53 protein-coding genes and 1 other RNA gene (2 of these 54 running past the window's edge) are annotated in these 57,671 nt (G+C 42.0%); 30 read left to right on the top strand and 24 right to left on the bottom strand.

Annotated elements, in window-relative coordinates; translation table 11 throughout:
- Positions 1 to 1,061, bottom strand: partial view of a 23S rRNA (uracil(1939)-C(5))-methyltransferase RlmD gene (gene rlmD / locus MKO06_RS12700; protein ID WP_241551519.1) — the 5' portion only. It extends 349 nt beyond the left edge of the window; only the first 1,061 of its 1,410 coding nucleotides appear in the window; it begins with the start codon at positions 1,059 to 1,061; the stop codon falls past the left edge of the window.
- 170 nt (positions 1,062 to 1,231) lie between these two features.
- Here rlmD and rocD point away from each other — a divergent pair, with 170 nt between their 5' ends.
- Positions 1,232 to 2,512, top strand: a complete 1,281-nt coding sequence (rocD, locus tag MKO06_RS12695; RefSeq protein ID WP_241551518.1) for an ornithine--oxo-acid transaminase — start codon at positions 1,232 to 1,234, stop codon at positions 2,510 to 2,512.
- Between the two features lie 69 nt (positions 2,513 to 2,581).
- On the opposite strand, the gene MKO06_RS12690 is transcribed toward rocD, so the two are convergent.
- Genes MKO06_RS12690 through MKO06_RS12680 form a run of 3 tightly spaced genes read right to left on the bottom strand, consistent with a single transcriptional unit; the run spans position 2,582 to position 4,961 of the window.
- The gene (locus MKO06_RS12690) at positions 2,582 to 2,908 is read right to left on the bottom strand and encodes a CCC motif membrane protein (RefSeq protein ID WP_241552058.1); all 327 of its coding nucleotides are present in this window, start codon (positions 2,906 to 2,908) and stop codon (positions 2,582 to 2,584) included.
- 17 nt (positions 2,909 to 2,925) lie between these two features.
- A complete protein-coding gene (locus MKO06_RS12685) occupies positions 2,926 to 3,198 on the bottom strand; it encodes a DUF2752 domain-containing protein (RefSeq protein ID WP_241552057.1) in 273 nt (90 codons plus the stop codon).
- A 17-nt stretch (positions 3,199 to 3,215) separates the two neighbouring features.
- A complete protein-coding gene (locus MKO06_RS12680) occupies positions 3,216 to 4,961 on the bottom strand; it encodes a T9SS type A sorting domain-containing protein (protein WP_241551517.1) in 1,746 nt (581 codons plus the stop codon).
- Between the two features lie 75 nt (positions 4,962 to 5,036).
- Between MKO06_RS12680 and MKO06_RS12675 the strand changes: the two genes are divergently transcribed.
- A complete protein-coding gene (locus MKO06_RS12675; protein WP_241551516.1) occupies positions 5,037 to 5,234 on the top strand; it encodes a hypothetical protein in 198 nt (65 codons plus the stop codon).
- An 8-nt stretch (positions 5,235 to 5,242) separates the two neighbouring features.
- Positions 5,243 to 5,791, top strand: coding sequence for a Smr/MutS family protein (locus tag MKO06_RS12670; protein ID WP_241551515.1), 549 nt, complete (start codon positions 5,243 to 5,245; stop codon positions 5,789 to 5,791).
- Here the strand turns inward: MKO06_RS12670 and MKO06_RS12665 are convergent, their stop codons facing one another.
- Positions 5,792 to 6,817 (bottom strand): hypothetical protein, encoded by a 1,026-nt coding sequence (locus MKO06_RS12665; protein ID WP_241551514.1) that lies wholly within the window; start codon positions 6,815 to 6,817, stop codon positions 5,792 to 5,794.
- An 89-nt stretch (positions 6,818 to 6,906) separates the two neighbouring features.
- On the opposite strand from MKO06_RS12665, the gene MKO06_RS12660 reads away from it, so the two are divergent.
- Positions 6,907 to 8,055 carry a cysteine desulfurase family protein gene (locus tag MKO06_RS12660; protein ID WP_241551513.1) on the top strand — a complete coding sequence of 383 codons (1,149 nt, stop codon included), beginning with the start codon at positions 6,907 to 6,909 and terminating at the stop codon, positions 8,053 to 8,055.
- Positions 8,056 to 8,199: 144 nt separating this feature from the next.
- On the opposite strand, the gene MKO06_RS12655 is transcribed toward MKO06_RS12660, so the two are convergent.
- The gene (locus MKO06_RS12655; RefSeq protein WP_241551512.1) at positions 8,200 to 9,888 is read right to left on the bottom strand and encodes a M23 family metallopeptidase; all 1,689 of its coding nucleotides are present in this window, start codon (positions 9,886 to 9,888) and stop codon (positions 8,200 to 8,202) included.
- A 186-nt stretch (positions 9,889 to 10,074) separates the two neighbouring features.
- Between MKO06_RS12655 and MKO06_RS12650 the strand changes: the two genes are divergently transcribed.
- The 4 genes from MKO06_RS12650 to rny all read left to right on the top strand — a co-directional run bounded on the left by MKO06_RS12650 (position 10,075) and on the right by rny (position 12,450).
- Positions 10,075 to 10,365 carry a hypothetical protein gene (locus tag MKO06_RS12650; RefSeq protein ID WP_241551511.1) on the top strand — a complete coding sequence of 97 codons (291 nt, stop codon included), beginning with the start codon at positions 10,075 to 10,077 and terminating at the stop codon, positions 10,363 to 10,365.
- Between the two features lie 9 nt (positions 10,366 to 10,374).
- The gene (locus MKO06_RS12645) at positions 10,375 to 10,668 is read left to right on the top strand and encodes a cell division protein ZapA (protein WP_241551510.1); all 294 of its coding nucleotides are present in this window, start codon (positions 10,375 to 10,377) and stop codon (positions 10,666 to 10,668) included.
- Between the two features lie 49 nt (positions 10,669 to 10,717).
- Positions 10,718 to 10,834, top strand: a non-coding RNA gene (ssrS, locus tag MKO06_RS12640) — 6S RNA.
- A gap of 53 nt (positions 10,835 to 10,887) precedes the next feature.
- The gene (gene rny / locus MKO06_RS12635) at positions 10,888 to 12,450 is read left to right on the top strand and encodes a ribonuclease Y (protein WP_241551509.1); all 1,563 of its coding nucleotides are present in this window, start codon (positions 10,888 to 10,890) and stop codon (positions 12,448 to 12,450) included.
- A gap of 148 nt (positions 12,451 to 12,598) precedes the next feature.
- Here the strand turns inward: rny and MKO06_RS12630 are convergent, their stop codons facing one another.
- Both MKO06_RS12630 and xerA read right to left on the bottom strand, forming a co-directional pair.
- The gene (locus MKO06_RS12630; protein ID WP_241551508.1) at positions 12,599 to 13,549 is read right to left on the bottom strand and encodes an aldo/keto reductase; all 951 of its coding nucleotides are present in this window, start codon (positions 13,547 to 13,549) and stop codon (positions 12,599 to 12,601) included.
- 77 nt (positions 13,550 to 13,626) lie between these two features.
- Positions 13,627 to 14,523: a site-specific tyrosine recombinase/integron integrase gene (xerA, locus tag MKO06_RS12625; protein WP_241551507.1), complete on the bottom strand. Its 897-nt coding sequence runs from the start codon at positions 14,521 to 14,523 to the stop codon at positions 13,627 to 13,629.
- 111 nt (positions 14,524 to 14,634) lie between these two features.
- On the opposite strand from xerA, the gene MKO06_RS12620 reads away from it, so the two are divergent.
- From MKO06_RS12620 to MKO06_RS12590, 7 genes are all read left to right on the top strand, one after another.
- A complete protein-coding gene (locus tag MKO06_RS12620) occupies positions 14,635 to 15,240 on the top strand; it encodes a porin family protein (protein WP_241552056.1) in 606 nt (201 codons plus the stop codon).
- 115 nt (positions 15,241 to 15,355) lie between these two features.
- Complete coding sequence (locus tag MKO06_RS12615; protein ID WP_241551506.1) at positions 15,356 to 15,844, top strand: hypothetical protein; 489 nt, start codon at positions 15,356 to 15,358, stop codon at positions 15,842 to 15,844.
- Between the two features lie 258 nt (positions 15,845 to 16,102).
- Complete coding sequence (locus MKO06_RS12610) at positions 16,103 to 16,681, top strand: porin family protein (RefSeq protein ID WP_241551505.1); 579 nt, start codon at positions 16,103 to 16,105, stop codon at positions 16,679 to 16,681.
- 115 nt (positions 16,682 to 16,796) lie between these two features.
- On the top strand, positions 16,797 to 17,318 hold the full coding sequence (locus MKO06_RS12605) for a hypothetical protein (protein ID WP_241551504.1): 522 nt from the start codon (positions 16,797 to 16,799) through the stop codon (positions 17,316 to 17,318).
- 52 nt (positions 17,319 to 17,370) lie between these two features.
- Entirely contained in the window at positions 17,371 to 17,799 is a 429-nt protein-coding gene (gene aroQ / locus MKO06_RS12600) for a type II 3-dehydroquinate dehydratase (RefSeq protein ID WP_241551503.1), read from the top strand.
- The gene (locus MKO06_RS12595) at positions 17,792 to 18,517 is read left to right on the top strand and encodes a Dph6-related ATP pyrophosphatase (protein ID WP_241551502.1); all 726 of its coding nucleotides are present in this window, start codon (positions 17,792 to 17,794) and stop codon (positions 18,515 to 18,517) included. Before aroQ ends, MKO06_RS12595 begins: the two co-directional genes overlap by 8 nt.
- A gap of 103 nt (positions 18,518 to 18,620) precedes the next feature.
- Entirely contained in the window at positions 18,621 to 19,088 is a 468-nt protein-coding gene (locus MKO06_RS12590) for a hypothetical protein (RefSeq protein ID WP_241551501.1), read from the top strand.
- Positions 19,089 to 19,229: 141 nt separating this feature from the next.
- On the opposite strand, the gene lpdA is transcribed toward MKO06_RS12590, so the two are convergent.
- The 5 genes from lpdA to MKO06_RS12565 form a co-directional block, all read right to left on the bottom strand.
- Positions 19,230 to 20,621 carry a dihydrolipoyl dehydrogenase gene (gene lpdA / locus MKO06_RS12585; RefSeq protein ID WP_241551500.1) on the bottom strand — a complete coding sequence of 464 codons (1,392 nt, stop codon included), beginning with the start codon at positions 20,619 to 20,621 and terminating at the stop codon, positions 19,230 to 19,232.
- Positions 20,622 to 20,763: 142 nt separating this feature from the next.
- Positions 20,764 to 21,282 carry a collagen-like protein gene (locus MKO06_RS12580; RefSeq protein ID WP_241551499.1) on the bottom strand — a complete coding sequence of 173 codons (519 nt, stop codon included), beginning with the start codon at positions 21,280 to 21,282 and terminating at the stop codon, positions 20,764 to 20,766.
- A 15-nt stretch (positions 21,283 to 21,297) separates the two neighbouring features.
- Complete coding sequence (gene msrB, locus MKO06_RS12575) at positions 21,298 to 21,690, bottom strand: peptide-methionine (R)-S-oxide reductase MsrB (protein ID WP_241551498.1); 393 nt, start codon at positions 21,688 to 21,690, stop codon at positions 21,298 to 21,300.
- A 2-nt stretch (positions 21,691 to 21,692) separates the two neighbouring features.
- The gene (msrB, locus tag MKO06_RS12570; protein WP_241551497.1) at positions 21,693 to 22,184 is read right to left on the bottom strand and encodes a peptide-methionine (R)-S-oxide reductase MsrB; all 492 of its coding nucleotides are present in this window, start codon (positions 22,182 to 22,184) and stop codon (positions 21,693 to 21,695) included.
- A gap of 19 nt (positions 22,185 to 22,203) precedes the next feature.
- On the bottom strand, positions 22,204 to 23,082 hold the full coding sequence (locus MKO06_RS12565) for an alpha/beta fold hydrolase (RefSeq protein ID WP_241551496.1): 879 nt from the start codon (positions 23,080 to 23,082) through the stop codon (positions 22,204 to 22,206).
- 188 nt (positions 23,083 to 23,270) lie between these two features.
- On the opposite strand from MKO06_RS12565, the gene MKO06_RS12560 reads away from it, so the two are divergent.
- On the top strand, positions 23,271 to 24,092 hold the full coding sequence (locus MKO06_RS12560; RefSeq protein WP_241551495.1) for a M48 family metallopeptidase: 822 nt from the start codon (positions 23,271 to 23,273) through the stop codon (positions 24,090 to 24,092).
- A gap of 64 nt (positions 24,093 to 24,156) precedes the next feature.
- The gene (locus tag MKO06_RS12555) at positions 24,157 to 25,482 is read left to right on the top strand and encodes an MFS transporter (protein WP_241551494.1); all 1,326 of its coding nucleotides are present in this window, start codon (positions 24,157 to 24,159) and stop codon (positions 25,480 to 25,482) included.
- Positions 25,483 to 25,527: 45 nt separating this feature from the next.
- Here MKO06_RS12555 and MKO06_RS12550 read toward each other — a convergent pair whose 3' ends face one another.
- From MKO06_RS12550 to MKO06_RS12535, 4 genes are read right to left on the bottom strand one after another with little or no spacing between them, the layout of a single operon-like run.
- The gene (locus MKO06_RS12550) at positions 25,528 to 26,253 is read right to left on the bottom strand and encodes a head GIN domain-containing protein (protein ID WP_241551493.1); all 726 of its coding nucleotides are present in this window, start codon (positions 26,251 to 26,253) and stop codon (positions 25,528 to 25,530) included.
- A gap of 23 nt (positions 26,254 to 26,276) precedes the next feature.
- Positions 26,277 to 27,398, bottom strand: coding sequence for a DUF4097 family beta strand repeat-containing protein (locus MKO06_RS12545; RefSeq protein ID WP_241551492.1), 1,122 nt, complete (start codon positions 27,396 to 27,398; stop codon positions 26,277 to 26,279).
- Positions 27,379 to 27,939 carry a DUF4179 domain-containing protein gene (locus MKO06_RS12540; RefSeq protein ID WP_241551491.1) on the bottom strand — a complete coding sequence of 187 codons (561 nt, stop codon included), beginning with the start codon at positions 27,937 to 27,939 and terminating at the stop codon, positions 27,379 to 27,381. The genes MKO06_RS12545 and MKO06_RS12540 overlap by 20 nt, the downstream gene beginning before the upstream one ends.
- Positions 27,929 to 28,489 (bottom strand): RNA polymerase sigma factor, encoded by a 561-nt coding sequence (locus MKO06_RS12535; RefSeq protein ID WP_241551490.1) that lies wholly within the window; start codon positions 28,487 to 28,489, stop codon positions 27,929 to 27,931. The genes MKO06_RS12540 and MKO06_RS12535 overlap by 11 nt, the downstream gene beginning before the upstream one ends.
- Before the next feature lie 209 nt (positions 28,490 to 28,698).
- On the opposite strand from MKO06_RS12535, the gene lon reads away from it, so the two are divergent.
- A complete protein-coding gene (gene lon / locus MKO06_RS12530) occupies positions 28,699 to 31,149 on the top strand; it encodes an endopeptidase La (protein WP_241551489.1) in 2,451 nt (816 codons plus the stop codon).
- Positions 31,150 to 31,180: 31 nt separating this feature from the next.
- Here the strand turns inward: lon and MKO06_RS12525 are convergent, their stop codons facing one another.
- Positions 31,181 to 32,770, bottom strand: a complete 1,590-nt coding sequence (locus tag MKO06_RS12525; RefSeq protein WP_241551488.1) for a glycoside hydrolase family 26 protein — start codon at positions 32,768 to 32,770, stop codon at positions 31,181 to 31,183.
- 83 nt (positions 32,771 to 32,853) lie between these two features.
- Here MKO06_RS12525 and cmk point away from each other — a divergent pair, with 83 nt between their 5' ends.
- Both cmk and rpsA read left to right on the top strand, forming a co-directional pair.
- Positions 32,854 to 33,555, top strand: a complete 702-nt coding sequence (cmk, locus tag MKO06_RS12520) for a (d)CMP kinase (RefSeq protein WP_241551487.1) — start codon at positions 32,854 to 32,856, stop codon at positions 33,553 to 33,555.
- Between the two features lie 207 nt (positions 33,556 to 33,762).
- Positions 33,763 to 35,607, top strand: a complete 1,845-nt coding sequence (gene rpsA / locus MKO06_RS12515; RefSeq protein WP_241551486.1) for a 30S ribosomal protein S1 — start codon at positions 33,763 to 33,765, stop codon at positions 35,605 to 35,607.
- Between the two features lie 73 nt (positions 35,608 to 35,680).
- Here rpsA and MKO06_RS12510 read toward each other — a convergent pair whose 3' ends face one another.
- The gene (locus MKO06_RS12510) at positions 35,681 to 36,595 is read right to left on the bottom strand and encodes an alpha/beta fold hydrolase (protein WP_241551485.1); all 915 of its coding nucleotides are present in this window, start codon (positions 36,593 to 36,595) and stop codon (positions 35,681 to 35,683) included.
- A gap of 72 nt (positions 36,596 to 36,667) precedes the next feature.
- Between MKO06_RS12510 and MKO06_RS12505 the strand changes: the two genes are divergently transcribed.
- Entirely contained in the window at positions 36,668 to 36,889 is a 222-nt protein-coding gene (locus MKO06_RS12505) for a hypothetical protein (protein WP_241551484.1), read from the top strand.
- Between the two features lie 180 nt (positions 36,890 to 37,069).
- A complete protein-coding gene (locus tag MKO06_RS12500) occupies positions 37,070 to 38,065 on the top strand; it encodes an alpha/beta hydrolase (RefSeq protein WP_241551483.1) in 996 nt (331 codons plus the stop codon).
- Positions 38,066 to 38,084: 19 nt separating this feature from the next.
- On the opposite strand, the gene MKO06_RS12495 is transcribed toward MKO06_RS12500, so the two are convergent.
- On the bottom strand, positions 38,085 to 38,696 hold the full coding sequence (locus tag MKO06_RS12495) for a hypothetical protein (protein ID WP_241551482.1): 612 nt from the start codon (positions 38,694 to 38,696) through the stop codon (positions 38,085 to 38,087).
- A 130-nt stretch (positions 38,697 to 38,826) separates the two neighbouring features.
- On the opposite strand from MKO06_RS12495, the gene pyrR reads away from it, so the two are divergent.
- From pyrR to MKO06_RS12470, 5 genes are all read left to right on the top strand, one after another.
- On the top strand, positions 38,827 to 39,366 hold the full coding sequence (pyrR, locus tag MKO06_RS12490; RefSeq protein ID WP_241551481.1) for a bifunctional pyr operon transcriptional regulator/uracil phosphoribosyltransferase PyrR: 540 nt from the start codon (positions 38,827 to 38,829) through the stop codon (positions 39,364 to 39,366).
- 7 nt (positions 39,367 to 39,373) lie between these two features.
- Entirely contained in the window at positions 39,374 to 40,306 is a 933-nt protein-coding gene (locus MKO06_RS12485) for an aspartate carbamoyltransferase catalytic subunit (RefSeq protein WP_241551480.1), read from the top strand.
- Positions 40,307 to 40,369: 63 nt separating this feature from the next.
- Positions 40,370 to 40,702 (top strand): ribonuclease Z, encoded by a 333-nt coding sequence (locus MKO06_RS12480; RefSeq protein WP_241551479.1) that lies wholly within the window; start codon positions 40,370 to 40,372, stop codon positions 40,700 to 40,702.
- A 36-nt stretch (positions 40,703 to 40,738) separates the two neighbouring features.
- On the top strand, positions 40,739 to 41,647 hold the full coding sequence (locus MKO06_RS12475; RefSeq protein ID WP_241551478.1) for a ribonuclease Z: 909 nt from the start codon (positions 40,739 to 40,741) through the stop codon (positions 41,645 to 41,647).
- A gap of 176 nt (positions 41,648 to 41,823) precedes the next feature.
- The gene (locus tag MKO06_RS12470; RefSeq protein WP_241551477.1) at positions 41,824 to 42,330 is read left to right on the top strand and encodes a CAP domain-containing protein; all 507 of its coding nucleotides are present in this window, start codon (positions 41,824 to 41,826) and stop codon (positions 42,328 to 42,330) included.
- A 134-nt stretch (positions 42,331 to 42,464) separates the two neighbouring features.
- Here the strand turns inward: MKO06_RS12470 and MKO06_RS12465 are convergent, their stop codons facing one another.
- The 4 genes from MKO06_RS12465 to MKO06_RS12450 form a co-directional block, all read right to left on the bottom strand.
- The gene (locus MKO06_RS12465; RefSeq protein ID WP_241551476.1) at positions 42,465 to 43,934 is read right to left on the bottom strand and encodes a S41 family peptidase; all 1,470 of its coding nucleotides are present in this window, start codon (positions 43,932 to 43,934) and stop codon (positions 42,465 to 42,467) included.
- A 391-nt stretch (positions 43,935 to 44,325) separates the two neighbouring features.
- On the bottom strand, positions 44,326 to 46,185 hold the full coding sequence (locus tag MKO06_RS12460) for an OmpA family protein (RefSeq protein ID WP_241551475.1): 1,860 nt from the start codon (positions 46,183 to 46,185) through the stop codon (positions 44,326 to 44,328).
- Positions 46,186 to 46,202: 17 nt separating this feature from the next.
- Positions 46,203 to 47,114, bottom strand: a complete 912-nt coding sequence (locus MKO06_RS12455) for a PorP/SprF family type IX secretion system membrane protein (RefSeq protein ID WP_241551474.1) — start codon at positions 47,112 to 47,114, stop codon at positions 46,203 to 46,205.
- 12 nt (positions 47,115 to 47,126) lie between these two features.
- Positions 47,127 to 55,226, bottom strand: a complete 8,100-nt coding sequence (locus MKO06_RS12450; protein WP_256946183.1) for an HYR domain-containing protein — start codon at positions 55,224 to 55,226, stop codon at positions 47,127 to 47,129.
- A 675-nt stretch (positions 55,227 to 55,901) separates the two neighbouring features.
- On the opposite strand from MKO06_RS12450, the gene pdxH reads away from it, so the two are divergent.
- The 3 genes in view from pdxH to ppk1 are tightly spaced (at most 8 nt apart) and all read left to right on the top strand, a layout consistent with a single transcriptional unit that may run on beyond the window.
- Positions 55,902 to 56,546, top strand: coding sequence for a pyridoxamine 5'-phosphate oxidase (pdxH, locus tag MKO06_RS12445; protein WP_241551472.1), 645 nt, complete (start codon positions 55,902 to 55,904; stop codon positions 56,544 to 56,546).
- Between the two features lie 3 nt (positions 56,547 to 56,549).
- The gene (locus MKO06_RS12440) at positions 56,550 to 57,038 is read left to right on the top strand and encodes a SixA phosphatase family protein (protein ID WP_241551471.1); all 489 of its coding nucleotides are present in this window, start codon (positions 56,550 to 56,552) and stop codon (positions 57,036 to 57,038) included.
- Between the two features lie 8 nt (positions 57,039 to 57,046).
- Positions 57,047 to 57,671, top strand: partial view of a polyphosphate kinase 1 gene (ppk1, locus tag MKO06_RS12435; protein WP_241551470.1) — the start only. Its footprint extends 1,478 nt past the window's final position; the window shows 625 of its 2,103 coding nt (coding positions 1-625); its start codon is at positions 57,047 to 57,049; its stop codon lies beyond the right edge, outside the window.

The raw sequence follows: 57,671 nt of genomic DNA, 5'->3' as shown, positions 1-57,671 counted from the left end.
GGAACCGCCTCAACACCTATAACTTTCTTAGCTTTTTTCGCCACGAACTGGGCAATGGTCCCGGTACCGGTATACAGGTCGTATACCAGCTCATCTCCCTGCAGGTTCGCATAATCCCGGGCGATCTTGTATAAATTATAGGCCTGGTCTGAATTCGTCTGGTAAAAAGACTTGGCGTTTATCTTGAACTTAAGGCCTTCCATTTCCTCGAAAATATGATCACGGCCTTTGTAGCAGATCACTTCCTGGTCATAGATCGTATCGTTAGGCTTATTGTTCACCACGTACTGAAGTGATGTGATCTCTGGAAATTTTTCTGAAATAGCATCCAGCAAGAGTTCCCGCTGATTTTTTCGGTCTTCAAAGAACTGAACCAGAACCATGATCTCGCCGGTAGACGAGGTTCGTATCATAAGAGTACGAAGCAAACCTTCCTGGTTTCGTGTATTGAAGAATTCGAGCTCGTGTTCGGTAGCGAATTCCTTTACGAAATTCCTGATCGCGTTGCTTGGATCGTCCTGCAGATGACATTTTTTGATATCCAGGATCTTGTCCCACATTCCAGGAATATGGAAACCAAGGGCATTTCGGTTTTCTATATCCTTCCCGCTTTGGATCTCTTCCTGGGTAAGCCAGCGGGCATCGCTAAAGGAAAATTCCATCTTATTGCGGTAAAAATAGATGTTTTCGCTGCCAAGGATGGGAGTAATTTCGGGCAGCTCGATCTTTCCAAGCCTGCGAAGGTTATTTACAACCTCGTTTTGCTTGTATTCCAGCTGATATTTGTAGTCCATGTTCTGCCATTTGCAACCTCCGCAGGTCCCAAAATGCTGGCAAACAGGTTCTGTCCTTTTTTCTGAATATTTATGGAACTGGGTGGCCGTTCCCTGGTAATAAGACTTTCTTCTTTTAGTGGTCTGCACATCGGCGACATCTCCCGGAACAGCATTATCTATAAAGATCACTCTTCCGTCTGGGGATTTGGCGATCGCCTTACCTTTTGCACCTGCATCAACAACCTCTATTTCTGTAAAAAGCTTGTTCTTGTTTCGTCTTCCCATAGCGCAAAAATAGGATAATTAACAAGATTTAAATAAATGCAGCTTGAAATTTTCAGCAAACATTTAGTAATTTGCAGGAATTCGAATTTGGGGTGATTTCTCTCCCTTCCGGCCTTATTTTATGGGATAAAGAAGGAATTGTAAAGACTAAATCAAAAAATCAAAATTACATGCCATTACCTAAGATCAATTCTTCAGAAGAAGCTATTAAACTCGAAGACCAGCATGGTGCTCATAATTATCACCCATTGCCAGCAGTGCTGAGCAGGGGAGAAGGAGTACATGTTTGGGATGTAGAAGGTAATAAATATTACGATTTTCTTTCGGCCTATTCCGCGGTGAACCAGGGGCATTGCCACCCCAAGATCGTGGGAGCCATGCACGAACAGGCGTCAAAACTGGCCCTTACTTCAAGAGCTTTTCATAACGATGTATTAGGAGCTTACGAGAAGTACGCGACAGAATACTTCGGATTCGATAAACTGCTGCCGATGAACACCGGGGCAGAGGCCGTTGAAACCGCTATCAAAATAGCCAGGAAATGGGCTTATGAGCGCAAGGGTGTTAAGGAAACTGAAGCTGAGATCATCGTTTGCGAGAATAACTTCCACGGGAGGACCACAACCGTGATCTCCTTTTCTAATGATGAGGATGCGCGACGTAATTTTGGTCCCTATACTCCAGGATTCACTAAGATACCTTATGACGATCCAGAAGCGCTGGAAGCTGCGTTGAAAGCTAATCCCAATGTTGCAGGATTCCTGGTAGAACCTATCCAGGGAGAAGCCGGGGTGTATACTCCAGCCGATGATTTTATGCAAAAGGCGAAAGATATTTGTTCTAAATACAATGTGTTGTTTATGGCTGATGAGATCCAGACCGGGATTGGAAGAACCGGAGGGCTTTTAGCCGTTTGCGGTCACTGTACCTGTGAAGCACATTGTGAACGCCAGGAAACCTATACCAAACCAGATATTCTCATCCTGGGAAAAGCTCTTTCCGGAGGGAATTACCCGGTTTCAGCCGTACTGGCAGATAATGAAGTGATGGATGTAATTCAGCCAGGCCAGCACGGATCTACCTTTGGTGGAAACCCGGTTGCTGCAGCTGTTGCGGTTGCCGCCCTTGATGTGATCCGGGATGAACAGCTTACCCAGAATGCACGAAAAATGGGGAAATTATTCAGGAGGTTAATGGATGATTATATTCGTGAATCGAATATTGTAAACCTGGTAAGAGGACGTGGATTATTGAATGCGATCGTGATCAACGATTCTCCTGAAAGCACAACTGCATGGGATATTTGTATGGCCTTGAAGGAAAACGGGCTTCTTGCAAAACCAACTCACGGTAATATCATTCGTTTTGCACCACCCTTGGTAATGAGCGAAGAGCAGTTAAGGGACTGTGTGAATATAATCACTTCAACTTTGAAGCAATTCGAGAAATAGAAATAAGTCTGTATATAAAAAAAGATCCCGCAGAAATGCGGGATCTTTTTTTATGGCTGAAACTGGATATTATCCGCCGTATTCTCTTAGAATTTCCTGTTGCATTTCATTGATACCTTCAAAGCCTCCGTAAATGATCAGGCTTATTATGATGCTTATAAGGCTAAAAGCACTTAGCACAAGACCAATGATCGCCAGGATCCGTCCTGTCTTTACATTTTGATAACCAGTGTAAAGCTCAGGATTAGCATTATAGAGTTCAATGGCTCGTTTAGACATCACCAGGGCGATGATTCCGAATACAATTCCCAGGACACCATAACAGCAGCAGCCCAGGATAGACAGGATTCCAAAAACTAAAATAAGGGTGGAATTAGGTAATTCTCTTCTTTCCATCATTAGGATTTAATTGGTTAGTTGAAAAAGTGAAACATTTTGATGATATAAGCACCGGCAATAATCACTGCATTAAAAATGATCAACCCAATCTTAATAGAATAGGCATGCCTAAATTTATAAAAAAGATCTATGAAAAGGAAAACAGCAAGTCCAAGCAGGCTGTAAATCGCAGGATAGAGCAAAAAGGCAGAAACGAATTCACCCTGAAAAAGCATTACAGCTGCACGCTGCGCTCCACAACCAGTGCACTCTATTCCAAACAGGCTGCGATTAAGGCAGGGTAACATATATTCTTCCAGTCCGGTCAATTCTTTACAGCAATCTTTTTAGTGAGTTCCTTGTTATCGCTCGTTTTGACCTTAGCAATATAAACAGCCGGACTCAATTTTCCTGTTGAAAAATTAAATTCTTTTGGATTATCCTTCAGGTTTTGCTTAAAGATTAGCTTGCCATTGAGATCGAATAGCTGAACCGATTCCAGGCCTGTATCATAAAGTATCTTCACTTCTAATTGTTCCTGCCTGTTATTCTGGTAGATGTCAATAGTGTTCAGCAAAACATTAGGAGGTTTAGACTTGAAAGTTTCTCCGGCCTGGTCGGTGGTCGTTACAGGGGGAAGTTTTTCAAGGAAACTGATAAAAAACCGGTCGGAATAGTTTCCTGCCGGCAGTTTCAGTTTTAGATAACCTGTTTTGATCCCAAAATACAGGTCGTCTTTAGAGTCGTATAAAAATATCCTGTCAGGATCGAAATACCGGAGTTCCTGAATGTAGAACTTCAGTTCGGTTTCTTTTTCCAGGGCTATTTTTAACGGGATTAATTCTTCATCAACCTTTGGCCGAACATTGATAACGAATTTTTCCCCGGAAAGATCCCAGCTCACATCAGCCGCGGTTTCGTCCAGTTTCCTGGCATCCATGGCGTGATCTTCATCCTTACTGGAGTCACTTCGGAAAGCGAGAACCAGTTGCCTGGTATAAACCGAATCCATTTCAATGCTCAATCGAATGGCAGGGATGTTCGTTTCCGGAGATTTGAATTCCGAGACATTTTTTTCCTGTTTTTGGTAGAGCCTGTGGGAGTTCTGGAAAATAATTTTTCCGTTATTTTTACCCTTAACCATAAAACCCTGGGCAACCGGGCTAACCTGCCTGGCTATATAACTGCCGGCTTCACCGGTTTCTTCGCCTGTTTGTTTTCGGAATACGGCCGGAACATAGATGCCGGCACCCGGAGAATAGGTTCCGTAACCACCTTCGTAATCGGCCAGGTAATGAGATGTTCCACCAGGTTTGGAGTCCCAGAAATAAGCAATCCCGGTAATGGATTTATTATCGATTAGAAACCTGTCCAGGTTTAGAGCAGAAGGATATGGATTTCCTACAAGGAGCAATTGGTCTGCTGTAATAGCTAATTCAATTGTACCATCATTCGGAATTCCCCTGAAATCATAGGTTTGTGCAGAGCCGGGATTAACCGGAATTCCCTCTATCTCCGTTAGGTTCTCGCCGTTTACGCCTTTCATGGTAAAACCTTCACCTGGTTTTAAACTGAAGTGGTGACCCAGGGAAATCCAGTGAGAATAATTGGTCCCCGAAAAGCTATACAGCCATCGGTTAGAGATGCTGAGCGGACTGGACTTCCCGTCAAGTGCCGAGATCAAATGAGAATTCCTACTCACGGTTGGGCCTGCTGGATCGAATATAATATCGCTGAGCTTGTCAGAATTGCCATTTACAGCTACTGGAAGGCCCCAGTAATTATAATCATAGGCGTTGGAGGTTCCTGTTTGAAATACAGAAAGACTACCGTCACCCGTATTGTTATTCCGCGGTTTATCAACCTGTAATAACTGCGCATCCTTGCGCAGGTAGATACTTGCGGCAGTTTCCTTCTTTTTATTTTCGGTTAAATGAATTTCATTCTTAACAAATAACAGCCGGTCCCGAACATACAGATAACTATCTTCATGTTCTGAAGGCGAAATATATAGTTGAGCCGTTGAGCTACAAAAACTAAAAATCATTAAAAAAAGCAGAGGAAGCTTCATGAAAGCCATAAATTTGCCTGAAATTAGCAAATAAAGCACTTAGTTAGGTGGTGTTTTAAGTATAAATCGTTGAAAATGAATAATTCACAGGTGTTGAACACGATCCTGATCGTGGTTGGAGCAGGAATTCTTATTTATACATTAACCGGGGAGGATATAAGTCCATATTTTAAGATCATCGGTCTGGTGATCATTATGTTAGGATTGTACAGGGCCACCAATTTTTGGGTAGCCACTAAAGATGATCACGAGGAGGATGCTGAAAATAAATAAAGCGAATCATGGATTTTGAACCAGGAGATAAAGTAGAATTGCTGGATGATGAGCTTAGTGGTCGCGTAGAAAAGGTGAATGGAGATGAAGTTCAGATCAAAACCGACGAGGGTTTTATCATGACGTTTCCTAAAAACGAGCTGGTTAAAATTTCAGATGAAATCGAGGATCTTAGCCAGGAACAGATCGATCTCGATGAAATCCTGAAAGAGAAATCGGTGCCCAAAAAGCCAAAATCACGTCCGCTAAGAACCAAGGATAAGCAGCAACCACCCATGGAGGTTGATCTTCATGTTAATCAGTTGATAAAATCATCCAAGGGAATGAGCAATCATGAAATTCTGAATCTGCAGTTGGATACGGCCAGGCACAAACTGGAATTTGCCATTCGCAAACGCATCCAGCGCATCGTTTTTATTCACGGGGTTGGAGAAGGTGTGCTAAAAATGGAGCTGGAATACCTGTTAGGCAGGTATGCTAATGTTAAATTCTATGATGCCGATTACCAGAAATATGGCCTGGGTGCCACCGAGGTTTATATTTTCCAGAATGCCTGATTAATTTTCTTCTTCGCCTTCAGGCTCTTCTTCGGTTTCGTCGTCATTGCATTCAGGATCCTGGGACGGGCATAATTCAAATAATACCCCGCCCTGCGCATATGAGCCAAGGTTATAGGTTTCATATCGAATCGTTTCCCCGGAACCATCCTGGTTGGTCAAACTTAGGTCATCGATAATCACCTGGTAACGGTAGGCACGGGTGATATTGTGATTAATATATTCATCGTGTTCGAAGCTTTGGGTTTGTTCAGGATTCAGGTAATTAGGAATTCCTTCTGCCGTTTGAAAAAGAGATGGATTTTCTGGATTTTCTTCTGTTACTTCCAAACGGGTTGGGACACCATCTCCATCATCGTCTTCATCAAGGTAATTCGGGATACCATCTTCATCATTATCGGGATACCCATCCTCGTTTAAAGGATCATCATTTCCATTTGTCAATTCAACTCTGGTAAGAACGTTGTCCCCATCATCATCCACATCCAGGTAGTCTGGGATACCATCAGAATCAGTATCTGGTAGATCCCTCAATTCTACATTCCATCCTTCCTCGAGGTTGGTGAGCCCGTCTCCATCGGAGTCGGCGCTGCCGGTTTCATCTGCAAACAAAGTGCGAATGGTCACCGTTCCGCCCGTGCCGCTTACCCATTCCTCGATCACCTGGGGAGAGCTTGGAGGAACCACACTGCAAAAGTAGTTGTTGGCCCCTGAAGGAAGACTGGTGTTGTAGATCCTGTAAACCACCCTGTTGTTGTTATTTAATTGGATGCTTACAGGGGCACCGGAAGGATCTCCGGGAATAAGATCTCCATCTTCATCCAGATCCAGCTGGCTATTGTTTATTTCCAGCGAAAAGCTTTCAAAAACATCCTGGGAATTTACCGCATAGAATACACTTTTATTCGGTCCATTGCAAAAATCAAGGTTACTGTCTTCGAAATCAAAACTGGTCACGATCAGGTCTCCATCATCACAGGAATTCAGGAAAATGAGTATTGAAATTGCCAGGAATAATCGTTTCATTCAGGATGCTTTTGCAACAAAAATAAAGGAATCAAACTTATACAGAAGAGAAGTGGGAAATTATTTTATTTACTTTATTTTTGCCGCCTATGAAAAACGTTTATTTCGATTCGGCAGCAACCACTCAGATTCGAGGGGAAGTGGTAGATAAAATGACACGGGTTTTAAAAGATAATTACGGAAACCCTTCTTCTACCCATAGTTATGGAAGATCATCTAAATCCTTGATCGAGCAGGCTCGTAAAACGGTAGCCGGTATCCTGAATGCGAAGGCGTCTGAAATCGTTTTTACTTCTGGTGGAACCGAAGCCGATAACCTGGCCCTGAACTCTGCTGTTCGAGACCTCGGAGTTGAACGTATCATTACCTCAAAAATCGAGCATCATGCGGTTCTTTATACCGTTAACCAGTTGCAGGAATGTTATGATGTGGAGATCGAATATGTAGATCTTGATGAAAAAGGAAATATCAGGCTTTCAGACCTGGAAAACCGCCTGAAAACCTCCGATAAGAAAACCCTGGTAAGTTTGATGCACGTGAACAACGAGATTGGCAATATGATTGATCTTAAGAAAACGGCCGATCTTATCAAATCTTATGGGGCCTTATTTCATTCAGATACTGTACAGTCCATAGGTCATTTTAAAGTAGATCTTGCTGAAATTCCTGTTGATTTTACTGCTGTAAGTGCTCATAAATTTCATGGGCCTAAGGGAGTTGGTTTTGCTTTTGTAAGAAAGAATTCAGGTTTAAAACCACTGATCTTTGGAGGAGAGCAGGAGAGAGGTCACCGTGCAGGAACCGAAGGAGTTCATAATATCGTTGGTTTGGAGGAGTCCTTAAAACTGGCTTATGAAAATATCGACGAAGAGCGCGAATATGTACATTCGCTGAAGCAGCATTTCATCAGCGAGTTAAAAGCCAGCATTCCCGGTGTAAAATTCAACGGGGAATGTACCAATCCTGAAAAATCCACTTATACATTGATCAATGTTTGCCTGCCGGTGAGTGCAGAGAAAGCCCTGATGTTGTTGTTTCAACTGGATTTGAAAGGGATCGCCTGTTCCAAAGGGAGTGCCTGCCAGAGTGGAAGTGACAAGGGTTCACATGTTTTAAGCGCTTTTCTTCCGGAAGAAGACCTGAAAAAACCTTCAATTAGATTCTCATTTTCGAGATATAATACCAAAGAGGAGATCGACTACGTGGTGAAGACCTTAAAGGAATTCATCGAGACTTAGGTCGAATCCAATTCTATAGTAAACTAAAAAGCTGAACCAACCGGTTCAGCTTTTTTTATTTGTATGCTTACTCTTTACTAAGCTTCGGAAATTTCAGTTTCATTTTAGAGACCCTGAAACGAGTTCAGGGTGACAATTTGAATATTATTTTCTGAAGAACTTCGCGTTATAAGTGGTGGTATTTCCCACATTATCGGTCACGATCACCTTCAGGTCATTTTCGGTATCGGTCACCACCCCGTCATCAAAATGATGGGTAAGCGTATTGTTCTTGTATTCGTATTCCATCAGGATAAACTTTCCGTTAACGGTTGCGCGGTATGAATTGATCCCCGAAAGATCGTCTGATATTTTGACTTTCAGTGTTTCGTTCGAAGAGATCCATTGCCCGTCATAAAAATTCACGGGTCTCACATCGGGCGCTTTTGTATCCTTCCGCAAAGTATATCTTCCGAAAGTCTTGGTACCGGTGGTAAAGCGGTTTCCTTTTTTATAAGTAGTGGAATAACTTGGTCGGCCATTATCTGAAAGCCTGGCTATGAACATTTGATCTTTCTCTTCTTCGGCGTAGTTGCTTACATCAAAACCAACTGTGAAATTCGAGTGAACAGGGATCTCATCCTTATGTATATCTACCGTATCGCCCAAAAAGTTGATGTCCAGGTAAGCGTCCTGGTAAAGACTTCCTGCAGGAATATAAATATCAATATTGCCATTTTTCGCCGAAAATCCTTCCGTGGCACTTGCCAGATATTCGGTGCTATTATCTGGTCTTTTTTTAATGTTTTCGCTTTGTTGCCCCTTAATAGGGATTCTCACCAGTTTTTCGTTTCCTTTAATATCGGTAACCTTAATGGTATACTGGTAGTCCATGCTGTCCTTGATATTCAGTTTTCCTTCATTTTCAAGGTTTCCATAAATGCTTAGCGGATTGCTGGGCTCCCTGAACAATTTCTGAACCCTGCTTCGGTGATTGGCATAATATTCATAATCGATAAGCTGATTAAGATGCCGGGTTTCAGCAAAGGAGAATTTCTCAAAGTTGACTTCGAATACCTGGTCGCCGTTCAGGTTGGCTTCAATTCGGTAAACACCATTCTTATTGTAAGCCATGTCCTGCTGGTCTACCGTAGAAACACCGAAGCCAATTTCCCCGCAGGCTTCTACTTCGTTCGTTGTGTAAGTTCCGTCCTGTAATGGGATGAGTCTTAATTTTTGTCTAGCCTGGGCGTTATTTACATGAGCATCTTCACCTATGGCATAGGCAAAAACGCCTTCAATTAAAGGTTTTCGGGTGTCTTCCACATCTATCCCGAACATCTGTGCGTTCATGGGTCGCTGGCTGCCGTCCCTGATCTCGAAATGAAGGTGGGGGCCACCGCTTCCGCCGGTATTTCCGCTGTAGGCGATCACTTCGCCCTGCTCCAGCTGCAGTTCTCCGGCTTCCGGAAAAAGTTCAACCTCGTAAGACTCCTTGGAATATTGATGTTTTCTTACATACTCCTTGATCTTCGGAGCCAGCTCCTTCAAATGGGCGTAGACCGTGGTATAGCCATTGGGATGCTGAATGTAAAGGGCTTTTCCGTAGCCATAATGCTGAATATTGATACGGCTGATGTGGCCAGGGGCTGAAGCCAGAACGGCCAGGCCTTCCCGTCCCTGGGTTTTGATGTCCAGGCCGCTGTGAAAATGGTTGGACCTCAATTCGCCGAAGGTTCCTGATAAAACCAAAGGGATCTCTAAAGGACTTTGAAAATAATCTTCTGGCACCGGTGCCTGGGCTAACGAAGTGGAAATAATAAACAATAAAAACAGGCTTGCTACAATCTTCATAAATCTGGGGGTAAATACATTTTTAAACCTCGCGGTAAAGTTACATAATCTTCGCTCAAAATTAAACGGCTTACGTACAGAGAATTATCAGGATTGTTGATTAATCCCTGAAATGCGCCAAAAAAAGTATTGGATATTTGAAAGCGTATGTTAACTTTGTAAGGGTTCACATCGGTTTTAGTGCTTATGAGTGAAATAACAGAAATAGTTGATAACCTGGAGAATAGAATTAGTAAGCTGCTTCATAAATATGATTTATTAAAGCAGTCTAATGAAGCACTTCAAAGGGAACTGGATTCTGTTAAAACTGAATATGAGAAGCTGGAAGGCGATTTACAGCTTTCTAACGATCAAATTCAATCCTTGAAAGCAGCAAACGCGATGCTTGGCAGTACCGACCATAAAAAAGAGACAAAGCTCAAGATAAACAGCCTGATCCGGGAGATCGATCAGTGTATCGTTCAGTTATCTGAATAATTCAGGATCATGGAAGAGAAGTTAAAGATCAAAATATCGATTGCAGATCGCGTTTATCCGCTAACCATTCAGCCTAGTCAGGAAGAAGGTTTACGGAAAGCGGCCAAAAAGATCGAGGCCATGATCAAACAATTTGAGCAGAATTATGCCGTTAGGGATAAGCAGGATGTTCTGGCGATGTGCGCATTACAGTTCGCCGCCCAGACCGAGCAGAAAAATATTGATAAATCGAGCGAAATGATTGAAGCAGAAGAGAAGTTAAGATCACTTAATGATCTGCTGCAGAAGCATTTGGCTTCTTAAGTTCTTAAAATAAACAAGGTTACTGCCTGTATTAGTGCTTTTTTGATAAACTCAACACGAATTCTTTAAAAAGGGTGAGTCTAAGTTGTAAAAGCGTGCCGTGTCCCTTACGGGAGAGCGGATTCTTGATCAGCTTGTTAGCCCTAAACTTGATTTTAAGGAGTTTATAACAAAACCCATCTAATACAGGCTTTTTTTATATATCTAAATAATGAGTAAATGGAAATACTAACTATAGCAATTGCCGTGGTAATTGGGCTGGCCCTCGGTTTTGGAATTGCGAAAATGCTGGAAAAGAAACAGGCCTCCAATACGATTGCCAGCGCCAAAAAAGAAGCGGCCAGTATCCTTAAGGAAGCGAAAGCAGAAGGAGAAAGCATTAAAAAAGACAAGATCCTCCAGGCTAAGGAAAAGTTCATCGAACTAAAGTCGGAGCATGAAAAGGTGATCCTTGCCCGTGATAAAAAGATCAATGATGCCGAAAAAAGAATAAAGGATAAAGAATCACATGTTTCCAATGAGCTTGGAAAGAACAAGAAATTAAACAAGGATCTTGAAGATAAGATCGCCGATTATAACCACCGCGTAGAATATCTTGAAAAGAAACAGGAAGAAATAGACAGGCTGCACAATAGTAAGGTTCAGCAGCTTGAAGTGATCTCGGGGCTTTCAGCCGAAGATGCCAAGGCTCAACTGGTAGAATCCCTGAAAGACCAGGCCAAGAGCGACGCCATGACCCTGATCCAGGACACGGTGGAAGAGGCCAAATTAACCGCACAGCAGGAAGCTAAAAAGATAATTATCAACACTATTCAGAGAATAGGGACCGAAGAAGCTATAGAAAACTGCGTTTCAGTATTTAACCTGGAAAGCGATGATGTAAAAGGAAGAATTATTGGTCGTGAAGGTCGTAATATTCGCGCGCTGGAAGCCGCAACCGGAGTGGAGATCATTGTGGATGATACCCCGGAAGCGATCATTTTAAGCTGTTTTGATTCGGTTCGAAGAGAAGTAGCACGTTTGTCCCTTCATAAACTGGTGACCGATGGTAGGATTCACCCGGCCCGTATCGAGGAGGTGGTGAAGAAAACCCGTAAACAGATCGAAGAAGAAATAATCGATATCGGTAAAAGAACGGTTATAGACCTAGGAATCCATGGTCTTCAGCCAGAATTGATCAAAATGGTAGGTAGAATGAAATACCGTTCCTCGTATGGTCAAAACCTGCTACAGCATTCAAGAGAAGTAGCAAAACTTTGTGGAGTGATGGCTGCCGAACTTGGAATAAACCCAAAACTGGCAAAACGTGCCGGTCTGCTTCACGATATTGGTAAGGTGCCAGAAACAGAAACCGAAGTACCTCACGCCATCCTTGGTATGCAGTGGGCAGAGAAACACGGGGAGAAGCCAGAAGTTTGTAACGCTATTGGTGCTCACCATGACGAGATAGAAATGACCTCTTTACTTTCGCCTATTGTACAGGTTTGTGACGCGATTAGTGGTGCAAGACCAGGAGCCAGAAGACAGGTGCTTGACTCTTATATTCAAAGATTGAAGGATCTTGAAGATATTGCCTTCGGATTTGGTGGAGTTAAAAAGGCTTACGCTATCCAGGCGGGTAGAGAACTACGTGTGATCGTAGAAAGCGAAAAGGTTTCTGATGAAAAAGCATCTAACCTGTCATTCGAGATCTCCCAGAAGATCCAGACAGATATGACCTATCCAGGTCAGGTTAAAGTAACTGTTATCCGGGAAACCCGGGCAGTGAATGTTGCCAAATAAAATTTTACTTGATTCATAAAAAAAGGCCGTTCGATCGAACGGCCTTTTTTTGTTCCAATTTTCTTTGGAAGTCATTTCGAACCTGGTTACGCCAGGTGAGACATCTATTTTATTCAGATTTCTCCCTTCGATCGAAATGACAATAAATTTAATCATCATAAATATTCTTATAGGAATTCCCATCCATCTCGAAGAACTTACCGGTCACATATCTAAAATGCCTGTCAAGATCGGCTATCTCCTTAAGATCTTCTTCGTCCAGCTGGTAACCGGCGCTTTGTAAATTCTCCTTGATCCTATTTTCATTGGTAGATTTTGGGATCACCGCAGTTCCGCGCTGCTCACTCCACTTGATCAGGATCTGTCCCGGGCTGGCCCCATGTTTTTTTGCGATCTTGTTTATGGTTGGATTCTCCAGCAGGGAAGGTTCATCATCGGCTTTCATGCCGTCGGGCCGGTCTCCGCTGCCAAGTGGTGAATAACCGGTAACATGGATTTCATTTTTACTGCAGAATTCCAGTAATTCGTCCTGTTGCAGATAGGGATGTAGTTCCACCTGGTTCATTTCAGGAGCATGATCAGTATCGGCCATGAGTTCCTTTAATTTCGGGATACTGAAATTGGAAACCCCAATATGTTTAACAAGACCCTTTTTTTTGGCTTCCAGCATAGCTCCCCATGTTTCACTAAGCGGCACTTCATCTAACGAGAAGTAATCATCTGCCGATTCCGGGAAACCTTCCACTTCAGGTTTGAAAGCAACCGGCCAGTGCATTAGGTATAGGTCCAGGTAATCCAGTTGCAGGTCTTTTAATGTTTGCTTTAATGCGGGGATCACATCCTCCTTTTTATGGGCGTTATTCCAGAGTTTGGAGGTCACCCAAACGTCTTCACGTTTTACTTTTCCTTCGCTGAAAACTTCTGAAAAGGCCTGGCCAACTTCAGCTTCATTACCATAAACCGCGGCACAGTCTATATGTTTATAGCCGTTATTAAGAGCTATTTTTACCGCTTTGGTAACTTCGCCTTTTTCAGATTTCCAGGTTCCCAGTCCTATGGCGTCCAGTTTGTCACCATTCTTGAAAGTTAATTGCTTCATGATTCAATTTTTTATGAATTTAAAGCTTCGGTTTATCGAATGAAAATTTTGAGTTTGGTTTAGCAGAACTTTAATACCTACTTCCTGGGGTGAAAACTTTCCATGACGTGTCGCAAATGCGAGCGGTCTACATGTACATATACTTCGGTGGTGGTTATGCTCTCATGTCCCAGCATTTGCTGTATTGCCCTTAGATCTGCTCCATTCTCCAGCAGGTGGGTGGCAAAGGAATGCCGGAAGGTATGCGGACTCACTTTTTTCCGAATTCCGGCGGCTTCGGTCAGCCTGCGTACGATCGTAAAGATCATCGCCCGTGTGAGCTTATTTCCTCTTCGATTAAGGAATAGGGTATCGGTGGCCTGCGGTTTTATATCCTGGTGAACCCGCACTTCATTTTTATAGATATTGATGAATTTCATGGTGTATTCTGAAATGGGAACAAAACGCTGTTTATCGCCTTTCCCGGTTACTTTAATAAAGCCTTCCTCAAAGAACAGATCAGAAATGCGGAGGTCAATCAATTCTGAAACCCGTAAGCCACATCCATACAGGGTTTCAATGATCGCCCGGTTTCGTTCACCTTCATTCTTACCCAGGTCCACCGCACCGATGATCTGGTCAACTTCCGAAATGGATATGGTATCAGGCAGTTTCCGTCCGATTTTTGGAGCTTCCATCAGGTCCAGTGGATTGTATTTTCGGTAATCTTCGAAAACCAGGTAACCGAAGAAACTCCGAAGCCCTGAAATAAGCCTGGACTGTGAACGTGGATTCAGCTTTTTAGAGCTTGAATAGATGAATTCCTGGATGATCTTATCTGAAATAAGCAGCGGACTCACCTTGATTTCGTTAACATCAAGGTACTGTATGAGTTTAGTCACATCCAGCCTGTAATTATCGATGGAATTAGCTGATAGTCCGCGTTCCAGCTTTAAATAATGTAGGTAATCCTGCAATGCATGCTGCCATTTCATGTGTTAAATATAGCCATATTGTGGTTCCAAGCTTGGCAATACTTTAGCCTGAGCTTAAATTTTTATTAACAGGATGCTACCTACATTTGGTCTCAAATAAAAATGAAAATGATGAAAAAGACAGTTTTATTAGTTGCAATCGCAATTTTAGGATTTAGTTTAAACACCCAGGCACAGGAATACTGGAATTTTGGGGTTAAGGGTGGAGTTAACTTTACTAACATGACTTCAGATGGTTTTGAAGATAATAACAGCCGTACCGGATTCCATATTGGTCTTTTGGCTGAAATTCCAGTAAGTGATCGATTTTCTATTCAGCCGGAGGCATTGTATTCTACCCAGGGGACCGAAGCTACCCGCGTATTTTTTGGCGATAGAATCACCGGGGAATATCAATTGGATTACATACAGGTCCCTTTGATCGCTAAATTCTATATCATTGACGGACTTGCTCTCGAAGCCGGACCATCTTTTAACTTTCTGGTTGAAGAAGAGTACGATTTTGAAAGCAACAGTATTAACCTTGAAACCGACTCTGAACTAGCCGATACTTTCGAATTTGGTGGTGCATTTGGTGCCAGTTATAAATTCAACAACGGTTTTTTCGTGAACGGAAGATATGTTCAGGGTTTTACCGATGTATTCGACAGTGATAGCTTCGATGATGATGCGATCAAAAACAATGGATTCCAGCTTGGAGTTGGATTTCAGTTCTAAAAATAAACCACTATACTAGCCTATAAAAATGCAGGAAATTTCCTGCATTTTTTATTTAAAGGGGATAGGTTTAGATTTTTAGTATCTTAGTTATGTGAAACTAAACTTATTGATTATGAGAAAGTTAGTACTATTGATTGCAATTATTGGATTGGGGTTAACAACAGCTTCTGCGCAAAAGAACCTTACTGCAGCTTTGTATGCCGGGGTGCCCGTTGCAGATACCGAAGATTATAGTTTTCATGGTAGCGCCGATATCGCTTACCGGGTGAATGTGATTGGTCTTCTGGATGTTGGAGGACTTATTGGATACTCGCATTATTTTGATGATGACGTTCGCAGCGATTTTGGTTTGTTCGATAATGGAGATCTGCAATATTTGCCCATAGCCGCATCAGCCAGATTGAATTTGCTGGCAATTCTCTTTGTAGGCACCGATCTTGGATATGCCGTTGGTCTGGGAAATGACGGAGGATTTTACTTCAGACCACAGGTTGGAGTTGACCTTGGCCTTTTGAGTATTGTTGGTAATTACGAGGGTATTTCACCTGATGGTGGTGCCAGTGTGGGCTCTGTTAACGCGGGGATTGAGGTTAGATTCTAGTCATTAATACCTTTAATAATTTGGAGCGGGAATTTTTTTCCCGCTTTTTTTATGCATTATTCTGAATTTTCATTTATCGTGTTACCACTCTAAGGCCAGTTATTTCAGGAAGTGAGAAAGACAGATTATCAATTTGAGGTTTCCAGGCAAACATAGAAAGGCTTGTTGTTTTAAACGTAAACGTTATGAGTGCAACGTCCTGCAATTTCTATCGTATTTATAGAAAAACCAGTACTAACTTATTAATTCAATCTAAACATGCTTAAAAAATTTGCATTATTTGCGATTCTCGCAATTAGCTCCCTTATGTCTTACGCCCAGGAAACCGAATCGAACGATAAAGCTTCAAAATTTGGTTTTACCGCGGGATATGGAGAACGACATTTAGACCGTACGTATCTTAGAACAGACTATGCCAGTCAACCCGGAGACCAATTTTATTATTATTCAGGAGGTGGTTTTTTTCTTGGGCTAACGTTTGATTCCAGGATTTCTGAAAATTTTGGGATCAGTTCAGAATTACTTGTTACACGATTCTCTTTTAATTATAATTATATCTTCAATACACTTCTAAAATATGAACTTTTCGATTCGAGATTCCATTTAATGGCCGGCCCGGAATTTAATTTAGACCCCAAGCTCAGAGTAGGTGGGGATTGGGGAAACCGTCTAGGAATGGGCCTAACTGGTGGACTGGAGTTTGATATCACAAAAAGATATTCGATTTACGCTAAATACAGCCAGGAACTTAATAATAGGTATAAAGGAGGAATCGTTGAAGATGACTATGAAGGGAACTTCAATAATTTCAGGTTGGGAATTAAATTCAGGTTTTAAAAGAACAAGGCGGTCTACGGTCAGTTTTTTTATAGCTAACCGTTAAAGAATATATAAAGCCAAAAAGCCATTTCCGGATAATTTGTAATTTAAATGAGCATATAATTTCCTGCTTATGAAAGTTCTATTGTTTCTTGTATTTATCCTCCTGAGCTTTACTGGTTATTCCCAGGATATTCAGGGCAACAGTCTTCAGAAATATGAGCCTGAGAATTCCGCGAAAAACCAGCAGTTTCAGAATGGATCAGAGTCCAGGGAGAATAGAAGCATTTTCAATAGACGAAATTATAGCCTTGAATCTCTATTACCGGGCCTTTTTTTCAGGCCAGAACAATTCTCACTGGATTCCCCGTTCATAAATGCCTATGGAACCGGTTTTAACCTGAAATACTATCCGTTTAGTTCCAATCTATACATTTTCACAGGGATGCAGTATGTGCGTTATGATACCCCGGAAACTGCGAGGGTAACTAATTTTGGTCTCAATGCCGGACTGGGATATGATCTAAACGAGAATACCCAAATAGAAGGAAGGCTATTTCATAGTTTGTATAATTCGATTAACACAGAAGCATTTCAACCTGTGCAATTCACACCTGTTCAACCTTTAAGCCTTGGTTTTAAGACCAAATTCTAAGGTTTCCAGATTTAAATTCACGCTTTATACCTGAATTTTCTAAATTTAGGGCATGAAGCTATTATTATTGAACGGACCTAACCTAAACCTGCTCGGGACACGTGAGCCTGAGAAGTATGGTACTAAAACTTTTGAAGATTACTTTTCAGAGCTGCAATTTAAATTCAGAAAGATTGAACTGTCCTACGACCAGACCAATATAGAAGGAGAGCTTATCGATAAAATTCAGCAGGCAAGGCAAATTTATGATGGCATCATTCTTAATGCCGCTGCTTATACCCACACTTCTGTAGGAATTGGGGATGCCGTGGCAGCCATAGATATTCCGGTGGTGGAAGTTCACATATCAAATACTTTTTCAAGGGAAGAGTTTCGCCATAGATCCTATATTTCTCCCAATGCAAAAGGGGTGATCGTAGGATTTGGTCTCCAGAGCTACGAACTCGCTATTCATAGCTTTTTAAACGATGCTGATGAATAAAGCTTATTTAAACTGGAGTAGTGGGAAGGATTCTGCCCTCAGCCTTTATTATATCCAACAACAGGGCAATTTCCGAATTGAAAAATTGCTTACTACACTCAATGAGGATGTTGGTAGAATCACGATGCACGGGGTACGAAAGGAACTTTTACTTCAGCAGGCGGAAAACCTGGGTATACCACTTCAACTCGCTGAATTGAACGCTGAAACCAGCATGGAGGATTATAACCAGAAGATGAAACAGGCTACCGATGTGTTAAAAGAACAGGGCTTTACGCATAGCATTTTCGGCGATATTTTTCTGGAAGACCTGAAAAGCTACAGGGAAGAGCAATTGCAATTGGCAGGCCTTAAAGCCGTATTTCCCTTGTGGAAAAAAGACACTAAAGCACTTATTACCCATTTCGTTGAGCTGGGCTTTAAAGCGGTGGTGGTTTGCACCAATTCTAAATACCTGGATGATTCATTCTGCGGAAGGATGATCGATACTAAATTTATCACGGATCTGCCTGAAAATGTAGATCCATGTGGCGAAAATGGCGAATTCCATACCTTTGTTTTTGACGGTCCTATCTTCAGTAAACCTGTAAAATTCAAAATAGGTGAGAAGGTAAAACGGTCTTACGCTTCATCAAAAGATGAGGATGACTGCTTCCAGGATAAAGACCAGCAATCCTGGGACACCGAATTCTGCTTTTGTGACCTGACTTCAGCATAAATACTTAAAATTCAGTATTAAAACCTAAATTTTAGTTATTTCTTTAGAAGGTATCTTGTTGATTATTAATAAATTGAATCGTTTAATCAACTGAAAAAAGATCATGAAGAAATTACTGGTATTCGGCCTGGTCCTGCTATTCAATCTTAGCACAATTGCACAGGTTTCACCTGAAGAAGTGGAGTATATTCAGTCCATTTTTGGTATGGAAAAACGGGCAGCGGTGAAAGAGATGATGACTTTAAGTTCAAATTCAGATGGCTTTTGGAAACTTTATGACGAATATGAAGTGGAGAGAAAAGACCTGGGAAAAGAACGAATTTCGCTATTGGAAAAATATGCTAACAATTATGATAATATGAGCAATGAAAATGTAGACCAGCTCATCAGGGAATCTATGGACCTTTCCACAAAAACCGATAAGCTCATCAATAAGTATTATAAAAAGATAAAAAATGAGGCGGGCTCTGTTCCTGCCGCACAGTTCTACCAGCTCGAGCATTATCTTCTAAGTGAGATCAGGGCTTCCATACTGGGCGAAATGGAGCTGATCGAATCGGTAAGGCAATAGCTTGAAAATTTTCTAATAGAAAAATCCTGCAGTCATTCGAATGCAGGATTTTTTATATTTCTAACGTCTAACGTCTAACGTCTAACGTCTAACGTCTAACGTCTAACGTCTAACGTCTAACGTCTAACGTCTAACGTCTATTTAGATGTGTATCACCTCGTCGTAAGCGGCAGCAACAGCTTCCATCACAGCTTCACTCATGGTTGGATGAGGGTGAACCGCTTTTAGCACTTCATGTCCTGTTGTTTCCAGTTTTCTACCCAGAACAGCTTCTGCTATCATGTCTGTCACGCCGGCACCAATCATGTGGCAGCCTAACCATTCACCATATTTAGCATCAAAGATCACTTTCACGAATCCTTCAGATTTTCCGGCAGCTTTCGCTTTACCTGAAGCAGAGAACGGGAATTTACCAACCTTGATATCGTATCCGGCTTCTTTCGCCTGTTTTTCGGTCATTCCAACTGAAGCGATCTCTGGAGTGGCATAAGTACATCCTGGGATATTTCCATAGTCCAGTGGTTGTACGTCCATACCTTTGATCTTTTCCACGCAAATAATACCTTCGGCTGAAGCAACGTGTGCAAGAGCTGGCCCATGAACCACATCTCCAATCGCGTAAACACCGTCTGCATTGGTCTTGTAGAACTCGTCAACAACGATCTTATCTTTTTCGGTTTTAATGCCAAGATCTTCCAGCCCGATATTTTCAATATTCGTTTTGATGCCTACTGCAGAAAGTACGATGTCTGCCTCCAGTTTTTCTTCACCTTTTTTGGTTTTTACCTTCGCGATTACTTTACCATCTTTCTTCTCCACGCTTTCCACTGAAGAATTGGTCATCACTTTAATACCAGCTTTTTTGATACTTCTTTCGAATTGCTTGGAAACTTCTTCATCCTCCAATGGCACTACGTTCGGAAGGAATTCAACTACGGTCACTTCGGTTCCCATAGCGTTGTAAAAATGAGCGAACTCAACGCCAATGGCGCCTGAACCAACCACGATCATTTTCTTTGGTTGCTTGTCCAAATTCATTGCCTCGCGATAACCAATAACAGTTTTTCCATCCTGTTTCAGGTTTGGAAGTTCACGTGATCTCGCTCCAGTAGCCACTATAATATGGTCTGCCGAATATTCCTTTTTCTTGTCGTCTTTATCGGTAACTTCAATCTTTTTTCCTTTTTTGAGTTTTCCAAAGCCTTCGATCACATCGATCTTGTTCTTTTTCATAAGGAACTGCACTCCTTTGCTCATTCCCTGGGCAACATCCCGGCTTCTTTTTACAACCGCTCCAAAATCCTTGTCGGCCTTTTCGAGTTTAAGTCCATAATCTTCAGCATGTTTCAGGTAGTCGAACACCTCTGCACTTTTAAGAAGCGCTTTGGTTGGGATACAACCCCAGTTCAAACAAACGCCTCCCAGGCTTTCCTTTTCAACAATAGCGGTTTTAAAACCAAGTTGTGAAGCCCTGATAGCAGTAACATATCCTCCGGGTCCACTCCCTAAAACTATAATATCATATTTACTCATATTCGGTATATTTTGAATCGGTTACAGAAGTTGCGAATTTAAACATTTTAAGCTTAAACTGAAAGCCGGCACCAAGAGATAAAATCTCAAAAAAAAGCCCGTCCGGATTGGACAGGCTAATTATACTATCAATAATTAAACATTATTTATTCAGTTGCGCCTTAACGATCTTTTTTTCGTCAAGATTAAGTGCAGCCTTAACCGCCTGATAGCTATTCACATCGATATTGGAATCCAATGCGAAATCTGAAGGAACAACTACCATTCTAAAAGTTTGATTATCTGTAAAGGCAGATCCTAAACTATTGAGATCTACTGTACCATGTAGATAAATATTTACATCAAAACTAGTATGGTTATAATTGTATTGAACTTCTCCATCCTCTAAGTAAAAAGTCTGAGGCAAAAGGCTCCATACATCACTACCATCTACCACATCTTCCAGCAGGTATACAAGTATCACGTCGGAATCGAGGACTTCCACAGATTCAGGGATAGATACGAATTCAGAATAATTTTCATCAAAATCAAAAGTGATCTCAAAGGTTTGTCCTACAACATTAACTCCATCCTGTCCTGGAGGTCCGGGAGGTCCCTGGTCTCCCTCACAGGCTACCAGAAACAGACTAAAAACTGCAAAAAGTGATAATAATTTTTTCATAATCGTTGATTTAAGTTATTTATTAAAGTTGATACTGGCCGAATTCACACAGTAACGCTGACCGGTATCTGTAGGACCATCATCAAAAACGTGGCCAAGATGGCTTCCGCAGTTGGAACAAAGAATTTCTGTGCGAATCATTCCAAAAGTTCTGTCCTGCACATATTCTATTTTTCCCTCGATGCCCTCATCAAAACTCGGCCATCCGCAACCGCTTTCAAATTTCGAGTCGCTCTCGAACAATTGTTCGCCACATGCAGCACATTTATAAACTCCTTCTTCAAAATGAAGGTTGTATTTTCCGGTATGCGGAGCTTCAGTGCCTTTCTCCCTGAGAATTCGATACTGCTCCGGACTCAGCTCCTTTTTCCATTCTTCCGGAGATTTTTCTACCTTATATTTTTTCATGATCATTTTTCTTCTTCGGGTTCAAAATCCATGGCAATACCATTGATACAATGTCTTTTTCCGGTTGTTTCCTGGGGTCCATCGTTAAAAACATGACCTAAATGTCCTCCGCAGCGGGCGCAGTGAACCTCGTCGCGTTGATAGCCCAGCTTGGTATCGCTACCATAGGCTACTCCGCCTTCAATAGCCCTGTCAAAACTTGGCCACCCAGTACCACTCATGAATTTATGTTTTGTCCTGTAGAGTTCATTTCCGCAGGCTGCGCAAACAAAGGTTCCGGGTTCCTTAATATCATTGAGCTCACTAGAAAAAGGTCTTTCGGTTCCTGCTTCCCGTAGCACGGCATATTCCTGAGGCGTCAGGATCTCTTTCCATTCTTCCTCGGTTTTACTTACCTCGTAATTTTCAGAATTTTTCTTTTCAGACTTTTGTGCATTTCCATTGCAGGAGATCAGCGAGAAGCTTAGAAATACAAGTAAAAACAATCGGTTCATATCAATCTTTTCTCTAAAATTACAAAGATTGTGCCGTGATAAAAGTTGATATTTTGTTAATTACTTCTTTATTTCCCAGTATTCTCCTGTGTCCAAGGTCATTCGTGATCATAATTTCGCTGTTTGGTAAGGCTTCATGTATTTCGTAAGCATCCTTTACATTCACATCAACATCCAGCTCATCGTGGATCACCAGGGTAGGCACATTTACATCACGGGCTGATACGGCTCCGGAATATTCATCCATATCCTGTCCAAATTTATCATCCAGATAGGCTTTCATCCTTTTGGCGACCTCGGTATTCATTTTCATATTCTCGGCAAAATTCCTGGTAATTTCAGTGACATTGTTAGCAGTACCTATAATAACAAGGCTTTTGGTGTTCAAACCATCCTTTATGGCTCTTAATGAGGACATGCCGCCCAGGGAATGACCAATTACAGCTTCGAAAGGCCCGTACTTTTCATTCAAATAATGAATGCTGTGAATAAAGAATGGCATCATGCTAATCTTTCCAGGGGCTTCCCCATGAGCGGGAGCATCAAAACTAAGGGTTGAAAACCCCTTTTCTTTTAGGTCTTCAGCAATTTTAGACAATTGGGTGCCTCGGCCACTCCAACCATGAACGAGTAAAACCCGGCGAGGACTTTCACCATATTGATACGTTACGATTTCCCGGTTTATTGAACTAACCATTTCACGCTGGATAGTAGACTCTTCGAACATTTCCCGGTCTCTTTCTGGCAGCCTATACTTGAAAGGGGATAGGAATAATCGCGCTGCGAACCTGCTTGCCAGGAAGGGAGATATACTGGAAAGAAAACTGGAGATTTTCAATATATAATCAGGCACCAATAATTGTTGCACCGGTAATTTATCCTTGGATTCTTTAGTCATTTTTTAAGAATTCTGGCGATTTTGAGCGCGGCAAAATTAGAAATTCTGAACGATTCTTAGGGTCTATAAAACCAGATAAAATCAAGATTGGTACCGTTTTTGGGTAAATCTTAACTGTTAAATCCTACTTAAACCCAAATGGGCGGGTATTTAGCTTTTGTAATTTTAACCACATAAACCCAATAAATATGAAACTTAAGAATTTATTTTTAGCCTTTGGAATTCTAATGCTAGTGGTTGCCTGTAAGACAAATCCTTTTACAGGTGAAAAAGATCTGAATTTTGTAAGCAATGAACAATTATTCCCCGCTTCATTTGAACAATATAACCAGTTTTTGGCCGAAGCCGACGTGGTGAGAAATACTGAAGAGTCCCGGGCCGTCAAACAAATAGGGAACGAAGTCGTTAACGCAGCAGAAAGATATCTTGATGCAAACGGGTACCAGGGTTTTATGAAAGACTTTGAATGGGAATTCAACCTGGTTCGTAATGACCAGGCCAATGCCTTTGCAATGCCTGGAGGTAAGGTGGTCGTATTTACAGGGATGCTGGATATTACACAAAACAGAAGCGGTTTAGCTACGGTAATGGCTCACGAGATCGCCCACGCCCTTGCCGATCATGGTGCACAGCGAATGAGTGCAGCCCAGTTACAACAGGTAGGTGGTGCTGTGGTTGGAGTTGCCGCCAGCGGAAGAAGTGAAAGTACACAGCAGATCATCGCGCAGGCATACGGGATTGGTACAACGGTGGGAGGTATGCTGCCTTTCAGCCGAAGCCATGAGGCAGAAGCCGATCGTATAGGTCTTACCATGATGGCAATAGCCGGATATGATCCAGATGAAGCTGCTGAGCTTTGGAAGAGAATGCAACAGAATAGTGGCGGACAGGCACCTCCAGAATTTCTTAGCACTCACCCTTCTAATCAGACCAGGATCAATAATCTTCAAAAATGGGCACCAGAAGCCAAGGCCGAAGCTCAGAAATATGGAGTGACCAGTTTCAGATAGTGAATTAATCAAAATATAAAATGGGAAAGCCACTGTATTCAGTGGCTTTTTCTATTTTTAGGGCATGAAAAAATTGCCAAAAGGAAGTAAGAAGCTTATAAGGGCCTGGGCTTTTTACGACTGGGCCAATTCTGTTTATAGCCTGGTGATCAGTTCTGCTATCTTTCCTATTTTTTATGGTGCCCTTACCATAGTGAAAGATGATAATGGAGCTGTACTCGATGATACCGTCAGGTATTTAGGTTTTGATTTTAATAATGATGCCTTGATTAGTTATGTGACGGCGCTGGCATTCCTGATGGTGAGTGTATTGAGTCCCTTTCTTTCCGGGATTGCCGACTATGTGGGTAATAAAAAGAATTTTCTTAAGTTTTTCTGTTACCTGGGTGCGGTGTCCTGTATCGGATTATTCTGGTTCAACCTGGAAACGCTTTGGTTTGGTCTGTTATGTTACTTCCTGGCCCTGGTGGGCTTCTGGGCCAGCCTGGTTTTTTACAATTCGTACCTGCCGGATATTGCATATCCAGATCAACAGGATAAGGCCAGTGCCAAAGGTTTTTCACTGGGATATATTGGCAGTGTGATCCTGTTGGTGATTTGTCTCATCATGATACTTTACCATGATTTATTTGGTTTTGAGAATGAGGGGCTTCCCACTCGGATTTCTTTTGTGTTAACCGGGGTCTGGTGGATTGGATTCAGCCAGTACACCTATTATTATTTACCAAAGGGTAATAAAAAGTCTGGCTTAACAAGAAATGTTCTTTTTAATGGTTTTCGGGAATTAAAAGGGATATGGAAGGCTCTAAAAGATAACTTAACCTTAAAAAGATATCTGGCGGCCTTTTTTGTTTACAGTATGGCGGTACAAACCATTATGCTGGTGGCCACCTATTTCGGGATCGAAGAACTGGACTGGGGGCAGCAGGATTCAACTTTTGGGCTCATAGTGAGTATTCTTCTCATTCAGCTGGTGGCGATAGTTGGTGCTACATTAACCTCGAGACTGGCTATCATATATGGAAATATCAAGATCCTGATCTTCATTAACCTTATCTGGATCGCCATTTGTGGTTACGCTTATTTTATCACCACCCCTTTCCAGTTCTATTTTGCAGCTGCTTCGGTTGGACTGGTGATGGGAGGAATTCAGTCATTATCGCGGTCTACCTATTCTAAAATGCTTCCTCCGGACACCCTGGACACTGCCAGTTATTTTAGCTTTTACGATGTATCGGAAAAAATTGGAATTGTAATAGGAATGTTCTTATACGGGCTGGTAGCCCAAATAACCGGAAGCATTCGTAATTCAATTCTCTTTCTGGTGATCTTCTTTATAGTTGGAGTGATCCTTCTATTAAGGGTTCCCAGGGTGATCAAGGCAAAATAAAAAACCACGCTTTTGGCGTGGTTCGGTTTTTAAAATTGAATTTTCCTAGTTGGACGAAACTCTTCCGGAACCGTAGGTTTGAAAATCCTGTTTTTCAGGATTTCCTTTATAATTGATGTCTCCCGATCCTGCTACTGAAGCCTTCAGCGAGCTTTTCGCATTTACCCTGATATCTCCAGAGCCGGCCACGCTTGCCTTTACATTTTCAGCTTCCAGCTCATAGGCCTTAAAGTCGCCGCTACCTGTAACCTTACATTCAAAATTCTGGCTTCTGCCTTGCAGTTCGATGTCTCCCGAACCAGTAACAACACCCTCTAAATCCTGTACATCCAGGTTAAGTACCATATCACCAGAACCTGTGACTTCAACCTTCAGGTTAGAGCCTTTTAATAGGTCCCGGTTCCACATATCTCCAGAGCCGGTAACCGAAAGTTTTGAAAGACTCTCAAAGGGAACGGTGATCTTAACCTCTTTAGTTGGATTCAGGTTTACGTCCTTATCGGTAGTGATCTTCAGAACGCCGTTATTCACTTCGGTGATGATATATTCCTGCAGATTGCTTTCGGCTTCTACTTTAAGATTACCTTCTTTTCCGGAAACCAGTTCTACATTAAAGGAGCCAACCAGTTTAACTTCGTCATAAGAATCGGTACTGCGGGATTCGGTAACCATCTTGCCGTTACCTTTTACTTTTTCTGAACCCCACCATTGGGCGTTTACGCTGGTTGTGGTGATTAAAAGGGCTGCCAGGATTAAAATTGATCTTTTCATTTTTTGAGTTTTAAGATTGATGATTATTGTTTTGAAAATTGTACGCTTCCGTAGCTGGTATTGATACTGAATGATGCCGCGTTTCCACCGGAACCATAGGTGCCTGAAACGTTCCTGCTCGTATTCCCCTGGTTATTGCTTTCGATGTTCATTCCATCGGTTCCCTTCACACTTCCATAAGATGTTTTGACATCAAACCTGAAGTTCATTTCATTGTCGTAACCAATTTTTACACCGGCATAGTCTGTATTTATGTTTACTTTCCGGGTGCCTTTGATCACTTTTTCAATGGAAAGGGAGCCATAATCCAGCGTGAGGTCAGCCGAGGTGAACAGCCTGTTTATCTTTGTAGTTAGGTAATCACCAACTCCTACCAGTTCTTTCACTTTATCGATCTCCACACTACCATAGTCACAATTAAACTCAAGTTTGGACACCTTCATGATCTTCGAATTGGTATAATCAGCATTTACGATCAGGTTTTCGGCCTCTTCGATCACATAATCTGAATAGTCTGCGTTGATCTCGGCATTGGTCACATAATCAACCCGGCTGTTTCGGGTATAATCGAAATTCAGGTAATTTGATCGACCCCGTAATTCATCGATATCGATCTTTCCATAATCACAACTGATCCTGGTGTTCCCGGTGGTCTGGTCAAGGTAAATGCCCCCGTAATCGTTGCTGATATCCAGGTTATTACCAACGGGAGCACGAACGATATAATTAACCTCCATATTCACATTATCGAAACCGCTGAAGATCTCTTTCCACCAGGATTTCTTTTCCTTGGAAAATCTTGTTTTTGCGCTCACGCCAGAGGAAGACTGGTTGAATTCCACATTGATCTCTTCCAGTTTTTCTTCTACTTTTTCCTCATCGTCACCATTGGTCTTTATGATCACCTCGATGACGACCCTGTTCTGGTCCCAGGTGGTAATATCTACGTTTCCATAGCTGTTATTAATGTTGAGGTTGGAATTCGCACTAACCTGGAATTCCTTTTTCAGTTTTTTCTCCCTGGTGTGCTTTCCATCCAGTTCTGATACTTCAACCAGGCCTGGTTTTTCTGGAAGGCTGTTGAAGTGGGGCAGGCTGGGAGCCAGCGCTGCTAAGAGGATGATACTAGATAATATTGCTTTCATGATTTTGAGTCTTTAGTGTTTTGATATTGTCGATTTGAGTAAGAACGTTGTTTAATAAGTCGATGCGTTGCTGGAAATTCTGGATCATCGCATGAATAACCCGGTTGTCCTTTCCACTTTTGGCAAGGTCTTCCTTAAGGCTTTCATATTCGGTCTCCAGTTTCTCCATCTGCACCAGTGCATCATTGATAATAGCTTCGGTTTCGGGAGATTTTTCGGCCTCTATGGCATTTAGCTCCTTCCTGATCAAACCGGTGTAAAATTCCTGGGTTTGTTTCATTTCCGGAGAGATACTGGCCAGGTCGGCTGTTTTAGCGTTCAGGGAAGTTCCGAATACTTCACCCAGAATAAGGAAGGCGATAAGAAAGCTCGCGGCAATTCCCATTATAGGCATCCATAACTTCCGCACCCTGCCTTTTTCTCCTGGCTGTTCTTTCTGGTTCTCCAGTTTTTTGAAGAATCGCTCCCTGTGGCCAGAGTGCGGTTCCTGGATGTCAAAATCCAGGCCTTCAAAAAGTGTATCAAAGTCATTATTTTTCATGATGCTCCAGTTTTTTTCTTAAACTTTCTTTCGCCCTCGATATCATAGTGCGGCAGTTCGCATAAGAAATATTCATTATTTCACAAATTTCCTCGTAGTCGTAACCTTCAATAAGGTGCAGGGTAAGGCCGAGTCGATAATTTTCTTTAAGCGATTTGATTCCGTTCAGGATCTTTTTCACTTTGGCTGAATTCTCATCATTCTCGTCCAGAACTACCCCGTCATGATCGGCTTCGTGCTTAAGCTCATCGTTATAGCTTACCTCGCTCATCCTGGCCATCTTTCGGTATGCGGTAAGACTTTCGTTTACCACGATCCTTTTTAACCAGGCGCCAAAGGTGGAAGTTTCGTTGAAACTGTCGATCTTTGTAAAGGCGCTTAAAAAAGCCTCCTGCATCGCATCTTCAGCTTCTGCCGAATGACCGGTTATTCTAAAGGCAGTGTTATACATCGCCTTATAATAGCGGTCATAGATTTCCATTTGAGCTCGCTGTTCGCCATGACGGCAACGTTCTACCAGGTCTTTAATATGTGTGATGGTTGGTGTCAATTAAAACTTGGTTTCTGTAATAAAGATGAAGCAGAATTCACTTTGTTACACTTTTGAAAAAATAATTTAAAAAAGCATGGCATAAGAATTGAGTATTTGAAATAGAAAATCTAAAATAATAAAGAAGCCCTTATTAATCAGGCTTTTCAAACAACTTGTCAAAATCTGGAAAGTTTGGTTTTGATGACAGTTTGACTTACAATATAACTATGGCGAAAACGAAATTTATGAATATTGACAGTTTGTCATTGCAGGGAATCGATGAGGATGCTGAATTAATTCCTTTGATGACTCCTGAAGATGAAGAGGAAATAAATAAGGAAAATCTACCTGAGACCTTGCCAATACTTCCTTTAAGGAATACGGTACTGTTCCCTGGTGTGGTGATCCCTATCACTGCCGGGCGCGATGCGTCGATCAAACTTATCAACGAAGCGAATAACGGCAGTAAGATCATTGGGGTTGTTTCTCAAAAGGATGAAGAGGTTGAAAACCCTTCAGCAAAGGATATCAACAAAGTTGGAGTGGTAGCGCGGATCTTAAGGGTGTTAAAGATGCCCGATGGAAACACAACAGTGATCATCCAGGGTAAAAAGAGGTTCCAGATCACACAGGTGGTGACTGAAGAGCCTTATATGAACGCTACTGTGGCCGAAATTCCTGAGAACAGGCCCGAAAAAGGCAATGCAGAATTTAGCGCTATCATCGAGTCTATCAAGGATCTCGCCCTACAGATCATTAAGGGCAGCCCAAATATCCCTTCTGAAGCCTCCTTTGCGATCAAGAATATTGAAAGTAATTCTTTCCTGATCAATTTTGTCTCTTCCAATATGAGCCTGAGCGTGGAAGAGAAGCAGAAATTGCTCGAGATGAACGATCTTAAAGAACGCGCACTTGCTACCCTGAAGCATATGAATACCGAGAACCAGAAACTGGAGTTAAAAAATGATATCCAGAGCAAGGTACAGAGTGATATGAGTCAGCAGCAGCGTGAATATTTTCTTCACCAGCAAATGAAGACCATTCAGGAAGAGCTTGGCGGGGTTTCGCATGAAGGTGAGATTGAAGAGTTGAGGGAGCGTGCAAAATCCAAAAAATGGGATGAGGATATCCAAAATCATTTTGAGAAGGAACTATCCAAAATGCAGCGAATGAATCCGCAGGTAGCCGAGTATTCTATCCAAAGAAATTACCTGGACCTGTTCCTGGATCTTCCATGGAATGAATTCAGCAAGGATAAATTCGACCTAAAAAGAGCTAAACGAATCCTGGATCGGGATCATTACGGGCTCGATGATGTGAAACGCAGGATCATCGAATACCTGGCTGTGCTTAAGTTGAGAAATGATATGAAATCCCCAATCCTTTGCCTGTACGGTCCTCCGGGAGTTGGTAAGACTTCTTTGGGGCGATCTATAGCTGAGGCTCTGGGAAGAGAATATGTTAGGATCTCACTTGGCGGACTACGTGATGAAGCAGAGATTAGGGGGCATAGAAAGACCTATATAGGCGCGATGCCGGGTAGGATCATTCAAAGTCTTAAGAAGGCTGGAACCAGCAACCCTGTTTTTGTACTGGATGAGATCGATAAATTGAGTATTGGTAATGCCGGGGATCCGTCTTCAGCATTACTGGAAGTACTGGACCCGGAACAGAATAGCGAATTCCATGATAATTTCCTGGAAATGGGATTCGATCTTTCCAAGGTCATGTTTATCGCTACCTGTAATTCCCTAAGCACTATACAACCGGCATTAAGGGATCGTATGGAAGTGATCAATGTCACGGGATATACGATAGAAGAAAAGGTTCAGATCGCAAAAAGACATCTGCTTCCAAAACAATTGGAAGAGCACGGCCTTAATTCTGAGCACCTTAAAATCGGTAAAAAACAGCTTGAAAAGATCGTGGAAGGCTATACTCGCGAATCGGGTGTTCGTGGTCTTGAAAAACAAATCGCGAAGGTTGTGAGATACGCTGCCAAAAATATCGCGATGGAAGAAGAATACAATATTAAGATCTCCAATGAAGATATCATCGAGATCCTTGGTAGCCCTAAAATGGAGCGGGATAAATATGAGAATAATGAGGTTGCCGGAGTCGTTACGGGACTGGCCTGGACCAGTGTTGGAGGAGACATCCTGTTTATCGAATCCATCCTATCGAAAGGAAAAGGCAATCTGAGCATTACAGGTAACCTTGGAAAGGTTATGAAGGAATCTGCAACCATTGCAATGGAATATATCAAGGCAAATGCCGAAAGACTTGGCATTATACCTTCTATTTTTGATCAATATAATGTACATATCCACGTGCCCGAAGGTGCCACTCCCAAGGATGGTCCAAGTGCTGGAATCACCATGCTTACTTCGCTGGTATCACTTTTTACCCAGAAGAAGGTGAAGAAGAGCATTGCGATGACCGGTGAGATCACCCTTAGAGGAAAGGTACTTCCAGTGGGCGGGATCAAGGAAAAGATACTTGCCGCCAAAAGAGCCCGTATCAAGGAGATCATTCTTTGTGAAGACAATAAAAGGGATATCGAAGAGATCAAAGATGAATACCTTAAAGGCCTTACCTTCCATTATGTGAAGGAAATGAGCGACGTGATCGATATAGCCATTTTGAATGAAAAAGTGAAATACGCTAAGGAACTATAGCACATTAATTATAAAATCAATAAGCACGGGTCTATGGCTCGTGCTTTTTTTTGCTTAATGCCGAAACGAACTGGTCAAAACTTTCCGAGGAAATGGTCCAGTCTGGCGGTTCAATATCACCCCAGGCCTTGGGAACATCCTGCCTGTTGAAATAAATCGCGGCATGAATTCGTTTTTCCGAAGCTATTGTTTGAGCTGCCTCATCTAACCATTTATTCTGAAAATCGGTTTTGCCCATTACACCAAACTCGGCGATGATATAGGGTTTTGGAAGGAAACGGAGGCGCCTGTCCTTTCGGTTATAGATCTTTCCGAAGCTTTCCTGAACTTCCGGATCGGTTAGATCCTTATCGGGCAGGCCATAGATCGCTAAACTAATGTAATCCACATAACTGGCTCCTGGCCAAAAGTTCACTCCGCCTTTGTCGCCCGCTGGACCCCATATCTTTTTAAGGTAATCCCTGTTCAGGGCAGGTTTCATGAAATAGCGAAAACTTTCATTATATAATTCTGGTGGCTGACTCTGCCACGGATACCTGGTGATAGGTATTTCCATTTCATGTGCGAACCTCAAATAAACCTGGGAACCGAGCTCATCCAGTATCTGGAATAATTGTTCCTGCTGAGAATCAAACTTTCCTTCTAGGATCTTAGTAAGAACTTTTCTGTTAGTTTTATCGGAAGGATCATAAGGTTCCATGGTGATAAACGGGATATTGTTCCGCTGTTTAATATCAGTCAGTTTTTGTAGAAGAATCCCGTTTTCAATTTCTTCAAAATCGGTAAAGACATGCTCGATCTCCACGTACGCCTTGTCAACATGATCGAGGTTTGGGTCGTATACGCCAAGCAAAAGATCTTCATTCCAGTTCCTGGTTTTGTCGATAAAAAGATCCTGGGAGACACTAAAGTCGACCGCCCGGCATCGTTCTTCCAGGGCAGAAAGATCGGTTACTTCAGATTCAGAAAATATAAAAAGCGGCTTACTGTTAAACCTCATATTAAACAGGCGGGAATCTGCCGAAAGTGAAAACCCTGCTGCCTGGTGCAGATTTCCGGGAAAGTATTCCATGAGCCCTTTTTCTCCGGCCGGGCTCCACATCAGGTTGATCCTTGGCCCATGGGTGATCAACAAATCATGAATTTTCTCAAAGACCATATTATAGTCCTCTCCACGATTTCCCCACGGATTGGTACCGGAAAGCTCCATGTTGGGTAACCACCGAAGATAGATTTGTTCGATATTCAGCTGATCTATCTGCTGGACCAGGTCTTTTAATACTGAATCGTGTTTGCCTTTTTTGATCTCATCCAGTACCCCCAGTTGCCACTGTTTAATGCTCAGTACGACCTGGTTCTCGTTTAATTTTTCGAGTTGGGTGAAATCGGTTTCCCAGTTCCCGTCTTTAAAATTGATCGCTACATGTCTCATTTCAGGACTTTTCGTGAAGCTTCTGGTTGCAGGCTCATAGATCGCAACCAGCTTTTCTTCCGGCTTCAGTAGAACTCCTTCCTCAATATGGCTATATGGAAAGAATCGCTTTTTTAGTTTTGGGTAGCTGAAGTAGGTTCCAATTGCAACTAAAGATAAAACCAGGAATATGAGTAGTTTGCGATTCATTTTGAACTAATTTAAGGATAAATGCCAATTCCCTGAACGGGCCGTTTATAATTTTTAACTTTGCGGCACTTAAATTTTACTTGATGGGAAAAAAGATTACGATCGCGATAGACGGGCATTCCTCTACCGGGAAAAGCACGGTGGCCAAAAGACTGGCGAAGGAACTGGGCTATATTTACGTAGATACTGGCGCCATGTACCGGGCGGTAACCCTGTACATGATGCGCAAAATGTTTGTTTCTGAAAATAACTTTAACGAAGAAGCCATATTAAGACACCTCCCATTTGTAGACCTGGAATTCAAATTAAATGAAACTACGGGTAATGCAGATATGTACATGGAGACTGAAAATGTTGAAGAGGAGATACGTTATATGGAGGTTTCTAAACATGTGAGCCGAGTTTCTGCAATTCCAGACGTTAGAAGAAAACTGGTGGAACAACAACAGGAAATGGGGAAGGAAAAAGGAGTGGTGATGGACGGTCGTGATATTGGGACCGTTGTTTTTCCCGATGCAGAACTTAAAATTTTTATGACCGCGTCTACCGAAAAGCGTGCACAACGGCGTTATGAAGAATTAAAGGCCAGGGGAGAAGATGTTGAATATGAGGAGGTAGAAAAAAATGTGAAAGAGCGCGATTATATGGATTCAACTCGTAAAGATAGTCCGCTGGTTAGGGCCGAGGATGCGATAGAATTCGATAATTCTGAAATGGACTTGGAAGAACAGTTCGAAAAGATTTTAAAGATCGCTAAAGATAAGATCGAAGAGGTGAATTCTTAAGCGGTTGAATTTAAATTTGAAAGGGCATAATTAATTGGAATATTAGTTGTGCTTTTTTATTTAGTTGTGTATTTTTGCACTCCTTTTTGGCAGAAGACCGGGGATCCAAAAAGGGTTGATAATCAAAATTATAAACAACTTCTGAAATTTCTTTTTTTGCTGAAATGATTTCCGGGGAAGTTCAGAATACAAATTTTATAGTCAGTAATGGCTGAAGAAAACAAAAACACAGAGCAGGATCTTGAGGTGCAGGACGTAGCTGGAATGGCTACCGAGTCTCAACCTGAAGTTGAAAAACAACAGGTAAATCCTGAGAAATTCCTTAAAGAATTCAACTGGCACAACTACGAAGAAGGAATCGATCCTATCGACGATGACAAGCTGGAAGAATTTGAAAAGCTGGTTGAAGAAAATTTCGTAGACACTTTAGATGATGAAGTTGTAACAGGAAAAGTGATCAATATCACCGATCGTGATGCAATTATCGATATAAATGCTAAGAGTGAAGGAGTTATTTCTCTTAACGAATTTCGTTACAACCCAGACCTTAAGGTTGGAGACGACGTTGAGGTATTGATCGATGTTCGTGAAGATGCTACCGGGCAGTTGATCCTTTCTCACCGTAAGGCGAGAGTGATCAAGGCATGGGAGCGTGTAAACAAAGCTCACGATGAGAGCCTTGTTGTGAACGGATTCATCAAATGTCGTACTAAAGGTGGTATGATCGTAGACGTATTTGGTATCGAGGCGTTCCTTCCAGGATCTCAGATCGATGTGAAGCCAATTCGTGATTACGATGCCTACGTTGGTAAGAACATGGAATTCAAAGTGGTGAAGATCAACCACGAATTCAAGAACGTTGTTGTATCTCACAAAGCGCTTATCGAAGCAGATATCGAAGAGCAGAAGAAAGAGATCATCGGGCAGCTTGAAAAAGGTCAGGTACTTGAAGGTACTGTTAAGAACATCACTTCTTACGGTGTATTCGTTGACCTTGGAGGTGTTGACGGACTTGTTCACATCACCGATCTTAGCTGGTCTAGAATCAACCATCCAAATGAGATCGTTGAACTTGATCAAAAACTGAACGTTGTAATTCTTGACTTCGATGAGTCTAAGTCTAGAATTCAGCTAGGTCTTAAGCAGCTTAGCCAGCACCCATGGGATGCTCTTGATGAGAACCTGAAAGTTGGTGACAAAGTAAAAGGTAAAGTAGTTGTGATCGCAGATTACGGTGCATTTATCGAAGTTGCTGAAGGTGTTGAAGGTCTTATCCACGTTTCTGAAATGAGCTGGAGCACTCACTTGAGATCTGCTCAGGACTTCGTAAACGTTGGTGATGAGGTAGAAGCTCAGATCCTTACCCTGGATAGAGAAGACAGAAAAATGTCTCTTGGTATCAAGCAATTGACTCCAGATCCATGGACCGATATTACTTCTAAATACCCTGTTGGTTCTAAGCACACTGGTATCGTACGTAACTTCACCAACTTTGGTGTATTCGTAGAGCTAGAAGAAGGAATCGACGGATTGATCTACATTTCTGATCTTTCCTGGACTAAGAAGATCAAGCACCCATCTGAGTTCTGTAACGTAGGTGACAAGCTTGAGGTTGTAGTTCTTGAACTGGATGTAGAAGGAAGAAAACTTAGTCTTGGTCACAAGCAAATCGAAGATAATCCTTGGGATAAGTACGAAGAGGATTACGGTGTAGGAACTACCCACACTGCTGAGATCGCTGAGATCGTAGACAAAGGAGCTACTATCGACTTTAACGAGGATATCACGGCATTCGTTCCGCAGAGACACCTTGAGAAAGAAGACGGTAACAAACTGAAGAAAGGTGAGAAGGCTGAATTCCAGATTATTGAATTCAACAAAGAATTCAAGAGAGTGGTAGCTTCTCATACTGCAATTCACAAAGAAGAAGAGCAGAAGATCGTTAAGCAGGCTGCTAAGAAAGCCGCTGCGCAAAACCAGGAGAAAACAACTATTGGTGATGTGAATGCCGATCTTCAGGCACTGAAGGATAAAATGGAAGGAAAGAATTAATTCCTGAACATTTATAAATCAAAAACCTCCTTAGGCAACTAAGGAGGTTTTTTTATTCTATTAATTTCCCTATTTAACTGCTAAAGCTAAATTTTTCTCTGTAAGCAAGAATTGCTTTCTTAAGATCCTCGGTATTTTCCAGGAATGGAACATGCCCCACATCGCTTCCCCATAGCATCATATTAGGAAATTGTACCAGTTTATAATGTTCTGGCCCTACCATATAATCGGTTCTTCCATAAAAGAACAATACAGGAACAGTAATGGTTTTGCTTAAAACGGAATAATCTTTCCAATAGGCATCGTAGGAGAGGGCAGAATTGCCGAAATCATAATTCCAGTTCTCAACTTCAGCCCATGTTGCATTCATAACAGCTTCTTTTTCCTTGCTTGCATAAGCCATTTTATAGAAAATATCCCTTTCCCTCATTTGATTGCCCAGCTCATTCATTCGCTCCATCACTGGAAGGCTGTCATTCTCACATCCAATATATTCAGTCCCAAGAAATTCAGATGCTTTTGGAGCCCAGCTTTTACAAAAACTATCATTAAGATAAATGGTATTATTGATCATCATCATTCCCTCCTGGGCATCCGGGAAATTTTCGGCATATCCCATTTGCAAAATTCCTCCAAAAGAATGGGCAATAGTAAGCCAGTGGTCATAGCCTAAGGCTTTTCGAACTTCTTCAAAATCCAGGGTCATTCTTTCCATGCTGAAATCACCATTCTCAGGGCTTCCAGATCTTCCAACGCCTCGTTGATCGAGATAGATCATGGTGAAGTTCTCCTCCATGAAATCGCCCACGAATTTCTCGAACCAGTAACTACCAGAGCCAGGTCCTCCGTGAAGATACAGGCAGGGCTTACCCTTACCTTCCACTTTTACATATAATTCCACCCCGTCTGAGGTGATTATGCGTTTTTCTTCGGCCTTTAGGTTAAAGCCAAGAAGACTTACTACCAATACAAGAATTAATTTTTTCATATTCTAAATGATTGTTTTCTAATATTGACGTTTAATTAAAGTATTTGTTACTGTGTAGTATAAAATTTTCGAATGAAAAGTGAATTTTTAGATGCTGGGGTATTGAAGGCGAAATTTAAAATAATCAAATCTTTACCTGACTTTGCACGGATTCGTGAAAAGAGGAGCTCATCAGGCCTGTCTTCTGTACTTATGTTTTATACTAGAACTAACGATCCTTCTGGTATTCGCGTAATAAATCGGCCACCGCTTTTGAATTTATCTTCAGTTGAACAAATTTCAGGAAATTTTTAGACCGGTTATTGCCTTACCATGAGTTGCCAGGTAGGTTGGCAATATGAAAATTTTAATAATTCGTAATTTCCTGTAAAGGTCTAAATTCCATCTGAGTTGAAACCTTCTCTTATATTTAAGGAAAGCTTGACATATAAAGAAAATATAACTCCTATACTTGCAATAACCTGATATAGAAAAATGAAAAAATCCGTTTGGATCCCAGGGCTGATACTATTAATTCTGATTATTGGATATGTTTCTGGACCTGTACCGCAGGAGCCGGTCTATTCGTATGATTTACCAGAATTGCCTTCAGACTTTCAACAGCTGGATAATTTTATAGTCCAAAAAGAAAAGGAACTTCCGGTTCGGGAAGACAACCAGGCACGAATAAAATGGTACGATTCTAACCGGGAAAAGACAGAATACAGCATAGTATATCTGCATGGATTTGCCGGAAGTTATATGGACGGTTACCCGGTTAACCAGATCATTGCCGATACATTAAAAGCTAACCTGTATCTTTCGCGATGGGCGGGACACGGTCTCAAACCTCCACATTCATTAGATAACTTTTCTCCTGAAAACGCCTGGGAATCGGCCAGGGAGGCTCTTGCTATTGGAAACAGAATTGGAGAAAAAACGATCATCCTGAGCACTTCAACCGGGGGAACACTAGCCACCAAACTGGCAGCCTCCTATCCTGAAAAGGTATACGCCTTAATTAATCTATCTCCTAACTTTGAAGATGATCAGCCCGGTACCTTTATCCTGAATTCACCATGGGGTTATGATATAGCCAATATTGTTTCGTTTGGAGAAAACAAGAAGATAGATCATGAACAGGATATTGCCCGTAAATACTGGGATACCATCTATCCTTCAAGAGCCCTGGTAGATCTGCAGCTTTTGGTTGAAAGCACTATGCTCCCGGCTGTGTTTAAGGAGGTTACCTGTCCCGTTCTAACTCTTTATTATCATAAGAACTTTATTGAAGAAGATCAGCATGTAGAAGTAGATTTTTTCCGGGATGTACATGAGCTTCTTTCCACACCAGATTCTACGAATGTTCTAAAACCCCTGGAAACGCCCGGCACTCATTTTATTGGGAGTGACATTAAATCTAAAGACACCCAGGTAGTGGTAAGGGAGATCATTAATTTCCTTACCAATAATCTTCAAATCGAGCTTTGATTCTGAAAGATTTTAAAATTCAGAAGTTATTTGAAGCATCTAATTTCAGAATAAAATCGGCATAACCCATCGATCTTTCTTCGGGATAATTGCAATCCTGGAGGATTTCCTTTAAAAATGCAGGAGGCAGGTTTACCTGTCTGTCTCCAAACCATTCCAGACCAAAAGTATACCAGGTTTGCTGTTCGGTTTCGACCCTGGTGTATTCCACCTGGCAGCCAAAATCGGTAAATTCATCAAGTTCAATTCGGCATATTTCAGAATCTTTTTCGGTTAGCACGAATCCCATGCGGGTCTTTTTGATCTCCATCCAGTCGTGCTGGTTTTCATGGATGATTTTATGGCTTAAAGAATCTTCTTCAGAAAGAGAGAAGCTCCATTTTATGTAAGATTCCATATAACCTTTTACCCCTGGAATCAATTCGGTTAATTCAGGCTTTCCGGTTCGATGCTTGACCTCCGCGTTGCCTTCCCGAAGCTTTATACCAATTCCCCGTTCGTTGAAGACCGGTAAATAGAAATCGGTTCTGGATTCGGTTTGGTCGAAATGATAAGAATGTTCATTGAACCACTGAATCACCGGCTGACTGATCTCCTTGCTAAACCATCTAATTTCATTACTTGTAAACATAGTATCTTCAATAGTATACTAAAAATACACATTTTAAATACCATAACCAGAACTTGGGGTTTTGATTGGGAATTAGTCGGTATTGAATTCAAAAAAAACCTTACTTTTGTTGCAATCCACAATACGTCTTATGAGCCGGAAAGTACTGCTAGACTCGAACCAGATCAATATTATTCTCCATAGGTTGGCGTGTCAGTTAGTAGAAAATCATACCGATTTCACAGATACCGTTATAATTGGAATACAGCCCAGAGGTACCTTTGTGGCGAGAAGGATCGAAAAGATCCTCAAGGAGGAATACGGTTTGACCGGGCTTAAAACAGGCCAGTTAGATATTACCTTTTACCGGGATGATTTCAGAAGGGGAGAAAAACCGCTGGAAGCCAATAAAACAAAGATCGATTTCATTGTTGAGGATAAACGCGTTGTATTTATAGACGACGTGCTCTATACTGGCCGAAGCATTCGGGCGGCACTAACGGCGATCCAGTCTTTTGGTAGACCAAGAGAAATTGAATTGCTGAGCCTGATAGACAGGAGGTTTAGCAGGCATTTGCCAATTCAGCCCGATTATAATGGCCGGCAGGTTGATGCGATCAACGAAGAAAAGGTGAAGGTAAGCTGGAAGGAGAATGATGGTGAGGATGCAGTTTATTTAATTTCAAAATAACAGGAAAATGAGCAGTGAATTAAGTGTGAAACACTTACTGGGGATCAAATACCTTAAGAAGGAGGATATCGAACTTATTTTCAAAACTGCCGATCATTTTAAGGAAGTTATTAATCGTCCCATCAAAAAGGTTCCTTCGCTCAGGGATATTACCATAGCCAACCTTTTTTTCGAAAACAGTACCAGGACGAGGCTTTCCTTTGAGCTGGCCGAAAAAAGATTAAGTGCTGATGTCATCAATTTTTCTGCGGCATCCAGTTCAGTAAAAAAAGGTGAAACCCTCATCGATACGGTAAATAATATCCTTTCGATGAAAGTGGATATGGTGGTGATGCGCCATCCAAATCCCGGTGCCGGAATTTTTCTTTCCAAACATGTGAATGCCAGTATCGTGAATGCAGGAGACGGAGCGCATGAACACCCAACCCAGGCCTTGCTGGATTCCTATTCCATTCGGGAACGACTTGGTGAAGTTGCCGGCAAAAAAGTAGTGATCGTGGGAGACATACTTCATAGCAGGGTTGCTCTTTCGAACATTTTCGCCCTGAAATTACAGGGGGCAGAGGTAAAGGTTTGCGGACCAAAAACTCTGATCCCTAAGCATATCGAATCCCTTGGAGTAGGTGTGGAAACCAATTTAAAGGCTGCACTGGAATGGTGTGATGTGGCAAATATGCTTCGGGTTCAGAACGAACGAATGGATATAAGTTATTTCCCAAGTACACGGGAATACGTAAAACAATTTGGACTAAACCTGCCATTGCTGGAGAGCCTTAAAAAGGAAATTGTGATCATGCATCCTGGTCCTATAAACAGGGGAGTGGAGATCACCAGTGATGTGGCCGATTCAGATCACGCTATTATCCTGGACCAGGTTCAGAATGGTGTCGCGGTAAGAATGGCGGTTATCTATTTGCTGGCTGCCAAAATCCAGCAGTAGGGACTTGCTTTTCAGAGCGAACTGTTTTTGTTAACTTTAAGCAGAAATTCAGAAGAGAAAAACATGAAAACGATCGAAAAGGAAAAATTTTTGTTAGTCGAGGATGAAGCCGAATCCCTAACCGATTTCACCTCTGAAATAACACGGAATCATGATCTTCTGAAAGACAGTAACGTCGTAGTAGATCTCAGGAAACACCATGGAATTCAGAAAGAACATATTTTAGGTTTTCTGGAGGTGTCTAATTTCCACAGGAACCTCAACCGAAGTTTTGTGATCGTGAACGATGCTATTAGCATCGATGAACTTCCTGATGAACTTATAGTTGTACCAACCCTGCAGGAAGCAGAGGATATGATACAAATGGACGAAATCCAGCGTGATCTTGGATTTTAATTCAATAATACTTCCTTTTTGCCAAAATCACCATTAATGAAATTGACCATTCTTGGTTGTTATGCTGCCACGCCCCGTAGCTTTACCAATCCTACCTCGCAGGTACTGGAAGTTAAGAATCATTTGTTTCTTATAGACTGCGGAGAGGGAACCCAGATGCAGCTTAGAAGGAACAAAATTAAATTTTCCAAGATCAGGCATATCTTTATTTCACACCTGCATGGTGATCATTTTTACGGTCTCGTAGGTCTTATCTCCACCTTCAGGCTTTTGAACCGTGAAAAGGAACTTCATGTTTACGGGCCGAAGGGAATTAAGGAGATCATCACCCTTCAATTAAAACTGGCAAATTCCTGGACCAATTTTCCACTTCTATTTCATGAGCTCAATTCCAAGGAGCCCCAGCTTCTTTTTGAGGATTCCGCTGTGATGGTGAAAACCATTCCGCTGAAGCATCGTATTTACACCAATGGTTTCTTATTCCAGGAAAAACCGGGGGAGCGCAAATTGCTTATCAATGAGGCTGTGAAATATAATATAGATGTAAGCCTGTATAACAGCCTTAAAAAGGGGAAAGATGTGGTTTCAGAGGATGGGGAGCTCATTGAAAACCATTTAGTAACAGCTGATCCACCTCCTCCTAAAAGCTATGCGTTTTGCAGTGACACGGTCTTTGATCCGGATATTGTTCCCCAGATCAAGCATGTGAACGCATTGTATCACGAATCTACTTTCCTTGAATCTGAAATGGATCTGGCTTTTCCAACCAAGCATTCAACAGCTAAACAGGCGGCAACGATCGCTAAACTTGCCAGTGTAAAAAAACTTATCCTGGGGCATTATTCTACTCGCTATACCGATATAAATTTATTTCGCCAGGAAGCAGAAACCATCTTTCCGAATGTTGACCTGGCAGATGATGGTGCTGAAATAATCGTTGAATAGCACTTTCAACTTATTCTACATATCCAGCCGTTAATCGATATCTGAATAGCGTATTTAACGTAAATTCCTACAAAATATGTTAAATTTTATAAAATATTAAGCTTTTGTTTGGTTTGTTGTGTCTTTAGTCGATAAAAAATGTACATTTATCTTCCTTGAATCTAACATTCTAACCGATGAAAAGAGTTTTAACAACTAGCCTTACACTTATTTTTTGTGCGATGTTACTTACATCCTGTTCAAAGGATAGCCTGGAAGATGATGTGACAGCCTATAACCAGGTAGTAACCGAAAAGGCTGAATATGAATATTCGCCTATCGAAGTAGAGATCATAGAAGACCTTAATATTTACAGGAAAGCAATAGGCCTTGAGGAGTTAAAGCCAATGGCCGAAATTTCCATCGAATCTGAAGGACACAATGAATACATGATCGAAGAAGGAACTGTAAGCCACGACAATTTTTCACAAAGGGCTTCTAAATTGATGAATAAAGTAGGAGCGAAGAGCGTAAGCGAAAATGTTGCTTTTGGATATTATTCAGCTGATGCTGTTGTAAAGGCCTGGCTAAAGAGCAAAAGTCATCGTGAGAACATCGAATCCAATCACACCCATTTTGGTATTTCGGTTAGAAAGGATGCAGATGGAAGAAATTATTTTACCAACATATTTATAAAGAAATAACCGCAAGTTTTGTTTTCCCCCCAAATCGAAAAAAAGGGTTCAGGCTAGAGGCTGGCCCTTTTTTTATTTAAAGACTATAAAAAACAGACCCCGCAGTAAGAGCGGGGTCTGTCATTATAAAGCTAATTTATTAACTAGCTATTCGGGTCAAGTATTGGGGGGAGGTCTTCTATAAACATTTTTTGATATCCAGGTTCATTCATACCTGACTCTCCCAATCGATTGTATTTATAGGCTGCCTGGGACTGTTTTAAAGGAGCCCTTCCCAGTATATTGTGAATTGCTGCCTGTAATAATGGCTCTTCGGGGTCACCTAAAACTCCCATATTTCCAAGATCTTCGGTATAGGAGATATCTGGATCAAGGCCGTCTATATAATCTGTTCTTCCGGCCGAATTAATCGATTTAAAGACCAGAGGTTGCATAGCGTAGGTATGGTCTTCATCCCTGCCTTCTTTTGAAAAATCCGGACTATCATAAAGTGTTACAGATGCCTGGAATTTCCCGGTGGTATTTGTACCTATCTGTACGACATCTATATATGGATCCAGGCCGTTGATCACCAGCTCACTGGCCGATGCCGTTGCCGCAGTGGTTAGTACATATAATTTATTCAAATTAAGACTATTGGTAGCTTCACCGGTTCTTATAGTTGAGTCGAACCTGTTGACGATCCTTTCAGGATCATTTTCTTCGAAATATGCCTGGTATTCCTCGTTCCACATTTCCTTCATAAATACCTCTCCTTCAAACTGACCGGTGATCATACTTGCCAGATCTATGGCCGATACTACCGATCCGCCCCCATTATACCTTAGGTCCAGTACCAGGTCATCGATACCTTCAGCTTTCAGTTGTGCAAAAGCTGCGTTAAGTTCATCGTCAAAGTCACCGATAAAACTATTATACATCAGGTAACCTATTTTCCGATTTTCGATATTCAGGACTTTTGAAATATACACCGGGTTAGCTGTATAGGGATCATCAGTAAGGGTGACTGTTCTGTCTGACAGTATTATGGTCCCGTCCTGAACCTCTCCTACATTGATCGTTATCGTATTGGAATTAATAAGGTTCTGGAAATTAGCCGTGGTCAATTTCTGCCCATTAACCTCTGTAAAAATATTACCGCGTTTGAGTCCGGCTTCTTCAGCAGAAGTTCCGGGTAATACATATTGTATATATCCAAAAATATTACTGGTACCACTAATCTGGCCAATTCCGTATTTTATTCCGGTACTGCCGCTAATTCCCTGGAATTGCTCCTCAAGCGTTTCGTAATCATCGGTTATAAAGCTAAAACGGTCAAGATCATAGATTAGGGTCTCAAACAGTTCTTCAGGGGATGAGAAGTTATCCAGATATTCGAATTTATCGGAATTACTGGAGAAATAGGAATCTGCCAGTTCCGGAACCTCTGCCTTGTATAAATAAATCTCGTTAAGCCCTCTATATACAAAGTCTTCGATCTCTAATTCCTCAGAAATATCGGTGGTATTTTCCTCATTGTTTTCGGAAGTCGTGTCGGTAAAGTTCTCTTCGTCCTTCTCGCAGGAGGTAAAGAGAATACCTATTAAGCCCATCAGCATTAAAATCTTCTTCATGTGATAAAAATTATATATCGAATTTATTTTTTCCATAATCACTACTAATAATACATCAATTATGCCAAAAATACTAAAACTCAATTGTAAGCCAGCTACTAATACTATTGATGGTGAAATAAATACCTGTTGAATCGAATTTGAAAAATGTGACCAGATAAAATAGAAAAAGGTTCAGGCTAGAGGCTGAACCTTTTTCATTTCAATCGATTTGTAGGGGTCGATTAATCTTAAATATCTAAGACTTTATGTGTTTATTAGGTAAGCTGAGACCATTAATCCTTTTCGTTGTAAAATAGAAAGAGGTCAACTGAACATCTCGGACTTCCGATTATTTTCGGATAAATCAGGGGTTCCGAGTTATTCAGAAAACCTCTTTCCTTCAGGTTAGTTAGTCCATCTCGACCACGCTGAACATGGATCTTCTGTTCAATTGATGGTCTTTTTCTGTGCAACGATCACATTCGATTGCCGGTTTGGTCTCGCCATAACCTTTGTATTCATGAATACGTTCAGCATCCACTCCTTTTGATACGAGGTAATCAAAGGTCGATTTAGCCCTTCTTTCGGCCAGTTTCTCATTATAGGCTTCAGAGCCGCGACGGTCGGTATGCGATCCTATTTCGATCACCAGGTCTGGATATTCGTTTAGCATCAGGTCAACAAGTTTGTCCAATTCTTTAGCAGCATCTGGTCTAATAGTAGCCTTGTCGAAATCGAAGTAAATATTGTTGATCTCTGCAAGGTACTCCACATCTTTTACCGGATTTAACTGAATATCGTATTCCAGTACGTCCTGGTCATCGGTATTATTCGTATTCACCTGGCCGTTGAATGTTTCGTATTCGATCTCCTTGGCCTCTATAGGAAAGCTGGTGTCCCTGTTTACTTCGGTCTGGTAATTTCCATCTGAATCGGTTTCAAGAAAGGCGATCTCCTCACCATCTCCGTTCATCAGTCTAACGGTAGCCTGTGGAATAGGATTTCCGTTAACCGCATCGGTAACCTGGCCCTGAAGCACTAATGGATTCAGTTTATTAAAAACATAGATATTATCACTTCCGCCTTCACGGTTCGAGGAAATATAACCTTCTCTGGAATCGCTAACCTGGAAATAGGCAAAATCGTCCATATTGCTGTTTACCGGCTCTCCAAGATTCTCAACTTTTCCATCTTCCAGTTTAAAAATGTCGAATAAACCAAGGCCTGCATGCCCGTTAGAAGAAAAATAAAGCGTACCATCGGTATCCATAAAAGGGAAACTTTCATCGAATTCGGTATTCACCGGTTCTCCCATGTTTTCGGCAGTTCCAAAATTTCCGGATTCGTCGATGGAAACCTTATAAATATCTGTTCCTCCCATACCTCCCGGCATATCTGAAGTAAAGTACAATGTTTTTCCGTCTGGAGATACTGTAGGATGACCAACCGAATATTCATTATTATTGAAGGTCAGTTCCTTAACATCGGTCCATAGATCACCGTTCTTTGTAGCTGAATACAGTTTGAGGTGATTGGTCTTGTTATCATCTCTCTTACCTTCTTTATTGTTCAGGTAGTTATTACGCGTGAAATAAATGGTATTTCCATCGGGGCTTATAACTGCCGGCCCATCATGGAGTTTCGTATTGATCTCTCCTGGGATAGGGGATACGGTCCCGGAAGCCCTGTCCAAGACATAAATATCAAGGAATGGCTCCCCGTTCCAGCTATAGGTCTTGTTCTTGACATCAGTATCCTCAGCTCTTGCCGAAACGAAGTAGACCTTTCCGTCCTTTTCAAAAACCCCGAAATCACTAACCGCCGAATTGAATTCAGATGGCTGAACCTTGTAGGTAGCCTTTACATCAAATTCCTTTTTTTCGATCATTTCTTCGATCTCGTTAGATCTTCTTCCCTGTTCAAGATATTTCTGCAGCCACTGCCTTGATTCGTCGTAACGCTTGGTTCCTCTTAAGGCCTGCGCATATTTATAATAATATTCAGGAGACAATGTGGTATCCTGTATCACGTCGCCATAATAGAAAACGGCATTTTCCGGACTTCTCAGCATCATATAGGCATCACCCAGTTTTTTGCTGTTATAGGTCACATTGTAATCGTTCTCGATGAGTTCTTTATAGACATCGGTCGCTTCCAGGTAGGCGAATTCATCAAATAGCCTATCTGCCTTTTTTTGTTTAGATTTCTGCGCCTGCAGGCTAAGCGAGCAGGAGAAAAGTATCAGGAGTAAAAAGTAGTAGTTTTTCATAATAAACAGGCTTTAGATTAGAAGAAACGGGGTGATTTGTACCTGGTCTTTTTAAATCTGAATTCATAGATCAACAGGATCTCGTGGGAACCTGAAGTATAAGGTCTTATATCTGAAATTGGGTATTCATAGGCATAACCGGCACGAAAACCATCAAAAAGCTGAATATCCACGAATCCGCCTATGGCATCATCGATTCGATAATTGGCTCCCAGGTAGAATTTCTCATTGAATATGGTGGTTGCCGAAATATCTACCGAAAGCGGAGCTCCATTGGTAGCTTTAAGCAGGGTAGTGGGTCTTAATTTTACGTTTTCGCTTAGATCGAAAACATATCCCCCTGTTAAATAATAATGAACCTGTTCCAGAGCCAAATATTCACTAAACTCATTATTGTCATTGTTGATTAGTTTAGGAGCAGAACCTCCTATATACCAGTTCTGGGACGACAAATAAAAACCTAGCCCGAAATTTGGAGTCCACCGATTTAACTGGTCCTGAAAAAATGGGTCATTCAGAACATCTGGCTCAGTGAACAGTTCATCTTCAAGATTATAATAACTCATACCGGCTTTTAATCCCAGCCTTAAGGTCACATCTTCGCTAAGATCCAGCCTGTAGGAGAAATCACCGTATGCATAAGTGTAATTTTCATAACCCGCATTATCATTAATAATAGACAATCCTAATCCCACCTTGTCATTACTCAGCGGAGAATGAACCGAGAGGGTTTGGGTTGTGGGAGCTCCTTCAAAATCGGCCCACTGACTTCTGTGAAGACCAACAATCGAAAATCCATCTCTGCTACCTGCATAGGCAGGGTTAATAGAGATCGTATTATACATATACTGCGTGAATTGAGGGAGCTGTTGCGAAAATCCTGGGGCTGCAACAAATAAAATCAATATGATTAAATATACTTTTTTCATGGTTTCCCTTTTTTATTTTGTTCCTAAGTAGATATATCCTTGTATTGGCTCGAATTCGCTGTTGCGTATTTCAAGTACATAGTAGTAGGTTCCAGACGGCAACTGGTTAGAGCTGGTAAATGAGCTTTCAGAATAACCATCCCAGTTGTTCTGGTAGTTCTGAGCTTCGAATACCTTCGCGCCCCAACGGTTGAATATTTTAAGGTCATAAGTAAATCCGCAATCGGTATCCAGGTCTACTTCAAAGAAGTCGTTCCTGTTGTCTCCGTTAGGAGTAACTGCCTTGGAAATACTTTCTCTTATATCGTTAAGCGTACATGGTAATACCACACAGTCATCATTAATGGTTACCAGAACCTCTGTGGTTGATGGACAGGTACCTTCAATTACATAGGTGAAGATATAAGTGCCCAGTTCCATTTCTTCGGTATCGATGAATCCACTGTCCAGAGCTCCGGTATTATCGGTGTCCTCCCAGGTTCCTGATTCATCAACTTCTCCCTGTAATAGATCGAACAGATCAAAAACTCCATTGGTAACACACAAATTAGGATCGGGAGCTACGTTGATCTCTTGGGCAACCGGCTCATCAATAGTGATCACGGTTACGCCAGATACCTGCCCGAATTCATCTCTGGCGGTCACTTCGTAAGTTCCAGGCTCAAGCATGTCAAATACTCCGCTTTCCTGGTAGTTCTCACCGTCTATACTGTAGGTAAGACCTTCCTGAGTATCTACTGTGATCGTTCCAAACGGATCTGCACAGGTTGCCTCAACGCTAATGTTGGCTACGGGAGCTGCAGGCGGATTTGGAAGATTCTCTTCTGCTATGTTAACTATGAACGAACATTCTGCCGTGTTTCCTGCTGCATCGGTTACCCTGTAAGTTACAGTAGTGCTGCCTAGCGGGAACTCTTCACCAGAAGCAAATCCTTCGATTAGTTCTACCGTGGTTCCTTCGCAATTATCACTTGTAATTACAGCGTCATACTCAACAATGGCAGAGGTTGTACCTATTTCTACTATCAGGTCTATGTTTTCAGGACACTCAATGGCTGGTGCCTCATTATCTACCACGGTTACGGTAAAGCTTGAAGTAGCAGTATTTCCATTGCTGTCGGTAGCAACATAGGTGATCATGGTTTCACCGATAGGGAATTCAGAACCTGAATTCAATCCGTCGGTAAGTACAAGACTTTCAATTCCACAATTATCACTGGCTACCGGAGCGGTGTAATCTACTACAGCGCCGCAACTTCCTGCATCGGTATTAACGGTTATATCATCTTTTTGCTCGATCTCAGGAGCTTCATCATCGTTTATGGTTACGGTAAAGCTACAGGTGGCGGTATTTCCAGCTTCATCGGTAGCAGTAAAGGATACGGTAGTAGTTCCTACAGGGAATTCTTCTCCACTGGCAGGTCCTCCAGTTTGAACCAATTCAACGTTTCCTGAATTATCGCTTACAGCTGGCATTTCAAATTCCACAACTGCACCACATACTCCGGCATCCACGCCCATTTCCATATCATCTGGACAGCTTAGGTTAGGAGCTTCAGTATCTTCAACGGTAATGCTGAAACTACATTCGGTAGTATTTCCAGCGGCATCAGTAGCGGTGAAAGTGACTGTGGTAGTTCCAAGCGGGAACTGGGATCCTGAAACCGGACCGGCAGTTTGCTCAACGCTAACTTCACAGTTATCAGTGGCTGTAGCCGGGGCGAAATCAACGATCGCGTAATCTTCTCCTTCCATCGTGCTCACGGTAAGACCTTCAGGACAGCTTACTACAGGAGCTTCGGTATCTGTTACAGTTACGGTGAAGCTTGAAGTAGTAGTGTTTCCTGAAGCATCGGTCGCAGTCCAGGTAACGGTAGTGGTTCCCACAGGGAATTCAGATCCAGAGGTCAAACCTTCGGTTACTTCTACTGAAGTCAGTTCACAATTATCATCTGCGCCTATCATTCCAAATTCTACTATGACACCACAGCTTCCAGGATCAGTATCAACGCTGATGTCATCCATTTCCTCAACTATAGGAGCCTGGTCATCTATCACGGTAACTGTTTGTGTACAGCTGCTGCTATTTCCAGCTTCGTCTGTTACTGTCCAGGTTACAACGGTGTCTCCAAGTTCGAAAACTTCAGGAGCGTCGTTAGTAATATTAACTTCAGAATCACAATTATCAGAAGCGGTTAACATTCCAAGATCAACTTCAGAAGCTGAACAAAGTCCTGCATCGGCAGCTACAGTAACTGAAGCTGGACATTCGGTGATCACTGGTGCCTCATCATCGGTTACTGTTACTGTTTGAGTACAGGTAGTAGTATTTCCTGCATTATCTTCAACAGTCCAGGTTACGATGGTTTCACCCAATTCAAATACTTCCGGAGCATTATTGGTGATGCTAAGCTGAGTATCACAATTATCGGTAGCCATCAGTGAACCAAGATTAACTTCAGCAGCTGAACAAATTCCTGCATCAGCAGAAACGCTAACAGGAGCAGCACATTCGGTGATTACCGGTGCCTGGTTATCTTCAACAGTTACCAGTTGAGTACAGCTTGAAGAATTTCCGGCAGCATCGGTCGCGGTCCAAACCACTTCCGTAGTTCCTAATGGGAATACTTCAGGAGCATTGTTGGTAATAGTTATTTCTTCGTCATAATTATCGGTAGCGGTAGCCATTCCAAGCTCGATATTTTCAAGTGAAGCTGAACACATATCGGTTTCAGATCCAATAGTGATATCAGCTGGACAGCTTATCGCTGGTGCTTCAGCATCATTTACAGTAACATCGAATGAACAGCTAACCGAATTATTATCAGCATCTGTCGCTGTAAAAGTAACAGTAGTGGTTCCTACAGGGAATACTTCACCGCTTGCAGGTCCTCCGGTTTGAACCAGGGTCACCTCTCCTGAATTATCAGAAGCTACAGGCAGTTCAAAGTTTACAACTGCACCGCAAAGACCTTCGTCAGAATCCATATTGATATCAGCAGGACAGCTGATCACCGGTGGTTCTCCATCGGTTACTGTTATGCTAAATGTACATACCGAAGTATTTCCACTATCATCGGTAGCTGTGAATTCAATTTCGTATTCACCTATCGCAAATTGAGAACCAGAGGCAGGACCTTTGGTTTGCTCAACAGTCGCGTTACAATTATCTGTTACGCTGGCTGGATCGAAAGTCACGATGGCATAGCTTTCACCTTCTTCGGTAGCCACGGTCATATCACCAGGACAGCTAAGAACAGGCGTTTCATCATCGATCACAGTCACAGTGAAAGAAGTAGTGGTAGTATTTCCTGAAGCATCGGTCACTTCCCAGGTAACTTCAGTAGTTCCAATAGGGAAAAGAGATCCGGATTCAAAGCCTTCGATCACCTCTACACTTGCGATCTCGCAATTATCGGTAGCGCCGATCATGTTAAAGTTTACAACAGCTCCACATTCACCGGCATCGGTTGTCATTTCGATATCACCCATAGTTTCAACCACAGGAGCTTCGGTATCTTCAACGATCACAGTTTGAGTACAGGTAGTTTCATTTCCTGCGTCATCGGTCACCGTCCAGGTAACGATAGTTTCTCCAAGTTCAAAAACTGAAGGCGCGTTATTGCTGATTTCAAGATCAGCATTACAATTGTCGGTCACGGTAAGTTCACCAAGATCTACTCCTGAAGCTGAACATAGTCCTTCATCTGAAGAAACCGTTACAGTAGCAGGGCAGGAGGTGATAACCGGAGCTTCATTGTCCAGAACATTCACTGTTTGAGTACAGGTTGAAGAGTTTCCGGCAACATCGGTAACAGTCCAGGTAACTACAGTTTCACCTGCATTGAATACCTCTGGAGCATCATTAGTGATCGTTAGGTCACCGCTGCAGTTATCGCTGGCGACAAGGCTTCCAAGGTTGACTTCTGAAGCTGTACACATTCCCGCATCGGCGTCGATCGTAAGATCAGCCGGACAGGTAGTTATCATTGGAGCTTCGGTATCGTTCACGGTCACGTTGAAAGAAGCGGTAGTAGAATTTCCAGAAGCATCGGTTACCTCCCAGGTAACTTGTGTAGTTCCTACAGGGAACATGGCTCCAGATTCAAATCCTTCGATCACTCGTACCGATTCGATCTCGCAGTTATCGGTAGCGCCTATCATGTTAAAGTTTACAACGGCACCGCATTCACCGGCATCATTATTTACTTCAATATTTTCCATGTTCTCTACAACCGGAGCTTCGTTATCTTCAACGATCACGGTTTGAGTACAGGTGGTTTCATTACCAGACTCATCGGTAACGGTCCAGGTAACTATGGTTTCACCCAGTTCAAAAACTGAAGGTGCGTTATTGGTTATTTCAAGATTGGTGTCGCAATTATCAGTAGCTTCCAGGTTACCAAGATCAACATTAGATGCTGAACAAAGACCTTCATCTGAAGAAACAGTAACAGTTGCTGGGCAGCTTGTGATCACCGGATCTTCCGTATCCTCCACAATGATTGTCTGAGTACAGGTCGAGAAGTTTCCGGCAAGGTCGGTAACGGTCCAGGTTACGATAGTTTCCCCTAATTCGAATACCTCAGGCGCATCGTTAGTGATCGTTAATTCGCCGCTGCAGTTATCGGTTGCGGTTACAGTTCCAAGATCCACTTCAGAAGCTGAACATATTCCGGCATCGGCTGAAATAGTTCGATCAGGAGCACAATTCGTAATACTAGGAGCTTCCCTGTCTTCGATGGTTACTGTTTGCTCGCATTGGGTAGTATTTCCAGCTTCGTCCCTGGCAGTCCAGGTAACAATGGTTTCACCTAAAGGAAATACCGAAGGTGCGTTATTGGTGATAGTGATCTCACCATCACAGTTATCGGTTGCTGTAGCCATTCCAAGTTCAATATTTGCAAGGGATGCTGAACAGCTTCCTTCTTCAGAACCTAAAGTGATGTCGTCCGGACAGTTGATCACCGGCGCTTCATTGTCGGTCACTCTTACGTTAAAGCTACAGCTAACAGAATTTCCGTCTTCATCGGAAGCCTCAAAAGTAATAAGGGTAGTACCCACAGGGAATTCAGATCCTGAAGGCAATCCTGCTGTTTGAGTTACGGTGACATTTCCGGAATTATCGGTGGCTTCAGGAGTATCGAAAGTTACGATGGCCCCGCATAGTCCATTATCAGAATTCATGGTGATGTCTGAAGGACAATTGATAACCGGAGCTTCGCTGTCGGTTACATTAATGGTAAAACTACATACAGAAGTATTTCCATTTTCATCGGTAGCCGTGAATTCGATCTCGTGAGTACCAAGGCTAAATTGAGAACCAGATGGGGCTCCTTTTGTTTGAGTCACGCTAACATCACAATTATCGGATGCAACGGCATCGTCAAAGTTCACGATCGCGTAATCCTCACCTTCCATAGTTGGAACATTTCTTCCGCCAGGACAGGTGATCACAGGAGCTTCATTATCAGTAACTGTTACAGTGAAAGAAGTAGTGGTAGAATTACCAGCTTCATCGGTTACTTCCCAGGTCACGGTAGTGGTGCCTACAGGGAAAACAGAACCAGAAGGCAGGCCTTCGATCACTTCTACTGAAGAAACCCCGCAATTATCGGTAGCTCCAATCATTCCGAAGTTAACAACCGCGCCACAAACACCGGCATCGGTTTCCACATCGATGTCGCCCATGCTTTCTACAACTGGAGCTTCATCGTCACTTACAGTAACAGTTATACTAGCAGTAGCAGTATTGCCGGCAGCATCGGTAACTGTATAATTAATTTGTGTAGTACCCTTATTAAATGAGGCAGTACCAACCTGGCCGTTTCCAGAACCGGTAGTTGCTCCGGTAAAGGTGTAAGCTAGGCTGCTGCCTGAACAATTATCATCAAAACTGGCATCAGGGATAGCGATAGCAGCAGAACAAAGTCCCTCATCGGTAGTTTCAGTAATATCGGAACCTACAGTGATTTCAGGAGCTTCTTCGTCGTTGATAGTAACATCAAGGCTGGCAGTAGTTGTGTTTCCAGCCTCGTCGATCACGGTATACTGAATGGTGGTAGTACCTAAATTGAAGGTTTTTGTACCAACCTGTCCGTTTCCTGAACCAGAAGTAGCACCACTAAATTCGTAAGAGATGGTTGCGTCAGGACAGTTATCGTCAAAACTGGCATCAGGAACCATAACCGAAGCGGTACAGCTTCCGGCATCAGCATCCTGAATTATATTTTCTGAAGGATTTATGGTAGGATCTTCATTATCATTAACCGTCACATCAAGACTTGCCTGGGCAGTGTTCCCGGCTTCATCTGAAACTGTATAAGTTATAGTGGTAACACCTTTGTTAAGCTGTACGCTTCCAACCTGTCCGTTTCCTGAACCAGTAGTGGCGCCGCTCAATTCATAAGTGAGCGTGGCTTCACAGTTATCATCAAAAGAAGCGTTAGGTACGCTTACTTCAGCAGTACAAAGTCCAGGATCGGTCGATTCGCTGAACGAAGCAGCCGCGGTGATCTCTGGATCTTCGTTATCTGTAATAGTTACTTCTACTGTCGCGCTAACTTCATTTCCAGCCGCATCGGTTACGGTGTAAGTGATCGTGGTAAGTCCCTTATTAAAAGTAGCATTTCCAACCTGCCCGTTTCCGGAACCGGTTGTAGCTCCACTAAATGTATAGGAAAGGCTGCTTCCGTCACAATTATCGCTGAAAGTAGCATCCGGAACACTAACCACAGCTGAACATACACCAGCATCGGTATTTTGTGATATAGCTGAAGCTACAATTAAAGAAGGATCTTCAGTATCAGGAGTGGCTTCAATGACTACTTCGGTAGTTTCCGAAGTACAGTTGGTTGAACTTGCGGTAACATAGTAAGTGCCAACAGCAAGATTTGAAACTGTTCCGTTAGAATGAGAAAGATTGTTATTATTTGAATCGGTAATAGTATAAGTAAGTCCGTTTACAAGGCTAAAGCTAAAACTACCATTATTAAGATCACAGGTGGTATTGGTGGTTGAATCGATATCAGGGTTCGCTGGTACCTCATTCAAGGTAAGTGTAACAGCCGTTCTTTCAAGACTTGCACAACCATCGATCACTCTTGCGGCATAGTAAGTAACGCTACCAATACTATTCAGAATTGGCGATTCAACAACATTTCCTTCCTGGGCTGCGTCATACCAAACCACGTTGGTAGGATCGGCTAGTCCGTCATTAGCGTTTAAGGTTTGGATAGGATCCTGGGCACATTCTTCCAAAGTAGTCCTTGTGGTAACTGGAGCCTCTGGTACCGGGTTAACGGTAACGTCAAAAGAACAGGTCTCCTGGATCACAGGAGCACACCCGTTACAGGTGGCTGTATAAGTAACCGTAGTGGTTCCAACGGGGAAAAAGTCACCCGGGCTGTGGGTAGAAACTACCGCAAAATTCGCTTCGGCAGCGCAGGCAGAGCCAAATAAACCGGCATCTATGGTGATGAATTCGATATAGTTCTTGTTGCTTAGTTTGGTTCCATTAATAGCCGAGAACTCGAAATAAAGTCGAAATACTTTTCCGTCGGAATTAGTGAAACCTGCAGGGTCAATGCTGAAATCATATTCAGTTAACTGGCCGTTTCCATTTACGTTGAAAGAGGTAAGAACTCCAGAGGTAGCTCCAGTAGCATCCTTAAGGAAGACATCAACCTTGAAGTCCTGGCCGGTCTCGGCGAATATATCCATAGAGGCATTAACCACATCATCCATATAAAAGGAAGGAGTAGTTACTTCAGCTATACCGCTCGCGTTTCCATCAGAATTCCATAGCCTTAGAACTCCAGAACCTGTTCCAACTCTCTGAACCTTATAGAATTCCCAGCATTCTTCCTGGCCTTCAGGAAGATCGAAGGAAATCTGATACTGGTACGTATTACCATCCCCACATTCCAGTGAGTAATCGGGAGCGGTCCAGGTAATATAGTTACCTAGCACATCATTTACCGTCACATTTCCGCATGGCTCGTAAAGATCATCTGGCGGGCAGCCCGTTTCAATAATGTCACATTCAGTGGTGGTTTGCGCCTTAAGGTCCAATGATCCTAAGAGGAGGAAAATCAGAAGTATTGCAAACATCGGAGATCTCGAAGCGAGCCTCACTCCAAAATTCAATTTTTCCGAAATTTTACTAGTAGTAGTTTTCCAAATCATATTAATAATGTTTAGAATTATCAATTTTTTTAATCCCTTTCGGGCATGTCAATTCAATAACTAAGGACTTTCAACGAAAGTCAGCTATATCTGATTTGGGGAGTTCAGTATATTATGTTTAAGGGTATTGCACAGCGGTAATGTTGAGGGGATTACCTATAGAAGCGTGGGGGTGACTCTATTTGTAGTGCTTTCCGGAGGTAAAATTATTACAATAAAATTCTTAAAAAGGATTTATCAGAATTATTAGATATAACGGTAAAAAACTTCGTTAAACAACACGATTTTTTAAAAACGAAGACCTGAATTTGAGCTAATTCGCGTACAAATTTGTGGGAATTCTGTAGGAAAATAATTAAATCTATAAGGGAAAACCCTTAAAAACGGATTAATAAACAGGTAGTTAAGGGGTTAATCACAGCTCAAATTTTTGTAGTACAAAATTGGTATACTGCCAGTTTATTCTTAAGCTTTTTTATGCTAATTTTTTGATCTTAAGTGATGTAAAACATATTAAACGATGAGTGATCTTTGGCCAGGAAAAAAACATTTTAGCCTTGTTTAATAAACTTGTAAATTGCAGTAAACTTTCCTTAAACTATGCAAAAGGACTTAAAACACTACAGGAAGTCTTATGAAAAAGGTGAATTAACGGAAGCCGATCTTCCAGCTAACCCGTTTATCCTTTTCCAATCCTGGTTCGACATGGCCGATGAAAATGATCACATCGATGAAGCCAATGCCATGCACCTTTCTACAGTAGGTGTAAATGGAATGCCTAAAACAAGAGTGGTTCTATTAAAGTCCTATAGCCGGGATGGCTTTATTTTCTTTTCTAATTACCATTCCGAAAAAGGTATACAGCTGGACGAAAATCCGCAATGCTGCCTTTCCTTCTTTTGGCCCGCCCTGGAAAAACAGGTAATAATTCAGGGTAAAGTTTCAAAAATTGCTGAAGCCGAATCCACTGCATATTTTAAATCACGGCCCAAAGGGAGTCAGCTTGGAGCCCATGCTTCTGCACAAAGTTCTGTGATAGGTTCCAGGGCTATTCTCGAAAACAGGCTTGCAAAACTGGAAGAAGAATATAAGAATCTCGAGATTCCAAAACCAACTAATTGGGGAGGTTATATAGTAAAACCGATAAATATGGAATTCTGGCAGGGTAGGAGAAACCGGCTACACGACAGGATCCTGTATTCCAAAAACAATGATAACTGGAAAATTGAACGACTGGCACCTTAATTTATGAAAAGACTTATTTTAATTAGACACGGCAAATCATCCTGGGATAACGAACAACTTCCCGATCATCGCAGGCCTTTGAAGAAAAGAGCTTATAATGATGCTGAACTGGTACTGAATGCCTTTAAACATTTCTATGAACCGCCTGCACTTTTCTGGACTAGTCACGCCGTGCGGGCTCACGAAACCGCAAAGCTTTTCAGGGAAAAATTCAATGTGCCTGATGATAAATTTGAGGTAAAGGAGGAGCTTTACACCTTTAACCAGAATGAATTGCTCTCGGTGATCAAAACCTGCGATGATGAGGTAGATAAGCTTTTTGTTTTTGGCCATAATCCGGCCATGACGATCCTGGTGAATCATCTTGGCGATAAGCGTATAGACAATTTGCCTACAACAGGGCTTTGTGTCATAGATTTTAAAGAGGACTCCTGGAATGATATAAGCAAAGGAAAAACGCTGGTCACCTTGTTTCCAAAAAATCTACGATAATATTTTACATGCTTGAAAAACGATATACCAACAGGGAACTAAGCTGGCTGTCTTTTAATGCCAGGGTGTTACAGGAAGCCGCAGATGAAACGGTTCCGCTTATTGAAAGGCTTAGATTCCTGGGGATCTTTTCCAATAACCTGGACGAATTCTTTAAAGTTCGTTATGCCACGGTTAAACGGATTGACCTCGCCGGAAAAACCGGGAAAAGTGCCCTTGGCGGAATAAAGGCGAGTAAATTGCTAGAGGAGATAACCAAGATCGTGATCGACCAGCAGGCTGAAAGTTTGAAGATACTTGAAGATATTCAGTCAAAGCTGAAGGAGCATAACATTCATATCATTAAGGAGGATGAAGTTTCTGAGAGCCACCAGGATTTTATAAAGAACTTCTTTCTAAGCAAGGTAAGTCCGGCCCTGGTAACCATCATTCTTAATGAACTTCCGGAAATGCCATCGCTTAAAGACAGTGCAGCGTACCTGGCAGTTAAAATGGTGATGGCAGATGAAACTGAACCTAAAAAGGGAATTTCCAAGATCCTGAATCGGGGCGAGAAGGACATCCGTTACGTTCTGATCGAAATTCCCCGAAATATTGAACGATTCGTCGTGTTACCAGAAGAGAACGGAAATC

This window comes from Christiangramia oceanisediminis (assembly GCF_022570735.2).
Classification (GTDB): domain Bacteria; phylum Bacteroidota; class Bacteroidia; order Flavobacteriales; family Flavobacteriaceae; genus Christiangramia; species Christiangramia oceanisediminis.
The sequence above is the reverse complement of the archived record's forward strand: the minus strand, read 5'-3'. Positions and strand labels throughout refer to the sequence as shown.

What these genes read in the sequence shown, in the direction of transcription:
- MKO06_RS12555 (WP_241551494.1), top strand. Translation starts at nt 24,157, where the DNA reads ATGAAAAAATTGCCAAAAGGAAGTAAGAAGCTTATAAGGGCCTGGGCT.
- msrB (WP_241551497.1), bottom strand. Translation starts at nt 22,184, where the DNA reads ATGAACCGATTGTTTTTACTTGTATTTCTAAGCTTCTCGCTGATCTCC.
- MKO06_RS12550 (WP_241551493.1), bottom strand. Translation starts at nt 26,253, where the DNA reads ATGAAAAGATCAATTTTAATCCTGGCAGCCCTTTTAATCACCACAACC.
- lpdA (WP_241551500.1), bottom strand. Translation starts at nt 20,621, where the DNA reads ATGAGTAAATATGATATTATAGTTTTAGGGAGTGGACCCGGAGGATAT.
- MKO06_RS12655 (WP_241551512.1), bottom strand. Translation starts at nt 9,888, where the DNA reads ATGAAGATTGTAGCAAGCCTGTTTTTATTGTTTATTATTTCCACTTCG.
- MKO06_RS12500 (WP_241551483.1), top strand. Translation starts at nt 37,070, where the DNA reads ATGAAAAAATCCGTTTGGATCCCAGGGCTGATACTATTAATTCTGATT.
- MKO06_RS12645 (WP_241551510.1), top strand. Translation starts at nt 10,375, where the DNA reads ATGGAAGAGAAGTTAAAGATCAAAATATCGATTGCAGATCGCGTTTAT.
- MKO06_RS12495 (WP_241551482.1), bottom strand. Translation starts at nt 38,696, where the DNA reads ATGTTTACAAGTAATGAAATTAGATGGTTTAGCAAGGAGATCAGTCAG.
- MKO06_RS12505 (WP_241551484.1), top strand. Translation starts at nt 36,668, where the DNA reads ATGAAAAGTGAATTTTTAGATGCTGGGGTATTGAAGGCGAAATTTAAA.
- MKO06_RS12665 (WP_241551514.1), bottom strand. Translation starts at nt 6,817, where the DNA reads ATGAAACGATTATTCCTGGCAATTTCAATACTCATTTTCCTGAATTCC.
- MKO06_RS12680 (WP_241551517.1), bottom strand. Translation starts at nt 4,961, where the DNA reads ATGAAGCTTCCTCTGCTTTTTTTAATGATTTTTAGTTTTTGTAGCTCA.
- rocD (WP_241551518.1), top strand. Translation starts at nt 1,232, where the DNA reads ATGCCATTACCTAAGATCAATTCTTCAGAAGAAGCTATTAAACTCGAA.
- MKO06_RS12615 (WP_241551506.1), top strand. Translation starts at nt 15,356, where the DNA reads ATGAGAAAGTTAGTACTATTGATTGCAATTATTGGATTGGGGTTAACA.
- MKO06_RS12565 (WP_241551496.1), bottom strand. Translation starts at nt 23,082, where the DNA reads ATGACTAAAGAATCCAAGGATAAATTACCGGTGCAACAATTATTGGTG.
- MKO06_RS12560 (WP_241551495.1), top strand. Translation starts at nt 23,271, where the DNA reads ATGAAACTTAAGAATTTATTTTTAGCCTTTGGAATTCTAATGCTAGTG.
- MKO06_RS12610 (WP_241551505.1), top strand. Translation starts at nt 16,103, where the DNA reads ATGCTTAAAAAATTTGCATTATTTGCGATTCTCGCAATTAGCTCCCTT.
- MKO06_RS12580 (WP_241551499.1), bottom strand. Translation starts at nt 21,282, where the DNA reads ATGAAAAAATTATTATCACTTTTTGCAGTTTTTAGTCTGTTTCTGGTA.
- xerA (WP_241551507.1), bottom strand. Translation starts at nt 14,523, where the DNA reads ATGAAATGGCAGCATGCATTGCAGGATTACCTACATTATTTAAAGCTG.
- MKO06_RS12670 (WP_241551515.1), top strand. Translation starts at nt 5,243, where the DNA reads ATGGATTTTGAACCAGGAGATAAAGTAGAATTGCTGGATGATGAGCTT.
- MKO06_RS12470 (WP_241551477.1), top strand. Translation starts at nt 41,824, where the DNA reads ATGAAAAGAGTTTTAACAACTAGCCTTACACTTATTTTTTGTGCGATG.
- MKO06_RS12460 (WP_241551475.1), bottom strand. Translation starts at nt 46,185, where the DNA reads ATGAAAAACTACTACTTTTTACTCCTGATACTTTTCTCCTGCTCGCTT.
- MKO06_RS12545 (WP_241551492.1), bottom strand. Translation starts at nt 27,398, where the DNA reads ATGAAAGCAATATTATCTAGTATCATCCTCTTAGCAGCGCTGGCTCCC.
- rny (WP_241551509.1), top strand. Translation starts at nt 10,888, where the DNA reads ATGGAAATACTAACTATAGCAATTGCCGTGGTAATTGGGCTGGCCCTC.
- MKO06_RS12525 (WP_241551488.1), bottom strand. Translation starts at nt 32,770, where the DNA reads ATGAATCGCAAACTACTCATATTCCTGGTTTTATCTTTAGTTGCAATT.
- MKO06_RS12450 (WP_256946183.1), bottom strand. Translation starts at nt 55,226, where the DNA reads ATGTTTGCAATACTTCTGATTTTCCTCCTCTTAGGATCATTGGACCTT.
- MKO06_RS12620 (WP_241552056.1), top strand. Translation starts at nt 14,635, where the DNA reads ATGAAAAAGACAGTTTTATTAGTTGCAATCGCAATTTTAGGATTTAGT.
- pdxH (WP_241551472.1), top strand. Translation starts at nt 55,902, where the DNA reads ATGCAAAAGGACTTAAAACACTACAGGAAGTCTTATGAAAAAGGTGAA.
- MKO06_RS12465 (WP_241551476.1), bottom strand. Translation starts at nt 43,934, where the DNA reads ATGAAGAAGATTTTAATGCTGATGGGCTTAATAGGTATTCTCTTTACC.
- rpsA (WP_241551486.1), top strand. Translation starts at nt 33,763, where the DNA reads ATGGCTGAAGAAAACAAAAACACAGAGCAGGATCTTGAGGTGCAGGAC.
- msrB (WP_241551498.1), bottom strand. Translation starts at nt 21,690, where the DNA reads ATGAAAAAATATAAGGTAGAAAAATCTCCGGAAGAATGGAAAAAGGAG.
- MKO06_RS12675 (WP_241551516.1), top strand. Translation starts at nt 5,037, where the DNA reads ATGAATAATTCACAGGTGTTGAACACGATCCTGATCGTGGTTGGAGCA.
- MKO06_RS12510 (WP_241551485.1), bottom strand. Translation starts at nt 36,595, where the DNA reads ATGAAAAAATTAATTCTTGTATTGGTAGTAAGTCTTCTTGGCTTTAAC.
- MKO06_RS12480 (WP_241551479.1), top strand. Translation starts at nt 40,370, where the DNA reads ATGAAAACGATCGAAAAGGAAAAATTTTTGTTAGTCGAGGATGAAGCC.
- aroQ (WP_241551503.1), top strand. Translation starts at nt 17,371, where the DNA reads ATGAAGCTATTATTATTGAACGGACCTAACCTAAACCTGCTCGGGACA.
- MKO06_RS12440 (WP_241551471.1), top strand. Translation starts at nt 56,550, where the DNA reads ATGAAAAGACTTATTTTAATTAGACACGGCAAATCATCCTGGGATAAC.
- MKO06_RS12630 (WP_241551508.1), bottom strand. Translation starts at nt 13,549, where the DNA reads ATGAAGCAATTAACTTTCAAGAATGGTGACAAACTGGACGCCATAGGA.
- MKO06_RS12650 (WP_241551511.1), top strand. Translation starts at nt 10,075, where the DNA reads ATGAGTGAAATAACAGAAATAGTTGATAACCTGGAGAATAGAATTAGT.
- MKO06_RS12485 (WP_241551480.1), top strand. Translation starts at nt 39,374, where the DNA reads ATGAGCAGTGAATTAAGTGTGAAACACTTACTGGGGATCAAATACCTT.
- MKO06_RS12455 (WP_241551474.1), bottom strand. Translation starts at nt 47,114, where the DNA reads ATGAAAAAAGTATATTTAATCATATTGATTTTATTTGTTGCAGCCCCA.
- MKO06_RS12605 (WP_241551504.1), top strand. Translation starts at nt 16,797, where the DNA reads ATGAAAGTTCTATTGTTTCTTGTATTTATCCTCCTGAGCTTTACTGGT.
- cmk (WP_241551487.1), top strand. Translation starts at nt 32,854, where the DNA reads ATGGGAAAAAAGATTACGATCGCGATAGACGGGCATTCCTCTACCGGG.
- lon (WP_241551489.1), top strand. Translation starts at nt 28,699, where the DNA reads ATGGCGAAAACGAAATTTATGAATATTGACAGTTTGTCATTGCAGGGA.
- MKO06_RS12475 (WP_241551478.1), top strand. Translation starts at nt 40,739, where the DNA reads ATGAAATTGACCATTCTTGGTTGTTATGCTGCCACGCCCCGTAGCTTT.
- pyrR (WP_241551481.1), top strand. Translation starts at nt 38,827, where the DNA reads ATGAGCCGGAAAGTACTGCTAGACTCGAACCAGATCAATATTATTCTC.
- MKO06_RS12595 (WP_241551502.1), top strand. Translation starts at nt 17,792, where the DNA reads ATGAATAAAGCTTATTTAAACTGGAGTAGTGGGAAGGATTCTGCCCTC.
- MKO06_RS12540 (WP_241551491.1), bottom strand. Translation starts at nt 27,939, where the DNA reads ATGAAAAATAATGACTTTGATACACTTTTTGAAGGCCTGGATTTTGAC.
- MKO06_RS12685 (WP_241552057.1), bottom strand. Translation starts at nt 3,198, where the DNA reads ATGTTACCCTGCCTTAATCGCAGCCTGTTTGGAATAGAGTGCACTGGT.
- MKO06_RS12690 (WP_241552058.1), bottom strand. Translation starts at nt 2,908, where the DNA reads ATGGAAAGAAGAGAATTACCTAATTCCACCCTTATTTTAGTTTTTGGA.
- MKO06_RS12590 (WP_241551501.1), top strand. Translation starts at nt 18,621, where the DNA reads ATGAAGAAATTACTGGTATTCGGCCTGGTCCTGCTATTCAATCTTAGC.
- MKO06_RS12660 (WP_241551513.1), top strand. Translation starts at nt 6,907, where the DNA reads ATGAAAAACGTTTATTTCGATTCGGCAGCAACCACTCAGATTCGAGGG.